Genomic DNA, 55,800 nt, shown 5'->3' with positions numbered 1-55,800 from the left:
CTCGCGTCCTTCCGCATCGCGTCCTACGCGCTCTGGCCTTTCGGCCGCACCGTGGTGGACCGTCCGGGCGGCACCGGGTTGTTTTCGCTGCTGGGGAACGTTATCTGGCTGCTCGTCGCCGGCATCTGGATCGCGATCGGGCATGTAGTTACCGCATTCGCCATGGCAGTCACCATCATCGGCATCCCGCTGGCCATCGCCAACCTCAAGCTCATCCCGGTGTCCCTGATGCCGCTGGGCAAGCAGATCGTCCCCAGCGACCGGCCGTTTGTCACGGGCTACAGCACGACGGGCCGCTGACCCGCATAGAGGATGGAGTCCCCCAATGTCCGAACATGTCACAGCCGAACCCGCAAAGCCTGCGCAAGGACTCTCAACGAAGGGCGCCCCGCCCGAAGACCTCATCCTTGTCATTGCGCGCGAGTTCCAGGTACCGATCGCGCGGGTGTGGTCCGCCCTGACGGATCCGGCCCAGACTCCCGCGTGGTGGGGTCCGCGCGGATTCCACACCCCGCGGGAGAGCGTCGATGCGGATCTGGAGGTCGGCGGCCTGTACCGGGCCTGCAGGGTCCGGGACAATACGGGGGAGGAACAGTGGTGGAGCGGCGTCCACACGGACATTGAACCGCCGAACCTCTTCGTGTTCACCCATGCGTGGGACAAGCCCGATGGCACCCGCGGCTTCGAGACCGAGGTGGCGTTCGAGTTGGCGGAGATTGACGGCGGCACCCGGATGACTTTCAGGCAGGGCCCGTTCGACACCCCCGACAACCGGGACGGCCAGGGCCAGGGCTGGCGGGAGTCCTTCGACCGCCTGGCCGAACACCTCCGGCGTCGCGCCTGAGAATCCACCCAACGCGGGGTCACTTAGCGCCCATAAATGCCCCTGGCATGGGCGCTAAGTGACCCCGCGTTGCTGTTAAGGCGCTATCGGCGGGTGCCGCGGGTGCCGCTGTGGCCGCTCACCCGAGCTCGCCGTTCAGGTTCCGGTGCGCCGCCTCCTGCCACAGTGTCCGGCCCCGCGGGGTGTGGAAGAGCGGATGCAGCTGTAGGAGCTGGCGGACGACGGCGGCGCGCCCGGCCGCGAAGTCGTCGTCGCCGATGTGCGCAAAATCCTGCCGGACGGCGGAAAGATACCGGGCATAGGCTGCAGGCTCCCCGCCCAGCACCGAGAGGTCCGCGTCGCTGAGCAGGGCGGCGGACCCGTCGCCGGCCTCCGGCTGGTGGTCCGCGGTCATCCGCACCAGCCGGGCCACCTCAGCCGCCTCGGCGTCGGGGAGCCCGGCATGGGCAAGCCGGTCCTCGGCCAGCCGGGCCGATTCCTCCTCGTCCTGGCCCGCGATGCCGCGGTAGACGGCGTCATGGAACCAGGCGGCGAGCAGCACGGTGCGGGGCGGCCCAGCCGGCCCGGTGAGCAGATCCAGAGCCTCCAAAACCGCGAGCAGGTGCGTGCGGCCATGGTACTTCCGGTGCTCCTCGCCCCAGCGGTCCAGCAGATCGAGGAAGAGTGCGTCATGGCCCGGGAGGACGGCGTTCCAGCGGGTCAGCAGCGGGAGCTTAAGCGAGCCGCTGCGCCGCCGGGCCGGGATACGCAGGCCGCTGGCGATCAGCTTGCGGACCAGGACCCGTCCCTCCACCGGGACAGCCCCGGCCGCCACAAGGCCGCTGTACCGGGCCTCAGCGACGTCGTAATGGTCGCCGTCGAACGCCCTTTCCGGGATACCGGCCGCGGCAGCGAAAGCGTGCAGTTCCTCGAGGGACTTATCCGAGATCAGGTGTGAGAAGTGCGTTCCGTGCGCCGGCCACAGCGGAGGATCAAGGTAGACGGCCATCAGTCCTGGCTGGCGTCAACGGCCGCGGTGCTGGACTGCTCTTCCTTCTGGGTCCGCGCACGGTGCGGCTTGGAGCGCACGCCGATGCCCTTTTCATTCAGCCGCGTCTCGTGCTCGGCCTCCGCGATGGTCTCGGGAGTGATGCTCCCCCCTGAGTTCCAGGCCTTGATCGCAGCCCAGCCCACCGCCACGAGGGGAACGGCCAGGATCGCGCCGATGATGCCGGCGAGGATGGTGCCGGCGGTGAGGGCCAGCAGGATGACCAGGGCGTGCACGTTGAGCGCCTGGCCCATAACAACGGGCTGAAGGAAGTTGCCCTCCAGCTGGTTGACCACGATCACCACGATAATGACGATCAGGGCCGCGATCGGACCGTTGGCGACCAGTGCAACAAGCGCAGCGAAGACGCCCGCCAGGGTGGCACCGATCAGCGGGATGAAGGCGCCGATGAATGTCAGCGCTGCGAGCGGCAGCGCGAGCGGCACCCCCATGAGCACAAGCGCCAGGCCGATGAAGAACGAATCCACCAGGGCCACGATGGAGGTTCCGCGCACGTAGCCACCGAGGACGTTGAGGCTCCGCTCCCCGGCCCGGCGTGCCTTCACGAGGCTCTTGCCCTTGAACGCGCGCAGCACAAAGGCCCAGATGCTCTCGCCGTCCTTCAGGAAGAAGAACAGGATTACCGCCATGAGCAGGGCCCCGGTGATGAAGTTACCGGCCGCGCTGAGCCCGGAGATGGCGCCCGCGCCGACGGTGCTGCTCGTGGCGAAGTCGACGACGGCGTCGCGCGCCTGCTGGATCTGCCCGTCATCGATCGGGATGGGGCCCGTGCGGACGAAGGCATAGACCCGGTCAAAGCCCTCTGTGGCTTTGCTGGCCAGTTCTCCGGCCTGGCCGACGACGGCGAAGACGATGCCGGTGATGAGGCCGCCGAACGCCAGCAGGAGTACCAGGAACGAGAACGTGGTGGCGGCGGTGCTGGGCCAGCCGCGCCGGCGCAGCCAGTGGACGAAGGGTGCGATCGCGGCGGCGAGGATCAGAGCCAGCACTGCCGGAATGACCACGAGCCGCACCTGGATCAGGGCATAGACCACTACCACAGAGAGAACCAGCATCAGGAGCACCTGAGCGGTCCTGATGCTGGCGCGGCCCAGGCTGTCGTTCCAAGGGGGTGTCTGTTCCGGACTGGCCATGCTGTTCTTTCTCCTACTGTCGGATGGTCATGCTACTTACCAACCGTCTCACAGCCCGGGGAAAGGCCGCCCGCAACGCTCCCTCAGATTTCGTATCGTTTCGCCGGACGATCCTCCAGACGAGGTGAGGGGTGGTCTGTCCGGGTTTTTGCTGTCGAGGGTCCCGTCCAGGTCGCTACCCGGCTATGTTGGGGGTATCCGTCGCCTATGAGTTGGCGGAATGGCCTGGGGCTGTTTCCTCAGTGATCGGGGCGTTGTGGGTATTCACCGGATTTTTACGAGGGCGCGTAGCGGTGACAACGTGCGGACGCCGGGGCGCGGAGTGCGTGCAAGGGGGCCTCGTGGCTTTTTACCTGCACGGTTGCCGTTTATGGTCCGGTGGGTGTTCGCGGTCTCCGCGGCGATGCTGCTGGCAGGCCTGGTCGAGTTTGGCGTGGCGCGGCAGCAGATCGTCGACCGCGCGCTGCAGGACTCCCTGCGCAGCTACCAGGCGCTGGCTACGGGTCTTGAGGAAACGCTCGCCAGGGGCGGGGACCCGGCACAGCGGGATGAGAGCGTCAGCCGTGAAATCGAGTATCTCGGGCACAGTTACGGCACGGTGTATGTGGGGTTGTTCGACGCGGACAATCGTCTGATCGCAAGCGCCGACGGCGGTGCCGGTGCGGGTGATTCGGCAAACAGCAATGCCGGACGGCTGGCCGAGGTGCTATCCACGGGCCGGTCAAGGGTCGGGACCGAAGCCAATGAGATCGGGAGGTATGAGTTCCTGGTGCCGGTGTCGTCGCCGGGGGGCACGCTGGTGTTGGAGATCGACCAGCGCGCGGACATCGTCACGGAACTGGTTGCGGATCTGCGGTTGCGCAAGGTCCTGGGCTTGTTGTTGGCGGTGGTGATCGCGATTCCGTTGTCGTACGTCCTGGGTGGGCGCGCTTTGCACCGCCGTCAGTTGCGCGCGCAACGGGAGGCCGACGCCGATCCGCTGACGGGTCTGGCCGGGCGGCGCCCATTCAGGCCGGCGCTGGAGGCCGTGCTGAACCACAGGACGGACCCAACGGTGACGTTGGCCCTGATCGATCTGGACGGTTTCAAGCAGATCAATGACCGGCTGGGGCACAGTCACGGCGACCGTGTCCTGCATGGTCTGGCAGCTGCTTTTACGGAGCTGCGCGCTTCGGATACGGCGTTCCGGCTGGGCGGGGACGAGTTCGCGGTGATCCTGCCCGGCAGCGGCGAGGACCGCGCGGTCCGGGTGCTGGAACGGATCCGCACGGCTCTGGCCGGAACGTTCGCTGGCGTGACCTTCAGCGCAGGTATCGCTTCGAGCACCCCGGCTGATCCGTCGGAGCTGCAGGAACTCTGGGAGCGCGCCGACGCTGCGCTCTTTGAGGCCAAGCGGCGGGGGCGGCGCCAGAGCGTTACCTTCGGGTCCATGGCGGCGGGCCACACCGTCAGTGCCGAGAAGGTCGAGGCGCTTACGGCGCTGGTGGCGGGCCATGGCCGGCTCGCGGTGGCGTTCCAGCCGATCTGGGACCTGCGCCGCGGGATGGTGCTGGCCCACGAGGCGCTGCTGCGGTTGCCGAAGGACTCCCCGATCAAGGGGCCGCAGGAGGCGTTCGATCTTGCCGAACGTCTGGGCCTGGCCGCGGCGCTGGATGCGCGGGCGCGGAGCGCGGTGCTCACCGCGGTGAAGGCCCGGCAGTGGGAGGGGCTGCTGTTTTTGAACCTCCACCCCCACGCCCTGGCCGGTCTGGACATCGATGATCTCACCGCCGGGCTGGCCGCGGCAGGTCTGGAACCTGCCGACGTCGTCCTGGAGGTCACCGAACAGGCCGGACTGGACCACGCAGAACCGATCCGCACCCTCGCCGGGGCAAAGGCGCGGGGCTTCCGGCTGGCCCTGGATGACATGGGCGCCAGCAACGCCGGGCTGCGCGCGCTGACCCTGGTCCGGTTCGACATCATCAAGATCGACGGGGAGGTCATCTCCAGGCTCGGCACGGACCCGTCATCGGCGGCCACTGTGGCTGCGGCCATGACGTTCGTCGGGCAGACCGGCGGGTGGGTCGTGGCCGAGGGTATTGAAGAAGCGGCCATGCTTACGGCCCTGTTGCAGCCCGCGGGTACCGGCCCCGGCCGGGAGCCAGTGCTCGCCGGGCAGGGCTACCTGCTGGGCCGGCCGGGTGCCCAACCGGTCGGAATCGACACTCGCCTGCCCGTCCTGGACCGGCTGCCCTCCCGCGAAGCGGCAGACGAACACGACACCGACCGGACCGGCTGAGCGGATATCCGGGCCGCGGCCGGCGCGCCCGGGCCAGTGTCAGCGAACCGCCGCGCCTTATCCATGAGACGGATGTGCGGGTAATTGACCGCATAGTGTCCGCATCTGCGGGTTAGAATTCCCGTATGCCTAATTTTCGCGTTTCCGAAGCGGCTCGGTTCCTCGGTGTCAGCGACGACACCATCCGCCGCTGGACCGAGAACGGAAGCCTGACTCCGCTCAAAGACGACGCCGGACGGATCACCGTGGACGGCCTGGAGCTGGCCCGGCTTGCCCGGGAACAGGCCCAGCTGCCGGATGACCCGGCCAGGGCGGGCAGCTCGGCCCGGAACCGCTTCGTCGGGCTGGTCACCGCGATCACCGCTGACAAAGTGATGGCCCAGGTGGAACTGCAGTGCGGGCCCTTCCGGATTGTGTCTCTGATGAGCAGCGAGGCCGTGCGAGAGCTCGGCCTGGAGCTCGGCTCTGTCGCGACCGCCGTCGTCAAGGCCACCACGGTGATCATCGAGACGCCGAAAGGGAAGGGCGCCGTATGAGGCGCACCGGAAAGACCGCCGGGCTCGCCGTTGCCCTGTCTGTGGCCGCGTCGCTTGCCGGCTGCGGGCAAAGTCCGGCCTGGCAAGACTCGGCGGGGCAGGGTTCGGCCGGCGCCGGCAGGACGCTCACCGTCTTCGCCGCAGCCTCGCTCAAGGCACCCTTCACCGCGCTCGCAGCCACTTTTGAGGAAGCCCAGCCGGGCACCACAGTGCGGCTCAGCTTCGCCGGTTCCTCAGACCTGGCCACCCAGCTCGGCCAGGGAGCCCCCGCGGACGTGTTCGCCTCGGCTGATGCGAATACCATGGCCAAACTGAGCAATACGGGTCTGGTGGAAGGATCACCCAGGGACTTCGCCAGCAACGTCCTGGCCATCGCCGCGCCGCCGTCAAACCCCGCGGGCATCCGGGGCCTCACGGATCTGGCCAGGCCCGGCGTGAAGGTTGTCATCTGCGCGCCCCAGGTTCCCTGCGGCGCCGCCACGAAGGCGGTCGAAAAGGCCGCCGGCGTCACCCTGAAGCCGGTCAGCGAGGAGTCTTCGGTGACCGATGTCCTGGGCAAGGTCACCTCGGGCGAGGCCGACGCCGGTCTGGTCTACGCCACGGACGTCCGGGCAGCCGGGGACAAAGTCACGGGAATCGCCTTCGCCGAGTCGGCCAGGACCGTGAACACCTACCCCATCGCCGTGCTGCGGAGCAGCAAGGACAAGGACCTCGCCGCAGCCTTCACCGCCCTGGTCACCGGCCCTGGGGGCAGGAAAATTCTCAGCGACGCCGGGTTCGGCACACCGTGACCGCGGGCAGCGCGGCGGGCCATGCGTACAGCGGGATCCCCCGCTGGGTGGTGGTCATGGCCGCCGTCGGGGCGCTGTTTGTGCTGCTGCCGCTCGCGGCCATGGTGGCCAGAGTCAACTGGGCGCAGTTCATCCCGCTGCTCACCTCGGAAGCGTCCATCACCGCCCTGGGACTCAGTCTGCGCACCGCGGCCGCGAGTACGGTGCTGTGCGTGCTGTTTGGTGTGCCGCTGGCCCTCGTGCTGGCCCGGGGTCACTTCCCCGGCCAGCGGCTGCTGCGTTCCTTCGTGCTGCTGCCGCTTGTCCTGCCCCCGGTCGTGGGCGGCATCGCGTTGCTGTACACCTTCGGCCGGCGGGGACTGCTGGGTCAGAGCCTTGAGGTGGCCGGAGTCCAGATCGCCTTCTCCACGACCGCGGTGGTGCTGGCCCAGACATTCGTTGCCCTGCCGTTCCTCGTGGTCAGCCTCGAAGGTGCGCTGCGCTCGGCCGGCAGCCGGTATGAGGCCGTCGCCGCCACACTCGGTGCGCGCCCCACCACGGTGCTGCGCCGGGTCACGTTGCCGCTGGTCCTGCCGGGACTCGCCTCCGGGGCGGTGCTCTCCTTCGCCCGCAGCCTCGGCGAGTTCGGGGCCACCCTCACCTTCGCCGGCAGCCTCCAGGGAGTCACCCGCACGCTGCCGCTGGAAATCTATCTGCAGCGGGAGACCGACGCCGACGCCGCCGTCGCGCTCTCCCTGTTGCTGGTCACCGTGGCGGTCATCGTCGTCGGGCTCACCTACCGGAGTCCGGCACCTGCCGGGTCCCGCAGTGCAGGATCCAAGCACGCGTCGGCCCGCGACGCCAGCCGGCGCGTCCGGGTGACACCATGACGTTCACTGTCGCCGCCGTCGTCGCCGCCCGCCGCTTCGAGGTCTCGTTGAGCCTGGGACCGGCCGAGACGGTTGCCGTGCTCGGGCCGAACGGGGCCGGCAAATCCACCCTGCTCTCGGTGGTCGCCGGGCTGCTTCGCCCGGACACCGGCCGGGCTGAGGTGGACGGCAGGGTCCTGTTCCACCTGGGCCCGGGGCAGAAAACCTGGACCGCGCCGCACGGGCGCGGAACCGCTCTCCTGGCCCAGGAGCCGCTGCTGTTTCCGCACCTGAGCGCGCTCGACAACGTGGCCTTCGGGCCCAGGAGCAAGGGAATTTCCGCAGCAGAAGCGCGGGAAACCGCCCGGTACTGGCTCGCCGAGGTCGACGCCGGCGAGCTCGCCTTACGGCGGCCCGGCGAACTCTCCGGCGGCCAGGCCCAGCGTGTGGCAGTGGCCCGGGCCCTCGCCGCGAACCCGGAGGTGCTGCTGCTGGACGAGCCTATGGCGGCCCTGGACATCCATGCGGCCCCGCGGCTGCGTCGGCTGCTGAAGCGGGTCCTCGCCGGGCGCCGGGCCATTATCGTCACCCACGATGTCCTGGATGCCTACATGCTCGCGGACCGCGTGATCGTGATGGAGGGCGGCCGGATCACCGAGGAGGGACCCACCCGGGACGTGCTCAGGCGCCCGCGCAGCAGCTTTGCCGCCGGACTGGCCGGGTTGAACCTTGTGCCGGGAACCGTGACGCCCGTGGGCATCCGGTCCGGCGGAGGCCTCGAGTTCGCCGGCCAGCACGACGGTCCCCTCGTCCCCGGGCAGACCGGCGTGGCGGCGTTTCCGCCGTCGGCCGTGTCTGTCTTCCTGGCAGAGGCGCACGGCAGCCCGCGGAACTCGTTCCCGGTGACCGTCACGGATCTTGAGCCGCACGGGGATCAGATCCGGGTCCGCGCCGGCGAGTTGGCAGCAGACGTAACGCCGGCGGCGTCCGCGGACCTCGGTCTGGTGCCCGGGCTTCGGGTCTACTTCGTGGTCAAGGCCGCGGCGGTGTCTATCTACCCTGCGTGACGGCGTCCGGGCGGCGGCTGGAAGCGGCTGAAAGCGGTGGGCGGGTGACGGTCGGGCGGAGGCGGTCGGGCGGCGGCTGGAAGCGGCTGGCGGTGGCTGGCTACCCGTGGCCTTTGCGGACGGGATGCTGGCTGACGATTGAGACCCGGTTGAACGCGTTCATGGTGATCACGAGCCAGCTCACGGCGGAGAACTCCTCGTCCGTGAGGTGCTTGCGGGCCGCGGCGCCCTCATGCTCGCGGGCGCGGGCGTCCGAGATGTTGGTAACGGCCTCGGCCAGTGTCAGGGCGGCGCGTTCCTGCTCGGTGAACAGCTCCGTGTCCCGCCAAGCCGGTAGCACGGCCAGGCGCTGGGCCGATTCGCCGTTCTTCACGGCATCGCCCACGTGGAGGTCCAGGCAGTAGGCGCAGCCGTTGATCTGCGAGATCCGGACGTTCAGCAGTTCGATCAGGACCCGGTCCAGCCCCGCCTCCTCGGCCGCCTCCTTGGCCTTCAGCCCGAGCCCGTTGAGGGCACGCCAGGCTGCGGGGTGTTCCTTGTCCAAATAGACGCTGCGGGAGGTCGGGGTGCCGGGGGTGTTCGTGGGGTGCGGTGCCGTGGTCTCGTCCATGGCTCCAGACTACCCACGATACTCAGTCGCGAATCTGTGACAAGTTTGTCAAATGTGTGACAAGATAAGCCGACGATGGCGTCCCGGCGCGAGCGGTTCCCCCGACTACCCCGCACCGGGAGCGCCATCGTCGGCAACCAACTCATTCGACGGCCGGCTCCTTGGGGGAGTCGGCCGTCGAATTGGCCTATTCAGGTTCAGCAGCGGGCTGGAGCGGGCTGGCGGGGCGGAGGGGCGGAGAACTCCGCGCCGCATCCACGCCGGCGGCTGGGGTACGTGCTCACTCCTGCGGGGCACTCTATGGGGACACGTCCATTCCTGGGCCCGGGCAATAGACATAGTGGGGCCATGTCCAGTTGCGGGAGGGCGCGAAGGGCATGTCCATTCCGCAGCCCCGCTCCGTGGGGGGACATGTCCATTCGTGGGCCCGGGCCTGGTCCGCAGTGGGACATGCCCATTCTTCCGGTCCGATCCGTAGGGACATGTCCATTCCTGGGCCCGGGCGATGGGCATAGTGGGATTATGTCCAATGGCCCGCGCCTGCGCGGGACATGTCCCGTGGGGCGGGTGCCTAGTCCCGGGGAGCTCCGGCCCTGGACAGCCGTTTCGCTGTGGGCAAACATGGAGCCAGCGGGTCACAAGCAGAGTTGAGCGGAGTAGACTCAACTTTGAGATCAACATCAGCTCGGAAGGAGCTCTCTTTGGACGCCAAGTTCACCACCAAGAGCCAGGAGGCTCTCTCGGCCGCCGCCATGAACGCCTCGACGGCAGGGAACCCGCAGCTCGAACCTGCCCACCTGCTCAAGGCGCTTATGGACCAGCGGGAGGGTGTGGCCGTCGCGCTCCTCCGCGCCACCGGCACCGATCCGGATTCGGTCAGCGTGCAGGCGAGCACCGCCATCAAGGCGCTCCCGTCGACGTCGGGCGGTTCCGTGCAGCAGGCGCAGCTGTCCCGGACAGCCATGCAGGCGATCCAAAATGCCCGGAATGAGGCTGAGCGGCTGGGGGATACGTTCGTCTCCACGGAGCACCTGCTGCTGGGTCTTTCCGCCGGAAGCGACAACGTGGGTAAGCTGATGCGCGACGCCGGCGCCTCTCATGAGGCCCTGCTCGCAGCCCTGCCCGGCCTCCGCGGCGACCGTAAGGTCACCAGCCAGGACCCCGAGAACACGTTCCAGGCGCTGGAGAAGTTCGGCACCGACCTCACCGCGGTGGCCCGCTCCGGCAAACTGGATCCGGTGATCGGCCGCGACGCCGAGATCCGCAGGATCATCCAGGTCCTGAGCCGCCGTACCAAGAACAACCCCGTCATCATCGGCGAGCCCGGCGTAGGGAAAACCGCCGTCGTCGAGGGCCTTGCCCAGCGGATGGTGGCCGGCGACGTGCCCGAAAGCCTGCGCGGCAAGACCCTGATCGCCCTGGACCTCGCGTCCATGGTGGCTGGCGCGAAATACCGCGGCGAATTCGAGGAACGCCTAAAGGCCGTGCTGGAGGAGATCAAGAGCTCGGAAGGGCAGATTGTCACCTTCATCGACGAGATTCACACGGTGGTGGGCGCGGGGGCCACCGGGGACAGCTCCATGGACGCCGGCAACATGCTCAAGCCCATGCTGGCCCGCGGCGAACTCCGCCTGATCGGCGCCACCACGCTGGACGAGTACCGTGAAAACATCGAGAAGGACCCCGCCCTGGAACGGCGGTTCCAGCAGGTCTACGTCGGCGAGCCGAGCGTAGAGGACACCATCGGCATCCTCCGCGGGCTCAAGGAACGCTACGAGGGGCACCACAAGGTGGCCATCGCTGACTCCGCACTGGTTGCCGCCGCCACGCTCTCGAACCGCTACATCTCCGGCCGCCAGCTGCCGGACAAGGCGATCGACCTCGTGGACGAGGCCGCCTCCAGGCTGCGGATGGAAATCGATTCCGCCCCGGAGGAGATTGACCAGCTGCGCCGGGCCGTGGACCGGCTGACCATGGAAGACCTGGCCCTGGCCAATGAGAAAGACGCCGCGTCCGTGGAGCGGCTCGCCGCCCTGCGCGCGGACATGGCGGACAAGAAAGAAGTGCTGGCCGCGCTCAACGCCCGCTGGGAAGCCGAAAAGGCCGGCCTGAACCACGTCGGCGATCTCAAGGCCCGGATCGACGAGCTGCGCTCCGCCGCCGAGAAGTACCAGCGCGAAGGGGACCTCGAGGCCGCCTCCCGCATCCTTTACGGCGAGCTCCCCGCGTTGGAACGGGAGCTGAACCAGGCCGCCGAGGCGGAGTCCGCCCGCGTAGCCGGCGGCGGAGCCAGACAGGAACCCATGGTGGCTGACGAGGTCACCGCGGACGACATTGCCGAGGTGATCTCGGCCTGGACCGGCATCCCCGCCGGGCGCATGCTGCAGGGCGAGAGCCAGAAGCTGCTCGAGATGGAGCACGTCCTGGGCCAGCGGCTGATCGGCCAGACCCAGGCCGTCACCGCGGTCTCCGACGCCGTGCGCCGGGCCCGCGCCGGGATCAGCGATCCCAACCGCCCCACCGGCTCCTTCCTGTTCCTGGGCCCCACGGGAGTCGGCAAGACCGAGCTCGCGAAGACCCTGGCGGACTTCCTGTTCGACGACGAACGGGCCATGGTGCGGATCGACATGTCCGAGTACTCCGAGAAGCACTCCGTGGCCCGACTGGTGGGAGCCCCGCCCGGCTACGTGGGCTACGAGGAAGGCGGCCAGCTGACCGAGGCCGTCCGCCGTCGGCCGTACTCCGTGGTGCTGCTCGACGAGGTGGAGAAGGCCCACCCGGAGGTTTTCGATATCCTGCTGCAGGTGCTCGACGACGGCCGCCTCACCGACGGCCAGGGCCGCACCGTGGACTTCCGGAACGTGATCCTGGTCCTGACCTCGAACCTCGGCAGCCAGTTCCTGGTGGACCAGACCCTGGATGCCGAGACCAAGCGCGCGGCCGTTATGGCCGCCGTCAACGCCTCCTTCAAGCCGGAGTTCCTCAACCGGCTCGATGAAGTGGTGCTGTTCGACCCGCTCAACGTCGAGGAACTGTCCCGGATTGTGGAGCAACACGTCAAGGAACTGGGCGAGCGGCTCAAGGGCCGCCGGCTCAACCTTGAAGTCACCGACGGTGCCCGGGCCTGGCTCGCGGTGACCGGTTTCGATCCGGCCTACGGCGCCCGGCCGCTGCGCCGGCTGGTCCAGCGCGAGATCGGCGACCGGCTGGCCAGGGCGATCCTGTCCGGCGGGATCGCAGACGGGGACACGGTGCTGGTGGATACCGCCCCGGACCTGCAGGAACTCACCATGGGCGGCGCGCAGGCGTCGGACCGGCCCGACGGCGGCGCGGCCACAGGCGGCGGCCTGTCGGTGCGCCGCAAGGAGTAGGGCCACTCAGGGACGCAGCGACTCCATGATGACGTTCCCGGTGGAAGCGGTGACGTAGCAGTCCACGCGCCGGTCGCCCTTTTCCCAGCTGGCGGGGCTCGGGTACGCGTTGCGCTGCATCAGCTCGTAGTTGGTGGCCGCAGCAGTCAGTTGCGCGCCGCGGCACGTCTCGCGGCCCTTGTCCTTCAGGGCTGTCAGGCCGGGGTACGACTCCGAGGCCTGGTAGTTGTGGATGGCGACCAGCTGGGCCGAGTGGCCGCTGGCGCAGTCCACCACGGTGGACGTCGGGGCGTCCGGGTCGAAGTCCTTGAAACAGTCGCCCAGCTGGAAGTCCAGGGCGCCGATGCCCTCCAGCGGAAGCGGGCCACGGCTCGCCGGAGTGGCGGTCGAGGTTCCGGCGGGGGCGGGGGAGCTGTCCGCGGCGGGCGGCTTGGTGCCGGCGCCTAGTGAGGTCAGCCACCAGATCAGCACACCAAGGACGACGACGGCGGCCATGGCGGCGCCCGCTTTCGCGAGGCCCTGGCGTTGAACCCGGCCGCCACGCCGGGACGCGGACCGCAGGGGAGCCGACGAGGGCACGGCGGGCGGCACCACCGGCGGCACGGCGGGCGGCACCACCGGCGTCGCGGACGACGGCGGCGCCGAAGGCCGGGGAGGTGCCCCGTGCGCAGCCGCGGCGGTGGACCGCTGCCCGGATTCACTGGCAGGGGGAACGTCAGGCAGCCCGGCGTCGTCGTGCTTTGCGTTCTCTTCGGTCACTGAGAATTCACCACTTCCGAGCGTCTTTGCCAGGGCTGGACGCCCGGCGGAGGAGCCCGTTTCCGGGAGTCCACTATGAAACTCTATCTAAGATGCCCGCCGTACGGCGGGACGCCGGCTCGCGGTCCGGGGCCGCCGGGGGCGCGACACTGCGGGGGCGGCTACACCGGCGAGCAGTCGAAGCAGAAAGCATGTAATCTAGGTTTACGACAAATTGACCAAACATTCCGGGGCCTCACCGATCACCAATGGTGGCCACCTCCGGTCCGAGTACAAAAGGGGGTCACGCCATGGGGCGCGGCCGTCAAAAGGCAAAAGCTACCAAGCAGGCTCGGGATATTAAGTACTATTCCCCGAACACTGACTACACTGCGCTTCAGCGTGAGCTCAAGAGCTCAGAAGGCCGGCCACCAAGCCGCTTCCCGAGTGAGCCCGCTGAGCCGGACTATTCGGCTTATGCGGATAAGTACGCGGACGGTGTGGAAGAAGACGACGACGAGGTAGATTCCCGTCGCATAGGTTAGTAGACACTTCATTCCGGCACCCCGCTCCATCCGGGACTGCCGGCCAATGATTTTCAGGCCCGCCGGCCACCACCTCTTCGGGTGTGGACGGTGGGTTTTCTGCTGCCGGATCTTCCGGCCGGCCATGTGCCGCGCGGCCAATGCCAGCGGTGCCTTGCCCGGATGCGCAACCACACGTCCACCTCAGGCACATGGAAGTATTCACTTATGACAACTAGCAATGATGACGCCAATCTTCCGGCGGCAATGGACTCTCATGGCCTCGACCACCCTCCCGAAGTCAGCCGCGGGTGGGACCACATCGGGGCCATCATTGTCGATGCAACGTTGCAGCGGCGGCAGAACTACCACGCGACGGTCAAGCCCCGCGTCGTCGCTCTCATTGAGGCATGGCCGGATGCAGGCACCACCAGCGGATTCCGCAGGCGCCTCGATACCGGCGAGCTCTCGGACGTTATCAGCTGGCCTTCACCTGGCCGTCTTGCCCAAGTAGAGGACATGACGCGCGTGTTCGAGCATCATGGCATCGATACGGTCATCGATCTCCGGGGCGCCCTCGGCGACCAGGCCGGGAGAACCGTTCTCCGGGAAGCCCTGGCGGACGTGCGGCATGTCAGTCCCAAAACGCTGGACTACATCGAAACCCTGAGCGGAACCACCACGGGCGCGACCGCCACGTCCCCTGGTGACGACGCAGGACAGCCAGCCCCTCCTCCGAGCGTCGACGCGGGCTGAAACACACCGACTGCTCCGCAACTGCCGTTATGGACCTCCTAAACGGCAGTTGTGGAGCACTCGATGAGGGTCTGGGGCAGGCTGGTCAGGCGTAGGCGTTGACCAGCCGGACGGCCCCGCCGTCGACGCCCTTGGCTCCCTGCACGTAGTCCGGGCCGGTCTTGAGGATCGAATCCGAGTTCTCCCCGACGGTGCCCATGATCCAGGCCGGCAGGCCGCGGTCGTTGAGGCGGTTCACCGCGGCGTCGGCTGCGTCGGCGGAGACGATTGCCACCATACCCACGCCCACGTTCAGGGTGCGCTCGAGGTCTGCGAGCGGGACGTTGCCCAGCTCGGCCACCAGCTTGAAGATGGCCGGCAGTTCCCAGGTTGCGCGGTCCACGGTGGCCAGCAGGCCCTGCGGCAGGACGCGGGCCAGGTTGGCGGCCAGCCCGCCGCCGGTGACGTGGCTGAAGCCGTGCACAGCTTTGCCGCCTGTGGCAGGGGATGCATTGACAGGGAAGGCGCGGGCCAGATCCAGGCAGTCGGCGGCGTAGACACGGGTCGGCTCCAGGAGCTCCTCGCCCAGGGTGCGGCCGAGTTCGGAGACCTGGCGGTCCAGGGCCCAGCCGGCGTGGTTGATCACGCGGCGGACCAGAGAGTAGCCGTTGGAGTGCAGGCCGGAGGAGGCCATGCCGATGATCACGTCGCCGGCGCGGACACGGTCCGGGCCGAGCAGATCGGCGGCCTCGACAACGCCGGTGGCGGCACCGGCGACGTCGTACTCATGCTCACCCAGCAGGCCCGGATGCTCGGCGGTTTCGCCGCCCACCAGGGCAGTGCCGGCGACGGAGCAGGCGGCGGCGATGCCGCGGACAATGTCCGCAATGCGCTCAGGGACAACCTTGCCGCAGGCGATGTAGTCGGTCATGAACAGCGGCTCGGCGCCCACCACCACGATGTCATCGACCACCATGCCGACGAGGTCGAAGCCGATGGTGTCGTGGATGTCCATGGCCTGCGCGATTGCCACTTTGGTGCCGACGCCGTCGGTGGAGGTGGCCAGCAGCGGGCGCTTGAAGGTGAGCAGCCGGGAAACGTCGTAGAGGCCGGCGAAGCCGCCCACTCCGCCGATCACCGAGGAGTTGTGGGTCGCCTTGACGGCACCCTTCATGAGTTCGACGGCGCGGTCGCCTGCTTCGACGTCGACGCCGGCGGAGGCATAGGTGATGCCGGCGGCGTTCTGGGCGGCGTTCATGTCAGCGGCCGGGGAGGCGGAAGTCATACTGGCTCTTTCTTGTCGGCAGCAAACGCATCAGCGTCAATGTATGAGGCGACGGCGCGGTCGGCGGTGGTCACGCGGTCGGCGTCGGTGAGCAGTTCCTCGAACTCGGCGTCCGGGCCCGGATCGCAGCCGGTGGCGCCGGCTTTCCCGGCCGGATCCTCGTCGGTGGCGATGCCGGCCGCGGCTTCGGCTGCGGTTTCCGGTGCCGCGGCGCCGAGGGCGGCGTCTCCGGCCGCGGGAAGGCCGCCGAGATCGGTGCGTTCCAGCAGATTCTTGCCCGGTTTGTCCGCACCCGGCAGCGCGATCGGGTAGTTGCCCGTGAAGCAGGCGGTGCAGAGGCGTTCACGCGGTTGCTGGGTGGCGCCGATCATGCCGTCTTCGGAGATGTAGGCCAGGGAATCGGCGCCGATGGCCTGGGTGATCTCCTCAATGGTGGCGCCGTTGGCGATCAGCTCAGCGCGGGAGGCGAAATCGATGCCGTAGAAGCAGGGCCACTTGACCGGCGGGGAGGAGATCTTGATGTGGATGCTCGCTGCGCCAGCCTCCCGAAGCATCCGGACGATGGCGCGCTGGGTGTTGCCGCGGACGATCGAGTCGTCCACCACTACCACGCGCTTGCCGCGGATCACAGATTCCAGGGCGTTGAGCTTGAGCCGGATGCCGAGCTGGCGCAGGGTCTGCGAGGGCTGGATGAAGGTGCGGCCCACATAGGAGTTCTTGACGAAGCCGTGCGCGAAGGGAATACCGGATTCCTCGGCGTAGCCCACGGCCGCGGGGGTGCCGGACTCCGGGACGGGGATGACGATGTCCGCTTCCTGGGTGTTTTCGCGGGCCAGCTGGCGGCCCATCTCCACCCGCGACTCGTACACCGAGCGGCCCGCAATGGAGGCGTCCGGGCGGGCGAGGTAGACGTATTCGAAGACGCAGCCGGCCGGCGTCGCCTCCGCGAAGCGCTGGGAGCGGACACCGTCCTCGTCGATCGCGATGAACTCGCCGGGCTCGATTTCGCGGATAAAGCTGGCGCCGACGGTGGCGAGGGCGGACTGCTCGGAGGCGACCACCCAGCCGCGCTCCAGCCGGCCCAGGCACAGCGGGCGGATGCCGTACGTGTCGCGGGCCGCGTAGAGGGTGCCTTCGTCCATAAAGACAAAGCAGAAGCCGCCCTTGATCCTGGGCAGCAGCTCCATGGCGCTCTGTTCGAGGGACTTGCCCTCTTCGCCCTCCAGCAGCGCGGTGACCAGGGCCGTGTCTGAGGTGTTGCCCTGCTTCATCTCGCCGCTGAGGTGGCCGCCGTTGCGGTCCATGATCATGGCCTTGAGCTCGGCGGTGTTGGTCAGATTGCCGTTGTGGGCCAGGGCCACGGTGCCCGCCGCCGTCGCGCCCAGGGTGGGCTGGGCGTTGGCCCAGTGGCTGGCGCCGGTGGTGGAGTAGCGGCAGTGGCCGACGGCGAGGTGCCCGGTCAGGGTGTTCAGCGTGGTCTCGTCGAAGACCTGGGATACGAGTCCCATGTCCTTGTAGACACTGATCCGCTTGCCGTCGCTGGTGGCTATGCCAGCAGACTCCTGACCGCGGTGCTGCAATGCATACAGCCCGTAGTAGGTGAGTTTTGCAACTTCTTCACCGGGAGCCCAGACCCCGAAGACGCCGCAAGCGTCCTGGGGGCTTTTTTCGCCGGGGAGAAGATCATGGGAAAGTTTTCCATCGCCGCGTGCCACTGGTCGATTATCTCACGTTGTGCGCTGGGTCATTCCCGGCGGCCGGTTTGTGACCTGGGCCCGGTGCTGCCGGCCGGCTCAGGATTCGGTGCGGTCTTCGGATTCGGGTACAGACTCGACGACGGCGTGCTCGGCACGGCGGACGCTCAGGCGGTCGAGGATGAGGGCGGTGACGGCGCCCAGGACGGCGCCGCCGGCGGCACACAGGATCAGGAAGAAGCCGAAGACCGAGTTGCGGTCCCAGCTTTCATCTCCCGGGAGGCCGTAAGCCAGGAAGGCTGCAACAGCGACGCCCACAAGTGAGCCCAGGATCAGGAACGGCACGTATTTCGGCGCGCGGCGCACGGTGACCTCGCGCCGTTCGGGGACGTGCTGCTCGCCTGCGGTGCCGGGGACTTCGGGGGTTGACATGACATTAAGCCTACTGCCACGACGGCGTAAGGCGCCCCGGCGCGTTGCGCTGGCCGCCTACGCGGATGTTGTGACCAGCGGTCATTCCTGCCGTTTCACCGGGGCGTCGACGATGATGGCACGGACGGAATTGTTGCGTTTGTCGTGCGTGAGCTCCGCGAGGCCCAGCGTTTCCAGCAGGGGCGGCAAGTACATGCCGAAGCGGCCGCGGTATCCTTTCCGCAGTCCGTACCAGCCACCGACAGGATTCTCCGGATCCCGGCCCCACGCCTCCACGGTTCCCCCGGCGGCGGGTTTGTTCTCATCGGCGGCGCCCAGCGGGACCCAGCCCTCTTTCCCCGTGAGCCAAAAATGCAGGTCCTCGAGGGCCCGGAGATGATACCTCAGCGTCGTCGAGCCCACCTGGCACACAAGGGCAGGGGGATTGGAGGAATCGTCCCGGTACATCGTGTACTCGGACGTCCCTGGCGCAGTCTTGAGCACCCAGGGATCCTGCTTGGTTCCGTTTGCCACCTGGCGCCCACCTCCGGTCCGGCCGGTCTTCCGGCGCTATTGGACCGAGCCTATCGAGTGCGCCAGGCGAAGGCGAGGGATCAGACGCCGAGTTCTTCCCTCAGCGCGGCCACGTGGCCCTGGGCCTTGACCTGGTACTGGGCCAGCTTCACGTTGCCATCGGGATCCACGGCCACCGTGGAGCGGACGATTCCCTCGGTGATCTCGCCCTGGACCAGCTTTTCGCCCCAGGCGCCGTAGGCGAGGGCCACGGCGTGGTCCTCGTCGGCGAGCAGCGGGAATGTGAGGGCGAAGTCGCCGGTGAACCGGGCCAGTGCCTCCCGGCCATCGGGGGAGATGCCGAGTACGTCGTAGCCGGAGTCCTGCAGCGAGGCCAGGCTGTCGCGGAAGTCGCAGGCCTCCGTGGTGCAGCCGGCGGTGGCGGCCTGCGGGTAGAAGTAGACAATGACGTTCCTGCCGCGGTAATCGGCCAGCGATACATGCTTGCCCTCTGCATCCGGGAGCGTGAACTCCGGTGCGGGCGTTCCGGGCTGGAGCTTGACGGTGAGGCTGGTGCTCATGGGGATCCTTCTGCAGATTTCGTGGGTTCTTGTGCACAACACCGGCGCCGGGTGCCGTATTCCGGCGCTTTGGCAGCGGCCGGGGCTAGAGTCCGTCGGCAAGCCAGCTGAACGCCGTGCCCGCTTGTTCCCTGTATTCGAGGCCGATGAAGCCCTCGTAGCCGAGTTGGCGGCTGCGGGTGATCCACTCGCCGAGGGGAAGCTCACCGGTTCCGGGGGCGCCGCGGCCGGGGTTGTCGGCGATCTGGATGTGCCCGAAGTCGCCGGCGTGTTGTTCGATGACGGCCGCGACGTCGTCGCCGTTCACCGCCAGGTGATAGAAATCGGCGAGCAGCCGAAGGTTCTCCGCGCCGGATTCCGCCCGGACCCGGTCAATCACGCCCAGGGCGTCCATGGCGGTGCGGAGCGGGTATTCCGGCGCGCCGCTGACCGGCTCCAGCAGGACTGTCCCGCCGAACCGCCCGACGCCGGCAGCCGCGGCGGCGAGGTTCTGCACCGCCAGCTCGTCCTGGGCGTCTGCTGCCTGGCCATCGATCCGGTTGCCGTAGAGGGCATTGAAGGCCCGGCAGCCGAGGCGCCCGCCGATCCCTGCGACGGCGTCGACGTTGTCCAGGAACTCCGCGGCACGCGCAGGCCAGGAAACCAGCCCGCGGTCGCCGGCCGGCATGTCCCCGGCGTTGAAGTTCAGCCCCGTGAGCTGCACTCCTGCGTCGGTGATGGCCCGCTCGAACGCGGTGGTTTCGGCGTCGGTCGGGACGGAGGCCTCAAACGGCCACCAGAACTCGACGGCGTCAAAGCCGGCCGCTTTGGCCGCGGCGGGCCGCTCCAGGAGCGGAAGTTCCGTCAGCAGGATGGAGCAGTTTACGGAATACGTCACGGCGGGCTCTTTCCGAAGTCGGCGGGGGTGGGGCTCAGTGCCGGGATTCAGGTGGCGGGGCGGCCGGCTGTGAGCGGCCGTCGGCGACCGTGCCTGCGCCGGCAGCCGGAATCTCTACCGCTTCGTGGGATCTTTCCGGGCCGCCAGGCCCACCAGCGCCCCGACGCCCAGACCGATCAGCAGACCCGTGAACGGCTTGTCGGCGGTGGCAACTCCGATCGCGAGGCCGATGGCCGCACCAAGGAGCATTCCGATCCACAGGGATTCGTATTTCACAGACTCAGGCTAGCAAGCATCACCAAGCGCACGGGACTTCCGCCCCGTCAGGCTGCTGGACTACGCCCCGAGAAACTCCAGCAGCGCCTCGTTCACCTCGGCCGCGTGCGTCCACAGCATGCCGTGCGGGGCGCCGTCGATCTCGACGTATTTGGCGCCCGGGAGGGCCTTGGCGAAGCGGCGTCCGGTGGCATCGATCGGCAGAATGTTGTCCGCCGTGCCGTGGACGATCAGCGCCGGGACCTCGATCTTGGGGATGTCCGCGCGGAAGTCGGTGAGCCAGGTGGGCTGCGCAGCTGCCGAGGCGGTGGGGCCGCCCGCGGTGGCGAGGTTCCATCCGGCGCGCATGACTTCCTCGCTGAGCCGCGGGGTGCCGAGGAAGGTGTCGCTGTTGTAGAAGTTCTTGAAGAACTCGGTGAAGAAGGCGTAGCGGTCCGCCGTCACAGCCTCCATCAGGCCGTCGAAAACCGGCTGCGGGACGCCCTCAGGGTTGTCGTCCGTCTGCAGCAGGTAGGGCTGCAGTGAGCCGAGGAACACGGCCTTCGCCACCCGGGCGGAACCGTACGTGCCGAGGTAGCGGCCCACTTCGCCGGTTCCCATCGAGAAGCCCACCAGCACGGCGTCGTTCAGGTCCAGCGTGGTCAGCAGGGTGTCAAGGTCCGCGGCAAAGGTGTCGTAGTCGTAGCCGTCGGTGGGTTTGCTGGACTGGCCGAAGCCGCGACGGTCGTAGGTGATGACGCGGTAGCCGGCGCCGAGCAGGGCCGTGGTCTGCTTCTCCCAGGAGGAGCCGTCCAGCGGGTAGCCGTGGATCAGGACCACCGGCTGCCCGGTCCCGTGGTCCTCGTAGTAGAGCTCGACGTTGGTGCTGTTCTCTGTTCCAACTTTGATGTAAGCCATGTCAGCAGTCCTCTCGGTACGGTGCGGTTCAGTGCGGTGCGGTACGTCTCGGTGCGGTTTAGCCGCGCGTGAAGCCGGTGCGGGCGCTGCGCCCGGCGCCGGGTACCACTGTAGGGACCAACGCCTCCGCGGAACAGGGTGTTCCCTGGTCCCGATTTCGATCTGGGATACCCCCCGGGGTATAATGTAACCACAGACCTACCAAAGGAGATCCGGATGTGCCGAGCAGTTTCTTGTAAGAAGTGCGGCAAAACCACCTGGGCCGGCTGCGGCCAGCACGTTGACCAGGTCATGCGGGGCGTCAAGAGCGCGGACCGCTGCAAGGGCCACGAAGGCGAAGTCAGCACGAAGACAGGCTTCTTTGCCAGGCTCTTCGGCCGCTAGCGGGCATGTCGTTGGTTCGTCGGGGGTCCGGGGGTCTGAGTCCCGGGTGCGAGGAATGGGCATGTCCCGCTGGGCTGGACACCGGCCCGGAAAGACATGCCCAGCGCAGAGGCCAGCGGGTGGACATCATGGCATTATGTCCGGTCCCGGGTGCGAGGAATGGGCATGTCCCGCTGGACTGGACACCGGCCCGGAAAGACATGCCCCGCGCAGAGGCCAGCGGGTGGACATAATGGCGTTATGCCCGGTCCCGGGTGCGAAAAATGGGCATGCCCCGCTGGACTGGAAACCGGCCCGGAGGGACATGCTCCGCGCTGGGGCCCGACGTACGAACGCAAAAGACCGCCAGCCCCGGGAGCTACCCGAACAGCGCCCCGGTGACCGCGCCCGTCAGCTGATGGATGGTGTCCAGCCTCGCCTGACTCTCGCCGTCCTGCTCACCCCAGGTGTAGATCGCCAGAGCGTAGGAGCGCTCGCCGGAACTCAGGATCGCGGCGTCGTGGACGTAGCCGTCCACCACCCCGTACTTGTGCTGCACGGTGATGTCCGGGCCCACGGCGGCCGGGATGAGCCGGTCGTTGTTGGTCTGCTGCATGTAGCCCAGCAGTTCCTCGGTGTGTTCCGCGTTGAGCAACTTTCCGGTGGAGAGCTGGGTCAGGAGTGAGGTCATCTCGGCCGGCGTCAGCAGGTTCTTCTCCGGGTCGTAGCTGATACCGATGGACGCGGCGTAGTCGATGAGCCTGGCGTAGCCGATGTCCTGCATCAGCAGCAGCCAGGAATCGTCACTGCTGTTGTTGACCATGGCCTTGACCTGGAATGCGGCGTCGAAGCTGCCCAGCGGCACGTCCAGGGACTTCTCGCCGGTTTCCACCAGATGGTAGTAGGCGGCGGCGGTGATGATCTTGGCGGTGCTGGCGGCCGCGTACTCGGACACATCGCCGTACGATTTCGGCTCCCCGCCGCGGGTGTCCACCAGTACGACGCCGATCCGGTAGCCTTCGTTTTCGGCGAGGATCCGCTTGATCTCCGCGTCAAGGTCGACGGCGGCGGGCGGAGCCTTCGGTGCCGGACCGGCCGAGTCCGGGCCCTGAGCCTGGCTGGCCACTGAGGCAAAGAAGTCGGTCCGCGGCGTGCCGGTGCGGGCGACGGCCAGGCTGACGGTGGCCAGCAGGACCACGAGCAGGGCCGTCCATACGAGGAGCATGTTCCGGCGGGCGGCGGCCGAGCCGGCAGCCCGACGCTGCGGTCCCGATGAGGTCATAGTGCAGGGCCTTCCGGATCAAGCGGGGGAACGGGTTTCCCTGCAATGTATGCCGCCGGCGCGGCGAAGTCCACGGACCGCGCGGGGCTCCCCTCAATATGGTCAAACTCCCACGCGGAACCAGGCCGGTGGGCGTGGAATTACCCCGTTGATCCCTTCACACCTGCTGCAGGATGGCGCCCGGGAGCGGGCTGCCGCTGAGCCAGCGAGCGGCCTTGGAGCCCCAGGGCGGGCGGAACGAGTACAGGCAGGCGAGGCGCAGGCGGGTGCTGGCCGCGTACGCCGCGAACCGCACCGGGCTGACCTGCAGCATGTCCGCGGCGGTCAGCACCTGTCGGTGGGCGATCCCGTAGCGCCGCAGGGTCAGGCGCCGCTGGAGCAGGCGCAGTTCCAGATGGACGTCGAGGTTTGCCAGGTCCAGGGCTGCCTCGGCCTGGCAGCTTTCGTCAAAATCCAGCAGTCCTGGCACGCGGGTTTCCCCGGTTCCCAGCATCTGCTTGTCATGCAGGTCCCCGTGCGCCCACCCCGGTGGATCAGGACGGGAGGACAGGAGCATACCGCTGGTGATGTCCAGCCGCGCGTGCACGGCGGCCCGGATGCTGTCTGCGGCCGGGATGCCCGCGCTATGGGTCAACAAGTGATGTGCCCAGCGCCGCAGAATCTCCGCTTCTGCTTCGGGCGGGTGCGGCGGCAGGCGGTCCAGGGCGCTGCGGCGGCCAGCGCGCCGGGAAGCCGTAACTGCCGCCGCCCAGGCGTGCGGGAATTCCCGCCAGCGGGCGTCGAAACCGGCATCCGTCAGCGTGGTGTGGTCCTGCCCCAGATCGAAGTACGAGCGGCCGGGAATCCTGCTGAAGACCACGACGTCGGAGCCCGCCGCCAGAACGCGCGGCGTCTCGAAGAGGCTGCCCGCCAGGGCGGCGGCGCCCGTATGCCGCTCCGCCGCGTTCGGGGCCCGGCCGGGCCGGAACACCTTGATGTAGTGCTCCCCGGCGCGGACGACGGCGCGTTTGTGGGCCCGATGTGCCACGACCTCGCCCTTGGCGGCTTCGGCACGGAGCGAGGGGAGCCGCGGATCGTCTTCCGGGACCAGCTCGAAAACACCCTGCCGCAGGTGGCCCGCGCGGGCGCCGGCCACCGAGGGGACACAGACTTCCAGGACGTACTCGCCGGCCACGGGCTCCGGCCAGGCCCGCCGGACCTGCCAGGTGGTTCCCGCCGCGTCGGTGACGTTTAAGGGGACGTCCGGATGCCAGATCACGGGACCAGCTCCGCGGCGCGGTCGATCTGCCGGGCCATTTCGGCGGCCCACTCCGGCGTCCGGTCCCGGAAAGGGTCCACGCAACTGCAGAACATCCGGAGCGCCGTCCATGTCTGTACGGCAGCCGGCGCAAACCGGCCGCCGGCGTGGGCATAGCCGTCAAACAGGGCCTCCGTGTGGCGGCCCCGCGACGCGTCCGCGTGGCCGCGCCATACGCTCAGTTCCTCGACGGCGGCGAAAGAGCCCAGATCCTCCTCCCGGACCCCGTAATGCGAGCGGTCGAAGTCGATCAGGCGGACCTCCGCACCGGAAACCAGCACCTGGTCGGCGGAAAAGTCGCCGTGGACCAAGGCCCCGGCCCGGTGTCCCGGGCGCTCTTCCAATTGCCGGCGGATCCGTGCGGCCACCTTGGCTGCCGGCGCGTTGAGGGCGGGCACAAGGGCCCTGACCATGGCGTGGGTGGACTTCAATTGGTTCAGGGGACCCTCCAGCCGGGGGTCGGGGCTGGAGTCGGCCTGCACCGGGATGCCGTGGAGCCGGGCCAGGGTCTCGCCGGCCCGGTGCGCAGCGTTATGATCGCCGCACGCGAGAAGGTCCCCGTCGCCCCACGCCGGGCTGGCGCTGATCCCGTGCCGCGGGAACGCCTGGCCGCCAAGCCGGGGGAGCACCGGGACCCCATGCAGCTGCAGCCGTTGGTGGAAGAGTAACTCCAGCTCTTCGTGAACGGGCCGGGCGGCGACCTTGATCACGATCGACCCGCCCGGAGTCTCCTGCATCAGGACCAGCCGCCGCTCCGGCTTGTAACGCAGCACCCGGGCGCTGCCGCTGAGCAGCCCCGGCCCGGGCACAGGCACCGGCACGGCGCCCAGCTGTTCCAGGCCGCTCCGGCCGAGCCAGCGCAGGTTCCTGCGCAGGTCCCAGTCGTCGTCGACGCCGCCGACGGCGACGATCGCCTCCGGATTCCCCATGTCCGGGAGGAAGAGCCGCATGCCACCGCCATGGGTTGCCGAGTTGTGGGCCCGGCCGTAGAGCTTGACGTTGCCGTCCGGGGCCCGAGTGAGGGCCCAGCCGAAGTCCTCGTGGCCGTTGCGGGTGCGGACAAAAGCCACGAGCGCGGAGGTGCGCGGCTTGTACCGGACCCGGGTGACACGGAGTTGCTCGCCGGCCAGCCCGGACAGCCGGTCGTCGTCGAGAACGGTGGCCAGGCAGGGAAGGGCGTCGTCGCGGGCCGCGAGCGCCAGGTCGGCGTCACGCGGCCGGGTCTGCGTCAGGGTCATGTGGACACCTCCACGTCAGGGAGCGCAGCCGTCTCCGCGCCGGCGGGCGGGCTGGGCGGTCCGCCCATCCACCGGGAGAAGTGGCTCTCCGGGTCCTGCAGCAGCTCCGCCGGACGCCCCTCTTCGATGATGCGGCCGTCCTGGAGCCAGATGATCCGGTCGCACGCGCGGGCGGCGAAGGCGTCATGGGTGATGGTGATCGACGTCCTGCCGCGGGTCAGCACCTGCAGGGCGTCCAGGATCGAATCGCGGGACGCGGGGTCCAGCCCGGCTGTCGCCTCGTCGAGAATAACGATCGGCGCCTGCCGGAGGATGGCGCGGGCAATAGCGAGCCGCTGCCGCTGGCCGCCGGAGAGGTCCTTGGCGGCCTCACCCAACACCGTGTCGTAGCCGTTTGGGAGGGCCCGGATGAAGCCGTCGGCCTGGGCCAGGGCGGCGGCGGCTTCGATCTCCCCGTCGGTGGCATCGAGGCGGCCGAACCGGATGTTCTCCCGGACGGTGGTTCCGAAGAGGACGGAGTCCTGGAGCAGGATCGAGACGTGGGCGCGCACGGACGCGATCTGGAGCTCCCGCAGGTCCTCGCCGCCCACCCGGACCATCCCGGAGATCGGGTCGATCATGCGCAGCACAAGGCTGGCCAAAGTGGATTTACCTGCCCCGGACGGTCCCAGGATGGCCACGTGTTCGCCGGAAGGAATGCGCAGGTTGATCCCGTGCAGCACGGCGGTTCCCTCGCCGTGCCCGGCGGCGACGTTATCGAAGTCGATGTCCGGGTTCCGGGTGATCAGCGGGCGGGCACCGGGGGCCTCGGGCAGATCGGTCTGTGCCTCCAGCAGGTCCGCCACGCGCTCCCCGGACGCCGTGGCCCGGGCGATCCTGCCGGTCTGCTTGGCAAGGTCCTTCAGCGGTTTCATTCCGGTTTTGAGGTACATCAGGAAGACCACCAGGTCACCGGGCGTGATGGACTGCTCCATCACCCGCCAGCCGCCCCCGGCCAGCACGACGGCGGTGGCGACGCCGATCAGTGCGTCGGTTCTGCGCTCCAGGCTCGCGGCCAGCCGCAGCGCGACGACGCCCGTTCCCAGGGCGGCCTTGTTGCTGCTGCCGAAGCTGGAGCTGATGGTGTCTTCCAGTCCGTAGGCCTGGACTTCCCGCATGGCGCCAAGGGTCTGTCCCGCGGTGGTGGCCAGGGCTCCTTCACCTTTGCGTGATTTGCCGGCCGCCGCGGTGATCGGCCCGGAACTGCGGTGCGAAAGGAGGGCGAAGATCCCGGCCGCCACAAACACCACCAGGGCAAGAAGCGGGTCCAGCCACAACATAACGATGGTCATGGCCACGAGGGTGGCCATGTTGCCCACCAACGGCAGGCCGGCGGTGACGGCGACCTCCTGTAGCCGGCCGACGTCGCTCACCAGGCGCTGCACGGTGTCCCCGGAGGACGCCCGGGTGTGGTGCCGCATCGACAGGCCCTGCACATGGCGGAACGTGCGGGCCCGGAGATCGGCGGCCACCCGGGATCCGACCAGGGCAAACGACACCGCGGACCAGTAGTTGGCGATGGCACGCACGACGCTGATGACCACGATCGCGCCGCCGCAGAGCAGCAGCGTCTCGGCACTGGCATCCATGGTGGGGCGGCCCGGCTTCGCAATCGCGGCTCCCAGCGAGCGGGACACGGCGTCGATGACCAGCTTCACGGGCCACGGCTCCAGCAGGCGGAGAAGCACATCCGCCGCGAGCGCGAGGAATCCGCCGGCCATCAGGAACCGGTGCTCGCGAAGATGCGGGCGGACGCAGCGAAGGGTGCGGCGGAGCCCTGACGCCGGCTTGACGGGGCGGCGCTTCCGCCGCCGCCATGCAGGTGCAGCCCTGGGGGACGCATGCCGGGAGCCGGGGGTCCTGGATGACGAGCTCACTGTACGGCCATCCTCCGTGCGGGCGGCATGGCCGCGGTGATGCCGGACAGCACGGCAGCCCAGCTGTAGCGCTCCACCGCCGTCGTCCGGGCCTGCCTGCCGAGCCGTTCCCGCAGGTCCGGGTCATCGGCTAGGCGGGTGAGGGCGTCGGCAAGGGGCGCCGGTTTGCCGGGCGGTACCAGGATCCCGCTGCGGCCGTCCGCCAGGATGGAGGGGATCTGGCCCACGGCACTCGCGACGATGGGCATCGCTGCCGCCATGTACTCATACACCTTCAGCGGGGAGAAATAGTCGTCGCGGCCGGGCTGTTCCGGCGGATAGGGCGCGGCTGCCGCGTCACACTCGATCAGGAGGGCCGGCACGGCAGCGGGCGGCACCGCGCCGGTGAAGTCCGTGTCGACGCCCAGCGTGGCGGCGAAGCGTTCGAGGTCCACCCGGCCGGGTCCGTCCCCGATGACCCGCACCTGCCAACGGCGGTCCGGCCCGGCGGCCTGCTCATTGGCGAGCGCCACGGCGTGGATCAGGCCGGAAACCCCGTGCCAGGGCTTCAACGTGCCCACGAAGGCCACGGTGAGGTGGCCGGGATGCCGCCGGCCCGGGCGGCGGGGGGTGATGCGGTCGACGTTGACGCCGTTCGGTGCCAGCACGGCCCTGGCTGTCGGAACCCTGTCCCGCACCCAGCGGACCACCGGCTCCGAGACGCAGGCCACAACATCGGCGGTTCCGGCGTTGCGGCGCAGCACGGTCTCGGCCTTTCTCACGTCCAGCAGTTCGCGGTACCGCTGTTGTTCCTCGATCAGCGGGGCGTTGACCTCAAGCACGGAGGGAACATCGAGGACGGGGGCCACCACCGAGAGGGCCGGGCTGAACAGCGAGTAGCGCTCATACACCAGGTTGCAGCCGCGGTGCAGGACTTCGTCCACGAGGGCTAGCGCCGCGTCCTGCACCGCCTGTTCGCGGCCCGGCCCGGAGGCGTTCTCGGGCCGGACCTCGACGACGTCGAGATCGGCCAGGTCGGCGGGCCGGTCGGTTCCCTTGCGGACGCAGTAGACGGTGACCGCGGCGCCGGTCCCGCGCCAGGCACGGACGATTTCCTGGACATGCACCGAGGAGCCCTTGGTACCGAAAATCGGCACCCCGGGGTCTGCACAAAGGTAGGCCACGCGCATCACGCCACCCGCAGTTCGGAGCGGGAGAGGGAGCGCAGGATCTCCGCCTGGCGGCGGGCGTCGTAGTCTTCCTCGATCAGGGCGCGGGCGTTGCGGGCCAGGACCACCCTGTTGGTGCCGGGGGCGCTGATCCGTTGGATGGCCCGGGCCAGCGCGTGCGGATTTCCCGGCCTGGCCAGGAGTCCGGTGGATCCGGTGCGGACCACTTCCGGGATCCCGGTGACGGCTGTGCTGATGCAGGGGACCCCGGTGGCCATCGCTTCGAGCAGCACGGTGGGCATGCCGTCCGCGTTTCCGTCGGCGCCGACCACGCACGGGGCGATGAAGATGTCGGCGGAATAGAGCAGCTCGTGGATCTGGTCCTGGGTCTGCGGTCCAATCAGCTGAACGTGCTCCCCCAGCCCGAGCACTTCGATGCCGGCGGCCAGCTCTTCGGCCAGAACCCCGGTTCCGGCGATGCGCAGCTCCAGCCTGAGTCCCTGCGCCAGAAGTTCGGCGGCGGCCGGCAGCAGATACTGGAACCCCTTCTTTTCCACCAGCCGGCCGACGGCGGCGATGCGCACCGTGGCGCCGAGCGGCCGCGGATCCCGGTAGGGGAATCGTTCCAGTTCAAGGCCGTTGCGGACCAGGTGGAGGCGGGCGGTGGACGTGGGGAAGCTGCGGCGCAGGTAGCGCAGGTTGTACTCGCTGATGGTGATGGCATGGTGTGCCTGCTCGAGTTTGAGCCGGAGGTCATCGCTGCGTACCGAGCTGGCAAAGATGTCCACGGCATGGGCGGTAAAGGAGTACGGGATGCCGGTGATGGCCGAGGCCAGCCGGGCGACGCTTGTGGCGGCGGAGGCGAAGTGGACGTGGATGTGCCGGATGTTCCGGTGCTGTAGGGCGGCGGCGAGGTTGATGGCCTGGACCGCGTCGTCCGGTTCGGCGGCTGCCAGCGCGGCGAAGTTGAGGGCCAGGGCGGTGGTGAGTCCGGCGGCGTCGGCAGCCCGGAAGCATTCCCAGGCCTCACTTGTTTTCGGCGCCCGCTCAATGTACGTCACCGGCGCCTGGACGCGGGCGAGTTGGGGGTGGAACCGGGGGTCGTTGGGCGGGCGGAGGGAGAAGATCTCGATCCGGTCGCCGGCTGCTTCCCGCGCCAGGATCTCGGAAACGATGAACGTTTCCGAGAAGCGTGGATACATCTTCAGGACATAGGCAATGCCTGGTTCAGACGGCAACACGGGCGGCACCGTCCTTCGAAGCGGCGGCCGCGTCGACGTCGTCCGCCTGGAAAACGGGCTGCAGCAGCTGGGCGGCGAGTTGCGGAACGCGGATCAGTCCATCCAGGACCGCGCGCCGGCGGTCCACCGTTGTGCCCAGCCGGGCGGACAGCCAGCCGGACAGGAACTGCGGCGTCAGCGTCTCAATGTCATGCTGGTCCAGGTAGCCGGCTTTGGCCAGAGCCAGGGCCCGGATGCGCTGCTCGGCGCGGGACTGGTTGCGGGGAACGATCAGGGCCGGCACGTTGGTGCTCATGATCTCGCAGACCGTGTTGTAGCCACCCATCGCGATGACCGCGGCCGCGTGCCGGATGTGGAAAACGATGTCATCGACGGCGGAGACCACTGTGACGCCGGGCCCGGCATGCCGCTGGAGCTCGCTGAGCTGGCCGGCCGGCATCTGCGGGCCGGCAACGACCAGGTGACGCAGCCCGGCCGGCACGGGGGCGGCGGAAGTAATCCTCGCCAGGGCATAGCCGTCCGAGCCGCCGCCGACTGTGGTCATGAAATACGGTCCTGGCATGCAGTTCGTCCCGGACACGGACGGGCGGCCGGCTGCCAGGTAGCCGGTGTAGCGGATGAGCTTCCGCAGCGCGAACGGGATCTCACCGGATGCCACGGGGTCGTGCACGGCAGGGTCGCCGTAGACCCAGATCGCGTCGAACAGGTCCTGGACCACCCGGGGTCCCCCGCAGCGGGCCCATTCGGTGAAGGCAGTACCGGGGGAATCCAGGACTTCACGGAGTCCCAGCACTACCCGCACGGGGCCGGCGGCGCGGGCATGCCGGAGTGCGGATTCCAGTTCCCGGTGCACTCCGGTGGCGTGGCGGTCCACGATCATCAGGTCGGGGCGGAATCCGGACAGCACGCCGTGCAGCAGCCTGGCGCGCAGGGCCACCAGTTCGGCCATGGGCAGGGTGAGGTTGCGGGGCCGGTAGCCGTCAGGGCTTTTCCCGATGCCGGGAAGAAGCACCCAGTCCCAGCCCGCCGGCGCCGCGAAGGCGGGGGCGTGCGGGGTGCCGGTGATGAGGATGCCGGTGACCGGGCGGCCCGTGAGCCCGGGGAGCTGGTTGCTGAGCGCGTGGGCGAGGGCCAGGTTCCGGCGCACGTGGCCCAGTCCCACGGAATCATGGGAGTAAAGCACTATCCGCATTGGCTCCACAGCAATCCTCCCCGGCTCCGCGTCCTGGTCTCTGGTCTCAGAGTGCGCCGGAAAAGTGAGGAATTGATGAGGCGGGAATGAAAAATTCTTCATGAAGAATTTCTCACTAAGGAATTCTCACAAAAGAAAGTACGACGGCGGGTGCCCGGGTCAGAGCCGGGCACCGACGGACTGCAGCGGCATCCGGATGATGAACGATGCCCCCCGGCCATGGTCGGACTCGACGCTGGCTGCGCCCCCGTGCGCTTCGGCGATGGCCGAGACGATCGCCAGGCCCAGCCCCGAGCCTTCCTGCCCGCGGCCGGAGTGGGCCCGGCCGAAGCGCTCGAAGATCCGTTGCTGGTCCTCCGCCGCGATGCCGGGGCCGGTGTCCCGGACCCACAGCAGCAGGGTGTCCGAACCCGGCAGCCGGGAGCCGTCCACCGGCGTCGAACTTTCCCTCCTGCAACCCAGCGCGATCGTGGCGGAGGGATCGGTGTACTTGACGGCGTTGGCGACCAACTGGGCCAGGGCCTGGGTGAGCCGCTGCGGATCGGCGTCCACCACGGAGTCGGCGGTTTCATCGATAACCCAGTGCCGGTCCGCGAGGACATGGATCTTGTCCATCACCTGGTGGAGGAAATCGGGCATCCGGACGGCTTCCTTGCGGAGGAAGTCCGGATGGCCGGCGTTGGCCAGCAGCAGCAGGTCATCCACCAGGCGCTGCATCCGGTCGACTTCCTCGAGGAGCATGTCCCTCGTGGCCGAGACATCCTCGGGGTCATGGACGGACACCAGCTCCAGGTGTCCGCGGAGAATGGTCAGGGGTGTGCGCAGTTCATGGCCGGCGTCGTCGAGGAAGCGCTGCTGTTGTTGGGCGCCCTCGTCGAGCCTTTCGAGCATGGTGTTGAATGTCTTGGCCAGCAGCGTCACGTCGTCGGTGCCGTCGCGCACTTCCACGCGCTGGGTGAGGTCCTCATGGCTGACCACCTGCGTGGCTTCGCGCAGGCGGCGGAGGGGGTCCAGCAGCCGGCCGGCCACCACGCTTCCGAGCACCGCGGCGGCCAGCAGCGTTCCGGCGGCCACCAGCACATAGGTGTGGACCGAGGACGCGAGGTGATCCCGCAGGTCATTTGTGTCCCGGCCGACCAGCAGGTACGTCGCAACCCTTGCGGCGGGTCCCTTCACCGGCAGGACGACTGTCCTGAAGGGGTGCCCGTTGGCCGTCAGGTCGCCGAAGGCGGCGCCGGCGGCACTCCGCAGGCCGATGGCCCCGGGGTACATGGCTTTGTCGAGGAGGTTCTGTTCGGGGCTTCCATCCACGGTCCAGCCGACCCTGCCGTCGATGATGCCGGCCATCACTTCGTTGCTGCGGGGTTCGATGTCCTCGGCGACCTTGTGGAGTCCCTTGTCGAAGGCTTCCCCGTCCATCCTGCTGGTGATCGGCACGAGCCTGACGATGGCATTGGCCTTGTCCAGCAGGGCCTGGTCAACCCGGGCGTCGGATTCCTGGAACTGGACCGCGAAGGTGACCAGTCCGGCCGTGACCAGCCCGGCAAACATCATGACCAGCATGGCGGCCACCACCCGGAAGCGCACCGAATGGACCCTCGCGCTCCAGCCTGACTGGTCCGCCTCGCCGCTTGAGGCAGTTGGGGCCGACGGCGGCGGCTGGCCGCCTTCGCGGATGGGACTGACGTTGGACGTCACGGTGTCACCTTCCTAGCTCAGGCGGTATCCGGCGCCGCGGGCTGTCACGATGTGGTCCGCGCCGATCTTCTGCCGCAACTGACGGACATACACGTCCACCACGTTGGAGGTGCCGTCGAAGTCGTAGCCCCACACGTGGCTGAGGAGTTGCTGCCGGCTCAGGACCTGGCCCGGATGGTGCAGGAACATTTCCGCCAGGGAGAACTCGCGGGCCGAGAGGTAGACAGTCTTCTCGCCCACCCTGAGGGTGCGGGTGTGCAGGTTCAGTTCCAGGCTGCCGTACCGCACGATGCTGCCCTGGGGCGAATCGCCGTTTTCGCCGGGCCGCAAGCGGAGCCGGATGCGGGCCACGAGTTCCTCGAAGCGGAACGGTTTGACCATGTAGTCGTCCGCGCCGCCCTCCAGTGCGGCCACCGTGTCCGCGGCCGATCCGCGGGCCGTGAGGAAGATGACCGGAATGTTCACGTGGCTCTGGCGCAACACGGAAAGCACAGCGAAGCCGTCCAGCCGGGGGAGTCCCACGTCGAGCAGCAGCAGATCAAACTCGCCGCTGGAGGCGTAGTCGACGGCGGTGACCCCGTCCTCGACCACGGTGGGGACGTAGCCGGCCGCGCGCAAGCCCTTTTCGATGAACCGGGAGATGCGTTCTTCGTCTTCGGCAATGAGGATGCGGATCACGGGGGCCTCAGGGGGTTGCCCAGTTCGGGACCGGTTCTGCGGCGTCTCCTGCGGATGCGCTGGGAGGAAGTCCGGGGCCCCAGCAGCCTCGATCGCCCCGGGAAGGGTCATGACACAGCCGCTCTCGGCGGCACGCGGTTCGTGCGGTGACGTCCGGAGTCCCGTCAGGGCGGTCTGCTGGACGGTGCCGGCCTTGCGGGCTCCTCTCCCGCCGGGCCAACTCCGTTTCTTGTTCGAGTGGACATGTGTTGCTCCTGCACGAGGCGGCCCTACCAAGCTTTTTGTGGGGGCTGCATCCCGGTGTCCTCGGCGCGTGACGATCGACCCGGTCCTCTGCCTCTTATCCTGCCCCTGCGCGGGCGCCGGCGCCACCCCTATTTACAAGGTTTCCGGGATTAACTTTGGCGGAACTTTCGACGTCGGCCGCTGGCGGCCGGGGCCGTTGGCAGGGTGGTTCCGCGCCCGGCGTCGGGGTAGTTCTCAGACCGCGGTGGTGGGGGCGTTGCGCTGCTCTCCGGTGATCCTTGCGGCTGCTTTGTTTCTGCGGTTGTCCAGGTACGCCATAACGGGTGTGGCGCTGATGCCATGCAGGATGATGGAGGCGGTGACGATCAGCCCGGCAATGGCCCACAGCCGCTGGCCGTCGGCGAAGGACCCTTCCTGCAGGGCATAAGCGACGTAGAACAACGTGCCTATACCGCGGACACCGAAGATGGCGATGACGGACCTCTCACGGGGCCCGGTTTTCCCGCCGAGCAGCCCGAGCCACCCCGCCACGGGGCGGATCACCAAGAGAAAGATCAACGCCAGGGCAATTTCAGGCCAGCCAATGCCGGCGAAGAGCCCGCGGGCGATGGCTCCGCCGAGGAGGACCAGGATGGCGACGGTGAGGAGCCGTTCGATCTGTTCGACGAAGCTGTGCAGGACGCCGTGGTATCCGTGGCTGCGCTCGGCCGCGCGGATGGTGCAGGCGCAGACGAAGACGGCGAGGAATCCGTAGCCCTCGATCAGTTCTGCCGCGCCGTAGGCCAGGAAGGTCGCCGCGAGGGCGACGAATCCTTCGGCGTTTTCGGACAGCCGCAGCCGCTCGAACCTGGCGGAGAAGAACAGTTTGCCCAGTCCCCACCCTACGGTCAGGCCCACGAGCATTCCGGCCAGGATGCGCCAGAACACGTCCAGGAGGAGCCATTCTGTGAGCCAGGCGGCCGGGGCTGCCCCGGCGGTGCTGATGGCGATGGCCAAATACGTGAACGGGAACGCGAGCCCGTCGTTGAGGCCTGCTTCGGAGGTCAGGGCGAACCGGGCTTCGTCGTCCTGGGTTTCCTCCGAGTCGGCGGGTTCACCTACCTGGACCTCGGTGGCCAGGACCGGGTCCGTGGGTGCCAGGGCGGCCGCGAGCAGGACTGACGCCGCTACTCCCAAGCCGAGCATGGCCCAGCCCAGGAACGCGACGGCGATGATGGTCAGCGGCATGGTGATGCCCAGCAGCCGCCAGGTGGTGGCCCAGCGGCGCCATCCGACGGGACGGTTCAGAGCCAGTCCGGCGCCCATCAGGGAGATGATGACACACACCTCGGTGAGGTGCAGGACCAGCCCTCCGTTGGCCATCGGGTCCGGGTCCGGCAGCCCGCCGATCAGGCCGAAGGCCACAAAGCCGGCGGCGAGAAACACCATCGGCATCGAGACCGGAACCCGGCCCAACAGGCGGGGGAGCACGGACGCGGCGAGGGCGGTCACGCCCAAGGCGGTGAAAATAAGTCCAACGGGATCAAGCATCTGGGTCGCTTTCTATGCTGGGCAAACCAGAACTCCCGCGGCGGGCCACCGGGTCCAGGCGGGCGCCGGGACGAGTGGTCAGTAGCGGGTGGTGCCGCCGGCGGCCCCGGGGCCGTTCTTCTTCGCCCGGCGGGCGCGCAGGACTCTGCTGATGATGGCCGGGACGAGTGCGAGGAGGATCTTTTTCATGGCGTGTTCCTGATCTTAGGGGTTGATGGGGTGGTGTCGGCCTGCCCGGTCCGGGGGACCGGGCAGGTACTCAGTGGCTGCTGAGGCCGGCTTTGTCGACCTTGCGGTGGAACCGCATGCCCGCGAGGCCGCCCAATACGGCGCCTACGAGGGTGATGATGACCGCGGCGACCAGCACGATGATGCCGCCGGTGGTCAGATCGTTTTCGGTGAGGGGAATCCTCGGAAAGCTGTTCAGGTTCGCCAGGATGTTGAACCGGCTTCCGGCGATGGCACCAGCGATAGCTACGACGATAGCGACAATGATGGCCCACAGCCAGACGGCCAGGCCTTGCTTGGCACCGTCGAACCGGGCCATCCGCCCGGCGACATACCCGCCGCAGTAGTAGGCCACGAACAGTACTACGGCCAGCACGATCCCGCCGATAATGCTGACGGTCTGCGGGTCCTGGGCAGCGGCTTGTCCCGGATCGGTGTTGCTGGCCGCTCCGATTCCAGCCCCTACGGCGGTGCTGACGGCGGTGAGCAGGATGGCCATCCCGGTGGCGGTCATCCAGCCGAAAAAGGCCGATCCGAACTTAATGCCGCCGAATTGCCGTTTCTCTTCCGCCAGGACGTTGTCCCGGCGGCTTTCGCGGGCGTCGCCGATTTCTTCACTGGTCGAACTCATGGTGTGCTCCTGATATCGCGGTAGTGGTGCTGCGGATGTGTCGCTGCAAGGATGGTGGGTGCCGGCTGCCGGCACGGGATGCCGGGGTGGAACCGGGGTTTCTGGCGGTTCCGGGAATCCGCGGCCTCGGGGGGAGCCCCGGGCTTTGAGGGGCGGTGCAGCGTCTCCGCTTAGCTGTTTTCCGGTCTTACGAGGCTTTGCTCGTCTTCTTCAAGGGCTGTGCCTTGATTCCGCGCGGGACTCCGCGCGGGATTCCGCGCGGCTGCGCCGCTGGGTTGGTCGGGAGGCGCGGGGTTTGCGGCGTCTGCTGCGGTCTTGTGGTCCACGTCGGCGTTGGATTCGTCGTCATCTCCGGCGTTGCCGGGTGCCGGTGTGGCGGAGTTTGTTTGGTGGTTCATGGTGCCGCTCCTGTGTGGGGCAGGGATGCGGGCGGCGATCCGGTGTGGTCCCGCCCCGCAGGGTGCGGGGCGGGACCTCCGGCCTGTCGTCTTCAGCAGCCCGGGGCCGGACGACTGAAGCCCTGGCGGTTAGCGGTTGGCGGGGGCGTCGTCGCCGTCGGTGGTGATTTGTTCCTTGCGGACTTCCTCGGAGACGGTTTCTTCGCCGGTGACAGTTTTGGTCCCCATGCGGATCCGCTCGACCGGTACGGTCTCCTTGGCGACCACCGGGCGTTCGGCGTGGAGGATGATTTCGTGCTCCTCTTCGCTGAGTGCGGGGCCGTCCATGGCATCGCCGCGGTTGGCGTCCGTGATGGGCTCGCGCTCCAGGACGACCTCTTCGCGGCTGACCGGGACCGTGGTGGTGACGTTCTCGGTCACCACGTACTTGCGCAGCCGCATCCGCCCGGCTTCCACCTTCTCCGTACCCACATTCAGGCGTTCCTCGGAACGGGTCATGGCATCGTCCGTGGTGGGTCCGGAGGTGTCGTGCCCCTCGGTCTCCTTGTTGCTGGCCACGCGGTCCCGGTCAGCGGTGCCCGTCTGCTGGGTCTGGGCGCCCGGGCTGCTGAGGCTGTAGTGGCGGTAGAGCTCGGCTTCCTCTTCCGGGGTGATGCTGCCGTCTGCCTCCACGCGGGGGGCTTCCTTCACCAGCTCCTTGGAGTACGGGACGCGCAGGTCGCTTCCGTCGAGGGACGCCTCGGCGAGGGGCACGAAGGTTTCAGAAGTTCCGAACATGCCGGTCTTGACGGTGGCGAAGGACGGGTCCCCGCTGTGGTCATCGAGGTAGATCTGCCCGATGCTGCCGACTTTTTCCCCATCGGAGGAATAGACGGTGCTTTTTCCTGCGAGCAAGGTGTCGAGGTCGTTGGTGCTGATCATTTTTGTTCTCCTGTTGATTGTGGCTTCGGGCAGGTGCCTGAAACCGTTACTTCGCTTGGGTGAAACGATCGTGGGTGACGGGCCGGGGATGGGCCCTTTGCCTGTCAGGCAGCTCATAAAGCAGATTCCGATGGTGTCCGCGCTTGCCGGGCGGCTCGCACGGACCCGTCCACGGAGGAAAGTCCTGGTCCGTGAACCCGATCCGCGGCCGGGTGGTTGCCCGTATCGCACGTGATCGTTGCGGTCACACAAATAAGTCGGGTCCCGCCGGGGATCGTCACGCCCGCACGGTGGTGATGTGACTCACATTCGGGCGGGCTGCGGTGTGCTATGCCCTGGCTCCGTTGCGGAAAGCCGCGAAATCACGCGGGCCGGTCCCCGGTTCCGCCGGTGGCCGGGGCTGAGGTTTGCTGCTGTCCGCCCGGCCTGGGTTCGGCGGCGGCGTCGGCGATGGATTTGCGGGCGGCGTCGGCCACGGCGTCAGCGGTGATCCCGAATTCCCGGTAAAGCGTCTGGTAGTCCGCAGAGGCGCCGAAGTGATCGAGGCTAACGATGCGGCCTGCATCCCCGACGATTTCGCGCCATCCCTGCCCGGATGCCGCTTCGACGCTGACCCGTGCCCGGACGGTGGGCGGCAGGACGCTGTCCCGGTAGGCCAGGGATTGTTCGGCGTACCACTCCCTGCACGGCATAGAGACAACGCGCACGGTGATTCCCTCCGCCGTCAGGGTCCGCGCCGCGGCAAGGGCCAGATGGACTTCGGAGCCGGTGCCGATCAGGATCACATCGGGCTTTTCATGGGCGTTGCCGGAGAGGACGTATCCGCCGCGGGCCGCCTTGGCCGCGGCGGCCAGGCCGTCCGGGCCACGGTCCAGGATCGGGACGTTCTGCCGGGTCAGGGCCAGGCCCGCGGGCCTGTCGGTATTTTCGATGATGGCACGCCAGCAGGCCGCCGTTTCGGTAGCATCTGCGGGGCGGACGACGTCCAGGCCCGGGATGGCGCGCAGTGAGGCCAAATGTTCCACCGGCTGGTGGGTGGGTCCATCTTCGCCCAGGCCGATGGAATCGTGGGTCCAGACGTAAATGGCGGGGATCTGCATCAGCGCGGCCAACCGGATCGCCGGGCGCATATAGTCGCTGAAGACCAGGAATGTGCCGCCGTAAGGGCGGGTGAGGCTGGATAGGCCGATGCCGTTGAGGATGGCCCCCATGGCGTGTTCCCGGACACCGAAGTGCAGGGTTCTGCCGTATGGGTTCCCGGGCCACATACGGGTCTGGCGGTCAGCGGGCAGGAAGGAGGGTTCCCCCGTCATGGTGGTGTTGGTGCTTTCGGCCAGGTCTGCGGATCCTCCCCATAATTCGGGCAGAACCGGGGCCAGAGCGTCCAGGACTTTACCGGAGGCCTTTCGGGTGGCCATGCCCGCCGGGTCGGGCGCGAAATCAGGCAACGCGTCGGCCCAGCCATCCGGAAGCGCCTGGGACTGCAGGCGTTCGAGCAGGTCAGCGCGGTCCGGGTTGGCCGTTTCCCAGCTGTCGAAGGATTCCTGCCAATGTGCACGGGCGTCCCGGGCCCGTTCGGTGACCCGCCGCGTGTGGGCCAGGACATCGTCGTCGACCGCGAAGGAAGTCTGCGGGTCGAAGCCCAGCAGGGACTTGGTGGCGGCAACTTCGTCGGCGCCCAGGGCTGCGCCGTGCGCGGCGCCGGTGTTCTGTTTCGTGGGCGCGGGCCAGCCGATGACCGTGTTGAGCAGAATCATGGACGGGCGCGACGTTTCGGCTTTGGCGGCCTCGGTTGCGGCGAGCAGGGCGTCGATGTCCTCGACGTAGTCACCGGTCTGCGTCCAGTCGACAGTTTGGACGTGCCAGCCGTACGCGGCGTACCGTGCCGGGACGTCTTCGCTGAAGGAGACGTCGGTGTCATCTTCAATGGAAATGCGGTTCTGGTCATAGAACAGCACCAGGTTTCCAAGCTGCTGATGCCCGGCCAGGGAACTGGCCTCGGCCGTGAGGCCCTCCATCAGGTCCCCGTCGGAGGCGAGGACGTAGATATGGTGATCGAAGGGGCTGTCCCCTTCGGCCGTGTCCGGGTCCAGCAGGGCACGCTCGCGGCGGGCGGCCATCGCCATCCCCACCGCACTGCCCAGCCCTTGACCCAGCGGACCGGTGGTGATCTCCACGCCCCGGGTGTGGCGGTACTCCGGGTGCCCCGGGGTCCGGGATCCCCAGGTCCGGAGCTCCTGCAGATCCATGAGCTCCAGGCCATAGCCGGCCAGGAACAGCTGCACGTACAGGGTCAGGCTCGTGTGCCCGCAGGAGAGTACGAACCGGTCCCGGCCCAGCCACTGATCATCCGCCGGGTCATGGCGCATGACCTGCTGGAAGAGCAGGTAGGCCAGCGGGGCGAGGCTCATCGCCGTCCCGGGGTGCCCGTTACCGGTTTTCTGCACCGCGTCGGCGGCCAGAATCCTCGCCATGTCCACGGCCCGGATATCAACCTCGGACCAGCCGGCTCGATCGGCGAGGGGCCACGCCAGCATGGGGCTCCGGGTCCCGGTGGGTGTCTGCCCGGAATGGGTGCTGATCATTTTGTTCTCCTGTTGATTGTGGCTTCGGGCGGTGCCAGAAGCCGTTACTTCGCCCGGGTGGAACAATCGCGGCAGGCGGTCCGGGCTGGACGCTGGCCTGTCCGACGGCGGGGCAGGGGCCGGATGGGCGATAGGGGCCGATCCCGCGCACGGCGGGGCCCGGACCTCCGCATCACATGTGACAGCGGCATCACATGTGACACCGGCGTGGCGGCTGCTTTACCGCTCGTCGACGTCGATGAGCGCAGTGAGTTCCCGGTGCAGGGAGCCGGAGCGGAAGCGGGCGGGGAGTAAATTCTGTTCCGAATCCTGTGCTGCCTTGAGTACCTGGCGGCCCGATTCGGTGATGCTTACCAGGTAGCTGCGCCGGTCAGAGCGGCTGCGGCGTCTGGCAACGTAGGCTGCGGATTCGAGGCGGCCGAGGACACGGCCAATGGTCTGGGCCTGGACCCGGATCAGCGCCGCCAGCGCTTCCTGGCTGACCGGTCCGGCGTGGACCAGGCCCTTGAGCGCCAGAACCCCGGCATGGGTTAGGCCGAGCCGGGCCAGGGAACTGTCCCATCGACGCTCAACGGACCGGGCCGCCATCGACAGTAGTTGGTGAGTGGACCATCGGGTACGTTCTCCGGATGGCTGGCTCTCCGGAACGGGAGCGGGTGTGCCGGGGGACCCGCCAGGGACTGCCACGATGTCTCTCCTTCTGATGTCTGTTGGGCTCACGCAGGAAACCCGCTCGGCCCGGTGCTCGGGCCGGCCGGCCGTGCGGGCCAGCCGGTCCGGGCACCGGGGTCTAGATCAGGAACGGTGTGCGCCGGTGCCCCTGGATTCGTCCGCCGGCATGTGCTTCTGCGCGGCGTCCTTGATCTGCTCGGTGGCCGGGGGCGCATTCTTGGCCTGGGCCTTGATCCGGGGGGCTTCTTCCTCGGCCTTGTTCAGGTACTGCTCCCAGCGCTGGGACATCGGCTTGATCAGGCCGCCGCCGACGCCGACAACCAGGATGCCGACGATGGCTGCCAGCACGGCGACCAGGATCGGGGTGGTGACGGTGGTGGCGATATCGACCTGGTTCAGTGCCGCGATGATGCCGATGCCCAGGATGAAGATGCTGGCGATGTTGGCCAGGACCTTACCGTAGGAGAGTCCGCCCAGGGATCCCTGGATCAGGGTCTTCACAGCGGCGGCGATCGCGGCGCTGATGATCACGATGATGATGGCCACAACAACGCGGGGCAGGAAAGCGATGATCGATGCCAGCAGGGTGCTGACCGGGTTGGGCCCGAACACACCGAACGCGAACTGGAGCACAAAAAGCACCAGGGCGTAGTAAATGATCTTGGCGATGATGTCGCTGGCATCCAGCGACGAGTTTGCCAGGGCCTTCTTTACGCCGCCGCGCTCCACGGCCCGGTCAAAACCGACCTTGTGCAGCAGCTTGGACAGCGCCTTGGAGATGGCCTTGGCGATCAGCAGTCCAATGATCAGGATGACCAGGAACAGGACCAGTTTGGGAACGAATTCCACGACGGTGGCCAAGCCGGCCTTGAGTGTATCTTCCATTTTTTCCTCAGCATTCAGGGGTGCGGGTGCGGGTGGCGCGGTCCTTAGACGCAGCGTCCGGACTTACTAAACACTGCGCGGCGCATAAAAGCAAGCATGCTTAGTAATGCGGAAACGGCAATCTGGCATCTGAGCAGTCCGTTTCGCCGGCGGCTCCGAAAAGACACCGGGGGAAGTGCATTCCGCGGATCTTTCGGCGGCCGGCAGGGGATACCGGGCACTTTGGAGGGCTAGTGTGAAAGACGTCACACAGGTTCCCCCCGGGGCGGCCACCCTGGCCGTTGTCCGGCGCCGGGGGGTGCGCTGCGCCAAGCCGGTACTGCGCCGGGAACCGAAAGGACCTGCCATGAACGAGCACCGCACCATACCCCCACCCGGCGTCCCGGCTCTTCCATCGCGGGGACCCGGATTCTGGATCCCGGCACTGGTGCTGCCGCTGTTGCTCCTGGGCGCCGCGGCGGCTGTGTTCGTCCTGGGTTCAGGCTGGGTGGCAGTGATCCTCGGCAGCGCCCTGATTCTGGGTGCCGTGTCGTCGCTGGCCTTTTATGCGTCCGGCATCCGACGCCGGCGCAAGGCCCGGCACTGAGCTTCTGGCCGCGCCCGGCGCAGGTAGTCGAGGCAATCAAGTCGGTGGGTGTGACGCAGAACACATGCTGGATGGCGTGACGATTGCCGTTCCGGCAGCGTCTCATTCCTGTAGGCGACTCACCGGCGCCACGTAAGAACTGTCTATGAACACATACTTAGGAGTGATTCTCTTGTCGACACAGCCCCAGGGTAAGTCCCCCGCTGATCTGTTGCCCGCCCCGCAGTCCGCACCGGCGCCTGCCAAGGCCGGCAAAGACGGCCGCGGCGCCACCACCATCGCTGACGGTGTCGTGGCGAAGATCGCCGGCATCGCCACGAAGGACATCCCGGGCGTTTACGCCCTCGGCGGCGGCGCAGCCCGGATGATGGGATCCCTGCGCGATGCCGTCGGCCAGAAGGATCTCACCCAGGGCGTCTCCGTGGAGGTCGGCCAGACCCAGGTGGCCGTCGACATCACCCTTGTGGTGGAGTACCCGCATCCGCTGCAGAAGGTCGCCGATGATGTCCGCGACGCCGTCTTCGGCGCCGTGGAGGATCTGGTGGGCATGGAGGTCACCGAAGTCAACGTCACCATCACGGACATTCACATCCCGTCCGACGACGACGAGGCCTCCGATGAGGAGAAGGCCGCAGCTTCCTCCCGCGAAGCGCGCGTCTCGTGACCCCGATGGTAACCGGCATCGCGATCGGGGCGACCCTGGCTATCACGGCGCTGGCATTCGGGTTTTGGGGATTCCTGCTGGTGACGCTGTTTATGGCCATTGGCGCGGTCCTGGGCCGCAGCGCGGAAGGCCGGCTTGATCTGGGCGGAGTTCTCGACGCATTGCGCGGCAAGCGCTCCTCCTCATGAGCGCCGGCACCATCGAGCGCCCGGAGACAGTGCAAGCGGCGCCCCGCACGGGGCGCCGCGCCGGACACACCAGAATCACGTCAGCCGCGCTCCACCACACGGTCGAGGCCATAGCCGCCGGCGCGTTCCGGGTCCCGGCCAGCGAAGTAAAAGCCCGCGTCCACGACGATCAAGGACACCTCAGCGTCCTGGTGGACGTGGCGCTGCCGATGCCATCCCTCACCGAGGCGGCCCGAAACCCCGCTGCCGTCCAGGCAGCGGGCGGAACCCTGTATGAGCGGGCCGGGCGGGCGCGCGCGCAAATCATCGCCCGGGCGCTGACTATCGCCGGGGCCTCCGTGGCCCGGGTCGATATCCGCCTGGGCGGCCTGTATGAGAAGAAAAAGGAGAGCACACTCCGATGAGCACTGAGCTGCACGTCCGCCGGATCGCCCGCCGCGAAACGCACCGCTCGCGGGCCCTGACGTCCATCATTGCCGCGTCGGCCCTGATTCTTCTCCTGCTCTGGCTGAGCGCCGAAACCCTGCTGTCCGTCACCGGGAGCCGTGCACTGCTTGCTACACCGGAGCAAATCGGGCAGTGGATGGGGAATGTCGCGGTCACCACCATCCCGGCCGGGCTTGTCGCCGCCGGCGTGGGCCTGGTACTGGTGGGCCTTATCTTCTTGGTCTTGGCCCTGCGCGCGGGGCGCCGGCCCCGCCACGTCCTGGCGAGTAACCGGACCGCCGTCGTCGTCGATGATGAAGTCATCGCCGCCGCCGTGTCGCGGCGGGCCCGCACCGCTGCCGGGCTGGCCCCCGAACAGGTTTCCACCACCATCGGTAACCGCACTGTCAACGTCTTGATCCACCCGAGCTCCGGCACCACGGCCGACACGAAAGCCGCCGAGGCCGCCGTCCGGGAAGAAATCTCCCGGTACGGCCTCGCTGCCGCGCCGCGGATCACCGTCCGGACCAGCACGAAAGGGGCACTGGGCATATGAGTGGAACCCACCGCGGCCTGAACAGGCTGCTCCTTGGACTCCTCGGCCTCTTCCTGGTCGCCGCCGGGGCGCTGACCGCGGCGGCGGGCCTGAACCCGGACATCGCCGCCGGATGGACTGCAACAGGGGCAAACCTGCTGGCGGACATCACCACCGGTCTGGCAGGCGCGCCGATCCCGGGCACGTCCATCAGCTGGTGGACCATCGCAACCCTCGTCCTGGCCCTCGTGCTGATGGTCCTGCTCGTTGGCTGGATCGTCTCCCAGGGGGGCGGGCGCAGCAACCGGGCCAGCCACCGGGAGGATCCGGAGCAGACCGGTACCACCACCGTGGGGACATCACTGGTCTCCGCGGCCGTCCGCGATGCCACCAGGGGCGATGACCGGATCATCGCCGCCACGGTCACCACCTGGAAAGTGAAACGGACTGACGGTATCAAACTGGCACTCCAGGCACGCAAAGGCGTTTCCCCCCGGGACCTGGCCGAGGCAGGCGAGGAACTTATCGCCGGGCTCGATAACCTGCTCGGGGACCAGGGGCCGGTGCTGATCCGCATCACCACCGGGCTGAGGTCCAGCCTGTCCGGCACTGAACGCGTCCGCTAAGCCTCCCGGGGCGGCGGAGCACCCCGGGTCCACCACCCGGGCAAGCAATCAACCACAAGGAAAGGACACCCTCATGGGTATCGACGACAAAGCAGAAAACACTGTCCAGGACCACCTCGGCGCCGCCAAGGAAGGCACCGGCAAACTCACCGGCGACCGCGATCTGGAACGCGAGGGCCAGAAAGACCAGGCCGCTGCGGGCCTGAAAGACGCCGGCGAGAAAGCCAAAGATGCGGCCGCCGACATCGGCGAGAACATCAAGAACGCGGCCCGCAAGCTCAAAGACGGCTTCAGCAAGTAACCCGCGCCACCACGGTTTCCGCCCGCGGCCCGGTATCGGCCGGGGCGGGAAACCCATGGACCACCGCGTCACGGCCGCCGCGAACGGCGCCACAAACCACCGGCTCCTACAACAAAAGGGGAGAACGTGAGTGCACTCACGGCCCGTACGGAGGCCCTCGCTGAGGCCAGCGATGATCTGCTGGCCCGCCGGGCCGGCGACGGCGACATGGACGCTTTCGAGGTCCTGGCACGACGGTACGGCTCAATGATGCGTGCTTACGCCCGCCGCATTCTCGGCGCGCACGATGACGCGGACGACGTCGTGCAGGAAGCACTTGTCCAGGCATGGAAACAAATAGGCGGGCTTCGCGACACGGCCGCCGTTCGGCCTTGGCTGATGCGGATCACCGGAAACCGCGCCCTGGACGTCCTGCGGCGCCGAAAGCCGCACACGGCGCTGGAGCATGTCCCGGACCTGCATGACCCCGCCCCTGGTCCGGAGAGGTCGGCAGTGGCGGGCTCGCGCAGCCGGGCACTGGAACGGGCGCTGGCCGCGCTGCCGGAAGAACAGCGGCGATGTTGGGTGCTTCGCGAACTGGGCGGACAGTCCTATGAGGACATTGCCGAAGCACTGAATATTACCGGCGCCACCGTCCGCGGACGGTTGGCCAGGGCGCGGACCGCGCTGGCGAAAGAGATGGAGGACTGGCGATGAACGACACCACCGACACAGGCTGCGGGCGCACCATCGAAGATCTCGGCGAATACCTCGATTCCGGAGTATCCGATGATCTCGAACACATCCGGGCCTGCCCGCAGTGCCAGGCCGGGCTGTCAGGGCTGCGGCGGCTACAGGACTTCACCCAGGAACTTCTCGCCGCTGACCGCGCCGAGGCAGAGCAGGACGACGGCCCGTGGCTGGAGAACATTCTCTCCAATCTGAACCTGGAGATGAAAGCCGGGCGTAAAATCCCGCTGACCCCGGACCTCGCCGGCGACCGGCTGTTCCAGACAGAGGGCGCACTCACCGGCCTCGTCAGGGCTGTCGGAGACGCAGTCGAGGGCATCATGATCGGCAAATGCCGCTTCACCGGAGACGTCACCGTCCCCGGAACACCCATCACCCTGGACGTGAATGTCTCGGCCCGGTACGGCCACCGGCTCCCGGACCTCGCCGGGACCCTGCGCCGCGAACTACTCTCCGCCCTGGCAACCCACTCCGAGCTCAACCTCGCAGCAGCAAACATCACCATCACAGAACTCCGGCCATCCTCCCCGCCCGGAACGAAAGGACAGGATCATGACCGACCCCTCACAGCTCCGTAACCTCATCCTGTCCCTGGATGGCGTCCACACCGTCTACCCGGCCGACCCGGCCTGGAAGACCACGGCGCGCCGGATCCGGGCTGCACTGGATCCGGATGCCGGTGATGCATCTCCGGAGTACGTCCGGTTCAGCACGGAGGGGACCTCAACAACCGTCAGCGTCCGGGTGGGAGCCGACGGCACCGTGCCGGCCGCCGACCTGGCGCGCAGCATCGCCGCGGCTCTTCGCTCGGAACTCGACGGCGGACATCCGCGAGGCACCGTGAACCTCGCCGTCGAAATCAGCTCCATCCGCCATGCTCCGGCGCTGCCCGGAACGGGCCCCACACCGTGATCCGCCGGCCAGCGTCAGCCCCCGCCGAAACCGGAAGCACTTTACAGCGGACCGCCCCGGCGGGCGAGGAAGTCCACAGCACCGGAGCGCACCTGGGAACATTCCCGTCCGCATCCACCGGAACAGTCCGGCCCGGCTTCCCGTCGGCATCGGGACTGTCGTCGGCGGAATCCATGGACCACCGTCTCCTCGCGATCATCAGTCTGGACGTCCCACGGGACACGGTCCACATCGACATCGGCGGCAGCCTCACCGGTGTCTCCCGGGACGCCCTGTTCGGCATCACCGGCAGAATCCGGCAACTGCGGGCCGGTTCCCACATCCATGTGCACCTGGGCCCTGCACTGTTCGTCGAGTCCGCCGCCCTCGCTGGGCTGCGGAAGGATCTGGAAACTCTCGACGGCGTCCGCGGCGGACAGCCAGACCAGTCCGGCCAAGGACGGGGAGTGTCTCTCGAAACGCGCTCCCGCGGGAGTGCTCAGGAGTGGCAGCAGGGACTCGCCGGCATCGTCTCGTGCACTGCCCGCCTGGATGGCTTCACGGACGATGAGTTGCTGACGGCCAGCGACTTCGTCTTCACGTGGCTTGATGATGAGGATGGATGCCCCGGCACCGACGTCCCCGAGATGCTCGCCCTCTATGAGCTCATCGGCCAGGAGATGTCCGGCCGGACCGGACCCCCGCCCGCCTGAGAACGGGGCGCCTGACGACGGTACTTGCGTAGTCGACCCCAGCTCCCGGCATCCGGACGTAAACTGACCTCCAAATCACTTTGCGTGACACGTGGCTTGGAGTACGGATGCTCTGGAAACTGCTCGTCGAATACCTGCGGCCGCAGCGGCTGCTGCTGCTCACCGTCGTCGTCCTGCAGCTGGCGCAGTCCATCGCCTCGCTGTACCTGCCAACCCTGAACGCCGACATCATCGATGAAGGCGTCGCGAAGGGGGACACGGACTACATCCTGGGCACCGGCGGCGTGATGCTGCTGGTCACCCTGCTGCAGATCGGCTGCGCCATCGCCGCGGTGTACTTCGGGGCGAAGGCGGCGATGGCCGTGGGCCGGGACCTGCGTGGGGCGATCTTCAGCAGGGTGGCGGCCTTCTCCGAACAGGAGGTGACCCGCTTCGGCGCGCCGAGCCTCATCACCCGCTCCACCAACGATGTCCAGCAGGTCCAGCAGCTGGTGCTGATGTCCGCCACGCTCATGGTCACCGCTCCCATGCTCAGTATCGGCGGGGTGATCATGGCCATCCGGCAGGACGTGCAGCTGTCCTGGCTGATCGCCGTCAGCGTGCCCGTGCTGCTGATCGGGATCGGGCTGATCATCACCCGGATGGTCCCGCTGTTCCGGCTCATGCAGACCCGGATCGACACCGTCAACCGGGTGCTGCGCGAACAGCTCACCGGCATCCGGGTGGTCCGCGCCTTCGTCCGCGAGGACGTGGAGACCGCCCGCTTCGGGCAGGCCAACGAGGACGTCACGGACACGGCCCTCCGAGCCGGCCGGCTGATGGCGCTCGCGTTCCCCACCGTGATGCTGGTGCTGAACGTCTCGTCCGTGGCCGTGATCTGGTTCGGCTCGTTCCGGATCCAGGACGGCTCCATGCAGGTGGGCACCCTGATCGCGTTCCTGAGCTACCTCATGCAGATCCTTATGTCCGTCATGATGGCCACCTTCATGGCCATCATGATCCCGCGCGCGGCGGTCTCCGCGGACCGGATCGGCGAGGTCCTCGGCACCGAATCCAGCGTCCGGCCACCTGAGCACCCGGTCGGCTTTTCTGGCCGGACCGGCCGCGGCGAGCTGCAGATGCACGACGTCGGCTTCGCCTACCCGGGTGCCGAGGCGCCGGTGCTGAGCGGGATCAGCTTCACCGCCCGCGCGGGGCAGACGACGGCGATCATCGGCGCCACCGGCTCCGGCAAAACCACCCTGGTGAACCTGATGCCGCGGCTCTTCGACGCCACGGCCGGCTCGGTGCGGATCGACGGCGTGGACGTCCGTGAACTGCACCCGGACCTGCTCTGGGGCCACATCGGCCTGGTCCCGCAGCGGCCCTACCTCTTCTCCGGGACGGTCCGCAGCAACCTGCTCTACGGCAAACCCGACGCCACCGAGGAGGAATGCTGGCGGGCGCTCTCCATTGCGCAGGCGGAGGAATTTGTCCGGGAGATGGCGGGCGGGCTGGATGCGCCCATTGCGCAGGGCGGCACCAACGTCTCCGGCGGGCAGCGGCAGCGGATCGCGATTGCCCGGGCGCTGGTGAAACGGCCCGAGCTCTACATCTTCGACGATTCCTTCTCCTCGCTGGACACCGCCACGGACGCCCGGCTGCGGCAGGCCCTGAAGCGTCACACCGCCGGCGCCACCCTGGTGATCATCGCCCAGCGGGTGTCCAGCATCATCGACGCCGAGCAGATCCTGGTGCTCGACGCCGGCCGGATCGTCGGGCAGGGAACGCACGAGGAGCTGCTGGCGACCTCGGCGACGTACCAGGAGATCGTGAACTCCCAGCTCGCGGCGGAGGAGGCGGCATGAGCGCCCCTGCACCCGGCGGGACGGCCGCCGTCGAACGCATCCCCCGTCCGCGCGGTGGCCCCGGCCAGGGCGGACCGTTCGCCGGGATGAACGTGCCCGCGGAGAAGGCGATGAACTTCGGACCCTCCGCCAAACGGCTGCTGGGCCAGCTGCGGCCCGAGCGGCTCCGGCTAATGCTGGTGCTGGCGCTCGCCGTCGTGAGCGTGACGTTCTCCGTGATTGGCCCGCGGCTCCTCGGCGAGGGCACTAACCTGATCTTCGCCGGCGTCGTGTCCAAGGAGCTGCCGGCCGGGGTGGGCAAGGAGGTGCTGATCGCGGGCCTGCGGGCGGCGGGGGAGGACCGGCGCGCGGACATGCTCAGCGCTATGGCGCTGACGCCGGGTACCGGGATCGACGTCGCCGCGCTGGCCAACGTGCTGCTGTGGGCGCTGGCGCTGTACGTGCTGGCCTCGGGGTTTATGTGGATCCAGGCCTATGTCCTCAACGGGATTGTGCAGCGCACGGTGTTCCGGCTGCGCGAGCGGATCGAGGCGAAGATCAATAGGCTGCCGCTGCGCTACTTCGATTCGATCCAGCGCGGCGAGCTGCTCAGTCGGGTGACCAACGACGTCGACAACATCTCCCAGAGCCTGCAGCAGTCCATCAGCCAGGCGGTCACCTCGCTGCTGACCGTGGTGGGTGTGCTGGTGATGATGTTCATCCTCTCGCCCACGCTGGCCATCATCGCGCTGGTCACCATTCCGTTGACGCTGGTGACCACGGCGGTGATCGCCAAGCGCTCGCAGAAGCTGTTTGTGGCGCAGTGGAAGCACACGGGGGAGCTGAACGGGCAGATCGAGGAGACCTACACCGGGCACGCGCTGGTGAAGGTCTTCGGCCGGCAGCGCGAGGTGGAGGAACGGTTCCGGCAGAAGAACGCAGAGCTCTACCGGGCCAGTTTCGGCGCGCAGTTCATTTCCGGGCTGATCATGCCGGCCATGACGTTCATCGGGAACCTGGTCTATGTGGGGATCGCCGTGGTGGGCGGGCTGCAGGTGGCGTCCGGGGCGATGCAGCTGGGCGATGTGCAGGCGTTCATCCAGTACTCGCGGCAGTTCACCCAGCCGCTGGCCCAGCTGGGCTCGATGGCGAACCTGCTGCAGTCCGGGGTGGCGTCGGCCGAGCGGGTGTTCGAGCTGCTGGACACAGAGGAGGAGTCGGCGGATCCTGTGCCTTCGGTGGCGCCCAACGGCGGGCGGGGCAAGCTGGTGTTCGAAGACGTCTCGTTCGCCTATTCGCCGGACAAGCCGCTGATTTCTTCCCTGAGTCTCGTGGCAGAGCCGGGGCAGACGGTGGCTATTGTGGGGCCGACCGGGGCGGGGAAGACCACGCTGGTGAACCTGATGATGCGGTTCTACGAGCTCGACGCCGGGCGGATCACGCTGGACGGGGTGGACGTCGCCGCGATGTCCCGGCACGAGCTGCGCTCGCGGATGGGCATGGTGCTCCAGGACACCTGGCTGTTCGGCGGGACCATCCGGGACAACATCGCCTACGGCCGGCCCTCCGCCACCGAGGCGGAGATCCTGGAGGCGGCGAAGGCGACGTATGTCGACCGTTTTGTCCGGTCCCTGCCGGAGGGCTATGACACCGTGCTGGAGGACGAAGGTGGCAACGTTTCGGCGGGGGAGAAGCAGCTGCTGACCATCGCCCGGGCGTTCCTGGCCCGCCCGTCGGTTCTGATCCTGGACGAGGCGACTTCGTCCGTGGATACGCGGACGGAGGTGCTGGTGCAGAAGGCAATGAGTGCGCTGCGCTCGGACCGGACGTCGTTTGTCATTGCCCACCGGCTCTCCACCATCCGCGACGCCGACCTCATCCTGGTGATGGAGGCCGGCCAGATCGTGGAACAGGGGACGCATGCCCAGTTGCTGGAGGCGGGCGGGGCGTACGCGGCGCTGTACGCGGCGCAGTTCGCCGCTCCTGTGGCGGAGGTTTAAGAGAAATGCACGACGTTTTTTGTCGCTCCCGAGGCGTAGAGGTACGGATCGGCTCTGGGCGGATCAAGCTTACGTAACGGCCAATATCGGCGACGATTGCGAAGTTTTCGGGATGCTTGTTCAAGTCCGGAGCGTTTGATCTGGTCGCTACCACTACGTGGCTGGCAGACGCAGCACCTCAACCCGCCGCCACCAAATACCGCACTGGATCCATCCCCGCCGCCCACTGCATCCAGGTTTTAAACGCAGAGCCGATCAGTGCGGCGCGCAGATACCCCGCCGCGTCGTCGAGGACACCGACCGAAACCAGGTATGCCCGGGTGCTGTCACGCTAAGGCGCCAGGGCCTCGTCGCTGCGGCAGGCACCTCGGCTGTGGTTGCGGGGAAGAACTCCTTGCGATTGGCCTGGTTGACCGCCCTGGTCGAGAAGAGTTCACCCGGCTGCAATATCCAGCTTTAAGGTCATTGCAGAATCCGGTCAGCCGTTGGGGTTGACGGCGTAAGCGCCGTTGGCACGGGAACGTAGGCGGCCAAATCTGCCGGAAGAGCGGGCCTGTCGCCTGGCCAGGGGCCGTATCGCTCCGCGAGCTCGCGGGGCGACAGTGACAGCACTGGCCCGGGATACTCGGGCCAGCCGAGGGCAACCGCGGCCGGTTTGAGGTCAACGCTTTTTCCGCCCGCCTTGAACGCGATCGAGACGGAGGTGGTGGGTTTCTTTACCGGAACCGACCAGGCGACGGCGAGGACGTAGTCGACCAGCTGGGGAACCAGCTCCGCAGGGTACCCGCCGGTGAGGTTGAGTCCGGTGGTTAACTCGATCTGGTTCGGAAGGCCGACGGGCCCGCTGGTCACGAAGGATTGCTCCACGCCTGGGACTTTGCGGAGAGCATCCATCGCAGCCGAGTACGTCCAGGTGGGATCTGCCGGTGGCGCATCGGAGCGCCACAGACTGCTGCACCCGGAAAGAGCCACCACAACCGCGGTGACCGTTGCCAAGGCGGCGGCACGGCCCGGCCACGGGACCGCGGTCATGCGTTAGATATCGCGGCGCCGAGGGGCCTGCCAGCGCGCCAGTAATTAAGGCTCACGGCAATTCCGCCCAGAAGCATCGCCAGCCCGGCCAGGAGTGCGACCGTCAGGAGTTGCAGACCGTCGAATTCCAACCCAATCCAGCACACCCCGATCAGCGCCCCGCCGAAACCGGCGAGCCACAGGTCAAAACGCCATGTGAAACACACCCAGCGCCAGAACGCCCCCTTTCCTTCATCCACCTGTGTGTCAGGATGCCGCCGGAGCCAGGCGAGAAAGTACGCCTTCTTGATGAGGGAGGTGACGATCACCGCGAACAGGCCGCTGGCGACCGCCCCGTAGAAGCCGAGGGCTAGCCACACGGCGGTCGAGTTTTCGTCGCGGAGACCGGCCGGCCATCCCCCACCCGCCATGCTGCGCAGCGGAACCAGGATCAGCAGGGCCCAGGCGGCCAGGGGAACGAGACTCCAGAGGCCGTGCGCCCAGAGCGCGAGCGGCCGGTAGATCGCGAGGACGGACCCGCCGCGCAGGCCGGTGGTGGGCAGTTCGTACATTTCGCCTCGCCGGCGCAGATATCCAGGGATGAGGAAACAGGTGGCCGCCACCAGCAGAATGCCGGGCCCGGCGGTGAGGGCCGAGAGCCCCGACAGCTTGCGTTCGACGAACCCGAACTCCGCCCGATAGGTGACCGTGCGGTTGGCGATGCGGGCCAGCGCCTCGGCCTGGAGGGTCGCTGTGCCGAGAATAATGACGGCGAGCAGGACCATAGCGCTCAGTGCCAGAACCAAGCCGACACCCAGGAGTACGAGGCCACGTCCGGTCCGGGCGGGTCCTGCACCAGGCGGAGCTGGGGCAGGAGGGGCAGGGGGAACGGGTGAAGAAGTGGCGCTCACGCAGCACACTCTCTCTCAGGTCGCATACACGGACCGCAAAAGCAGATTAGTCTGCGGAGGTGAATCCCAGCCTACGGGTCAAGGACCATGGCGGAGACCCGGTCCCAAAGGTTCGGGTGTCAGTCTTTCTTCAGTTTCTCGGCGAGCATCACGATGATTCCGCTGGGACCGCGGAGGTACGTGAGTTTATAGACGTCCTTATAGGTCGCCACACCGCGAAGCGGATGGCATCCGTGCTTCGCTGCTACCTCGAGGGCCTTATCAATGTCGTCGACCGAGAAGGCCACGCGGTGCATGCCGATGTCGTTGGGACGAGTTGGGTTCGACTCGATCGCTGCGGGATGGATGTATTCGAAGAGCTCAAGTCGACCGTGACCGTCGGGGGTTTGGAGCATCGCAATGTTGGCGTGGTTGCCATCAAGTCCGACGGCAGTATCGGTCCACTCGCCGCTGACCGTGTCACGGCCGACGACCGTGAGCCCGAGGTCGGTGAAAAAGGCGATGGTTGCTTCGAGGTCGCGAACGGCTATACCGACGTTCTCAATTTTGATGGCCATGTTTGAAGCTACCAAGCCGGACCGATTAGCTCCAGGGGCGACGCCGAGCCAACGACCCGTGCCAGACCTATGGGCTAAAAGGCGCGGGTTAGGATCGGGCATGCCCAAGCCGTCTAAGTCTCAACGTCGCTCATCACCTCAAGTGGCATCTACCAAAGCTGTGAGGAGTGAGATGCGTTCACGCACGGCTGTGAGGCGTAAGCCGTTGCGATTGCGTGAGGCTGTAAAGTCTGCCCCGGTGCGTTTGCGCACGAAAGTCTTCTAGATTGTTTCCGCAGGCATATATGTGGTGTCCATATTGGTGCCCGCGAGTATGGGTTTGTGGGTGTGGATGCAGGGAGTCATTATTGTGATGCCATTCCTGGTTCTCATCGCTCAGGCCGTGATACTTGGGGATCAGACGCCTGACGGCGGTACCCTCACCATCGACGTCAACAATAGCGGGGGAGACTGCAGCAGCGGGGGAGACTGCTGACCAGCCGGACGCCACCGTGGCGTGCAGGATCCGGTTTCCGGGAGGTCGTCTAGAAGAGGTCCTGAAGCCGTCGGATACCGAGTTTTTGCAGAATGCTGCTCACATGGGTTTTTACAGTGGGGATTTCGATGAACAGTTCATTGGCGATCTCCGCGTTGGTGAACCGTTGCAGCATAAAGCCCAATATTTCCCGTTCGCGGGAAGTTATTCTTGAATTCTCCAGGCGCCGCTCGAGGTTTCTGAGTTGCTCCGAACTTTCCGAGCTCTCCGGGCCGAGAATCCAGACCCGACGGCCGGAAGCGATGGCACGAATCGTATCCAACAACCTGCTCGTCTGTTCCCCCTTGTGGAGGAAACTATCTGCGCCCGACAGATAAGCCGATGAGGCGTCTTCGCGGGAATTGAATGAGGTGTAAATAAGCACGTGCGGCGCATTGGGGCCGCTCTTTATTTCCCGGCAAAGTTCTACGCCTCTGAGTTCGCCGCCCAGGCGCAGGGGAAGGATAACGAGGTCGGGCTTCGTGGCTCTGACTGTATCGAACGCGTGGGATTCGGTCGCGCTTTCCCCTACTATCCGCATGTCCGGCTGGGTTTCCAGAACGGTGCGCAGACCGAGCCGGACAATGGGGTGGTCTTCGACAAGCAGGATCGTGGTGTCAGTCCCGCGGTGAGGCACGCCGGGATGCAGCGGGTCACCGCCAAACGCTGCCGAGTGTTCTTGAGCTCTTGAAAACGTCACTGCATCCTCTTCCGCCCGTTTGAGGTCCTGTGCCAACTGATGGATTCCTGTGAGTCGACGTCTTCGGCTGCAGCAGCAGAATACGGAGGCTATCTCAAAATCTCATACCAAAGGATGGATCCTTTGCCATGATGGCATGCCCTACCGTCGTAACAACAAATCCATTGTTGAGCCGGTTGGGTGCGCACACGCAAAATGGTGCGCCTGGCACGATCCCTACGCTGAAGGGCCGTTATGAGCGCAAAGACACAACTGGAACCGTTAGTAGGCACGGACGATTCTGGCAAGAACGCACAAACCGGCGCCGTAGGCCTTTCACCGCTGCGCTCCCGAATCCTCTGGACCCTAGCGGCCGTCGGACTCTTCGGAGCTCTGGTGGGGGGACTGACGTCGGGCGCTCCGACGCTCTGGGGGCTGCTGCCCATTGTCCTTTACGCCGTCCTGTGCCTGCTCGGCATGGACATTGTCGTCGCCACTCTCGTGGCACTGCTGGCCGGTGTTCTGGTTCTCCACCCCACCCCGGTTGAATTCAGCGTCCTGCTGGGTGATTCCCTGGCCGACCTCGTCACCATGATCGGTCTGATCATTATGCTTGGCGCCGGCGTCGGCGAAGTGCTTAAGAAAACCGGCGTAGCCACCATGATCGTCAAGGGTGTCATGCGCACTGTGGGAGAGGACAACAAGACCGGCGTGATCTATGGGGTCATGATCTCCAGCGGGCTGCTCGTGGCCAGTTTGGGGACCTTGGCGGGTGCGCTGGCCATAGCCGCCCCGATCCTGCTACCCATCGCCGCCCGGCTGGGCTTCACACGATCAGCCACAGCTTCGATGATGTTCATCGGCGGTTGTGCCGGACTGGCCGTGGCACCGTTTGCCGGGTCAAACGTGGCAATCATGTCCGCAGCGAGAGTCGGATACCTCGAGTACCTGATGTACGGAGCAGGGCCGCTGGCCCTGCTCTCCCTGGCGCTGGGTCCCGTAATCGTCCAGTGGATGCAGCGGCGGACTGCGAAAACCGGCGATAACTATTCCGTGGAAGAGGTCGGCTCCGAGGACGCCCCCCTGCCGGTCTATGCGGCGGTCACCACAATTGTTTTCGCCCTAGCCCGGATTTTTCATCGGTCGGCGGTCGGGGCGCTGGGTGCGGTTTTTGCCGTCCCGGCGGGCTGAATCGGATTTCGGGCGTGGCTGAGAGGCCCTGGGTCGCCGGGTCAGGCGCGGGCTTCCACTGGTCCCGTGGGTGTTCTTCTTTCCTGCTCGTGATCTTCCGTGGGCTGCGGTGTCAGGCCCGCAGGAGGACCGCGGGACGGTTCGCGGCGGAGGCGATCCTGCCGATGGCTTCGAGCAGGGTGCTGATCAGGGGTTGCTCGGGCGCGGCGGCGGGCAGCAGGAGATGGCTTTTACGGGCGCGGGTGA

The 55,800-nt window shown here is 67.6% G+C and carries 57 protein-coding genes (1 of these 57 only partly in view); 25 read left to right on the top strand and 32 right to left on the bottom strand.

The genetic code is table 11. The features are described from left to right. Positions 1 to 300, top strand: partial view of a YccF domain-containing protein gene (locus tag RCH07_RS04800; protein ID WP_326966332.1) — the 3' portion only. 114 nt of this gene lie to the left of the window's left edge; the window shows 300 of its 414 coding nt (coding positions 115-414); its start codon lies off the left edge, out of view; its stop codon occupies positions 298 to 300. Positions 301 to 325: 25 nt separating this feature from the next. Then, on the top strand, positions 326 to 844 hold the full coding sequence (locus RCH07_RS04795) for an SRPBCC family protein (RefSeq protein WP_326966331.1): 519 nt from the start codon (positions 326 to 328) through the stop codon (positions 842 to 844). Between the two features lie 118 nt (positions 845 to 962). On the opposite strand, the gene RCH07_RS04790 is transcribed toward RCH07_RS04795, so the two are convergent. Both RCH07_RS04790 and RCH07_RS04785 read right to left on the bottom strand, forming a co-directional pair. Beyond that, positions 963 to 1,832 carry a DUF4031 domain-containing protein gene (locus RCH07_RS04790; protein ID WP_326966330.1) on the bottom strand — a complete coding sequence of 290 codons (870 nt, stop codon included), beginning with the start codon at positions 1,830 to 1,832 and terminating at the stop codon, positions 963 to 965. Then, positions 1,832 to 3,025: an AI-2E family transporter gene (locus RCH07_RS04785; RefSeq protein WP_326966329.1), complete on the bottom strand. Its 1,194-nt coding sequence runs from the start codon at positions 3,023 to 3,025 to the stop codon at positions 1,832 to 1,834. Before RCH07_RS04785 ends, RCH07_RS04790 begins: the two co-directional genes overlap by 1 nt. A 382-nt stretch (positions 3,026 to 3,407) precedes the next feature. On the opposite strand from RCH07_RS04785, the gene RCH07_RS04780 reads away from it, so the two are divergent. The 5 genes from RCH07_RS04780 (at position 3,408) to RCH07_RS04760 (ending at position 8,545) form a co-directional block, all read left to right on the top strand. Then, on the top strand, positions 3,408 to 5,303 hold the full coding sequence (locus tag RCH07_RS04780; protein ID WP_326966328.1) for a diguanylate cyclase: 1,896 nt from the start codon (positions 3,408 to 3,410) through the stop codon (positions 5,301 to 5,303). Positions 5,304 to 5,428: 125 nt separating this feature from the next. Further along, positions 5,429 to 5,839, top strand: coding sequence for a TOBE domain-containing protein (locus tag RCH07_RS04775; RefSeq protein WP_326966327.1), 411 nt, complete (start codon positions 5,429 to 5,431; stop codon positions 5,837 to 5,839). Beyond that, positions 5,836 to 6,630, top strand: a complete 795-nt coding sequence (gene modA / locus RCH07_RS04770) for a molybdate ABC transporter substrate-binding protein (RefSeq protein WP_326966326.1) — start codon at positions 5,836 to 5,838, stop codon at positions 6,628 to 6,630. Before RCH07_RS04775 ends, modA begins: the two co-directional genes overlap by 4 nt. 56 nt (positions 6,631 to 6,686) lie before the next feature. After that, positions 6,687 to 7,499 carry an ABC transporter permease gene (locus RCH07_RS04765; RefSeq protein ID WP_326966386.1) on the top strand — a complete coding sequence of 271 codons (813 nt, stop codon included), beginning with the start codon at positions 6,687 to 6,689 and terminating at the stop codon, positions 7,497 to 7,499. Next, a complete protein-coding gene (locus tag RCH07_RS04760) occupies positions 7,496 to 8,545 on the top strand; it encodes a sulfate/molybdate ABC transporter ATP-binding protein (RefSeq protein ID WP_326966325.1) in 1,050 nt (349 codons plus the stop codon). The genes RCH07_RS04765 and RCH07_RS04760 overlap by 4 nt, the downstream gene beginning before the upstream one ends. Positions 8,546 to 8,645: 100 nt before the next feature. Here RCH07_RS04760 and RCH07_RS04755 read toward each other — a convergent pair whose 3' ends face one another. Next, positions 8,646 to 9,155, bottom strand: coding sequence for a carboxymuconolactone decarboxylase family protein (locus RCH07_RS04755; RefSeq protein WP_326966324.1), 510 nt, complete (start codon positions 9,153 to 9,155; stop codon positions 8,646 to 8,648). A 701-nt stretch (positions 9,156 to 9,856) separates the two neighbouring features. Between RCH07_RS04755 and clpB the strand changes: the two genes are divergently transcribed. Beyond that, positions 9,857 to 12,526 (top strand): ATP-dependent chaperone ClpB, encoded by a 2,670-nt coding sequence (clpB, locus tag RCH07_RS04750; protein ID WP_326966323.1) that lies wholly within the window; start codon positions 9,857 to 9,859, stop codon positions 12,524 to 12,526. A gap of 6 nt (positions 12,527 to 12,532) precedes the next feature. Here clpB and RCH07_RS04745 read toward each other — a convergent pair whose 3' ends face one another. Then, positions 12,533 to 13,285, bottom strand: coding sequence for a septum formation family protein (locus RCH07_RS04745; RefSeq protein ID WP_326966322.1), 753 nt, complete (start codon positions 13,283 to 13,285; stop codon positions 12,533 to 12,535). Between the two features lie 290 nt (positions 13,286 to 13,575). Here RCH07_RS04745 and RCH07_RS04740 point away from each other — a divergent pair, with 290 nt between their 5' ends. Continuing rightward, a complete protein-coding gene (locus RCH07_RS04740; RefSeq protein WP_326966385.1) occupies positions 13,576 to 13,809 on the top strand; it encodes a DUF3073 domain-containing protein in 234 nt (77 codons plus the stop codon). 207 nt (positions 13,810 to 14,016) lie between these two features. Continuing rightward, on the top strand, positions 14,017 to 14,544 hold the full coding sequence (locus RCH07_RS04735) for a hypothetical protein (protein ID WP_326966321.1): 528 nt from the start codon (positions 14,017 to 14,019) through the stop codon (positions 14,542 to 14,544). An 85-nt stretch (positions 14,545 to 14,629) separates the two neighbouring features. Here the strand turns inward: RCH07_RS04735 and purM are convergent, their stop codons facing one another. The 8 genes from purM to RCH07_RS04695 all read right to left on the bottom strand — a co-directional run bounded on the left by purM (position 14,630) and on the right by RCH07_RS04695 (position 21,057). Continuing rightward, a complete protein-coding gene (gene purM / locus RCH07_RS04730; RefSeq protein ID WP_326966320.1) occupies positions 14,630 to 15,808 on the bottom strand; it encodes a phosphoribosylformylglycinamidine cyclo-ligase in 1,179 nt (392 codons plus the stop codon). Continuing rightward, the gene (gene purF, locus RCH07_RS04725) at positions 15,805 to 17,523 is read right to left on the bottom strand and encodes an amidophosphoribosyltransferase (protein WP_326966319.1); all 1,719 of its coding nucleotides are present in this window, start codon (positions 17,521 to 17,523) and stop codon (positions 15,805 to 15,807) included. The genes purM and purF overlap by 4 nt, the downstream gene beginning before the upstream one ends. A gap of 78 nt (positions 17,524 to 17,601) precedes the next feature. Continuing rightward, entirely contained in the window at positions 17,602 to 17,934 is a 333-nt protein-coding gene (locus RCH07_RS04720; RefSeq protein WP_326966318.1) for a hypothetical protein, read from the bottom strand. An 81-nt stretch (positions 17,935 to 18,015) separates the two neighbouring features. Then, complete coding sequence (locus tag RCH07_RS04715) at positions 18,016 to 18,447, bottom strand: DUF6855 family protein (RefSeq protein ID WP_326966317.1); 432 nt, start codon at positions 18,445 to 18,447, stop codon at positions 18,016 to 18,018. An 80-nt stretch (positions 18,448 to 18,527) separates the two neighbouring features. Then, the gene (gene bcp / locus RCH07_RS04710; RefSeq protein WP_326966316.1) at positions 18,528 to 19,007 is read right to left on the bottom strand and encodes a thioredoxin-dependent thiol peroxidase; all 480 of its coding nucleotides are present in this window, start codon (positions 19,005 to 19,007) and stop codon (positions 18,528 to 18,530) included. A gap of 85 nt (positions 19,008 to 19,092) precedes the next feature. Further along, complete coding sequence (locus tag RCH07_RS04705; protein WP_326966315.1) at positions 19,093 to 19,884, bottom strand: hydroxypyruvate isomerase family protein; 792 nt, start codon at positions 19,882 to 19,884, stop codon at positions 19,093 to 19,095. A 114-nt stretch (positions 19,885 to 19,998) separates the two neighbouring features. Beyond that, positions 19,999 to 20,160, bottom strand: a complete 162-nt coding sequence (locus RCH07_RS04700) for a hypothetical protein (protein ID WP_326966314.1) — start codon at positions 20,158 to 20,160, stop codon at positions 19,999 to 20,001. Positions 20,161 to 20,220: 60 nt separating this feature from the next. Further along, on the bottom strand, positions 20,221 to 21,057 hold the full coding sequence (locus RCH07_RS04695) for an alpha/beta fold hydrolase (protein ID WP_326966313.1): 837 nt from the start codon (positions 21,055 to 21,057) through the stop codon (positions 20,221 to 20,223). A 216-nt stretch (positions 21,058 to 21,273) separates the two neighbouring features. On the opposite strand from RCH07_RS04695, the gene RCH07_RS04690 reads away from it, so the two are divergent. Further along, positions 21,274 to 21,441 carry a hypothetical protein gene (locus RCH07_RS04690; protein WP_326966312.1) on the top strand — a complete coding sequence of 56 codons (168 nt, stop codon included), beginning with the start codon at positions 21,274 to 21,276 and terminating at the stop codon, positions 21,439 to 21,441. Between the two features lie 358 nt (positions 21,442 to 21,799). On the opposite strand, the gene RCH07_RS04685 is transcribed toward RCH07_RS04690, so the two are convergent. The 16 genes from RCH07_RS04685 to RCH07_RS04610 all read right to left on the bottom strand — a co-directional run bounded on the left by RCH07_RS04685 (position 21,800) and on the right by RCH07_RS04610 (position 41,206). Beyond that, the gene (locus RCH07_RS04685) at positions 21,800 to 22,702 is read right to left on the bottom strand and encodes a serine hydrolase (protein WP_326966311.1); all 903 of its coding nucleotides are present in this window, start codon (positions 22,700 to 22,702) and stop codon (positions 21,800 to 21,802) included. Between the two features lie 157 nt (positions 22,703 to 22,859). Further along, on the bottom strand, positions 22,860 to 23,960 hold the full coding sequence (locus RCH07_RS04680; RefSeq protein WP_326966310.1) for a phosphotransferase: 1,101 nt from the start codon (positions 23,958 to 23,960) through the stop codon (positions 22,860 to 22,862). Continuing rightward, the gene (locus RCH07_RS04675) at positions 23,957 to 25,237 is read right to left on the bottom strand and encodes a phosphotransferase family protein (RefSeq protein ID WP_326966309.1); all 1,281 of its coding nucleotides are present in this window, start codon (positions 25,235 to 25,237) and stop codon (positions 23,957 to 23,959) included. The genes RCH07_RS04680 and RCH07_RS04675 overlap by 4 nt, the downstream gene beginning before the upstream one ends. Next, positions 25,234 to 26,997, bottom strand: coding sequence for an ABC transporter ATP-binding protein (locus RCH07_RS04670; RefSeq protein ID WP_326966308.1), 1,764 nt, complete (start codon positions 26,995 to 26,997; stop codon positions 25,234 to 25,236). The genes RCH07_RS04675 and RCH07_RS04670 overlap by 4 nt, the downstream gene beginning before the upstream one ends. Positions 26,998 to 27,149: 152 nt before the next feature. Then, complete coding sequence (locus RCH07_RS04665) at positions 27,150 to 28,289, bottom strand: glycosyltransferase family 4 protein (RefSeq protein ID WP_326966307.1); 1,140 nt, start codon at positions 28,287 to 28,289, stop codon at positions 27,150 to 27,152. A gap of 32 nt (positions 28,290 to 28,321) precedes the next feature. Continuing rightward, positions 28,322 to 29,542 carry a glycosyltransferase gene (locus tag RCH07_RS04660; RefSeq protein ID WP_326966306.1) on the bottom strand — a complete coding sequence of 407 codons (1,221 nt, stop codon included), beginning with the start codon at positions 29,540 to 29,542 and terminating at the stop codon, positions 28,322 to 28,324. Continuing rightward, complete coding sequence (locus tag RCH07_RS04655; RefSeq protein ID WP_326966305.1) at positions 29,529 to 30,734, bottom strand: glycosyltransferase family protein; 1,206 nt, start codon at positions 30,732 to 30,734, stop codon at positions 29,529 to 29,531. Before RCH07_RS04655 ends, RCH07_RS04660 begins: the two co-directional genes overlap by 14 nt. Positions 30,735 to 30,893: 159 nt before the next feature. Beyond that, entirely contained in the window at positions 30,894 to 32,432 is a 1,539-nt protein-coding gene (locus tag RCH07_RS04650; protein ID WP_326966304.1) for a sensor histidine kinase, read from the bottom strand. A gap of 12 nt (positions 32,433 to 32,444) precedes the next feature. Then, on the bottom strand, positions 32,445 to 33,110 hold the full coding sequence (locus RCH07_RS04645) for a response regulator transcription factor (RefSeq protein WP_326966303.1): 666 nt from the start codon (positions 33,108 to 33,110) through the stop codon (positions 32,445 to 32,447). 480 nt (positions 33,111 to 33,590) lie between these two features. Then, entirely contained in the window at positions 33,591 to 34,886 is a 1,296-nt protein-coding gene (locus RCH07_RS04640; protein ID WP_326966302.1) for a cation:proton antiporter, read from the bottom strand. A gap of 259 nt (positions 34,887 to 35,145) precedes the next feature. Then, positions 35,146 to 35,745 (bottom strand): hypothetical protein, encoded by a 600-nt coding sequence (locus RCH07_RS04635; protein ID WP_326966301.1) that lies wholly within the window; start codon positions 35,743 to 35,745, stop codon positions 35,146 to 35,148. Positions 35,746 to 35,915: 170 nt separating this feature from the next. Then, the gene (locus tag RCH07_RS04630) at positions 35,916 to 36,143 is read right to left on the bottom strand and encodes a hypothetical protein (RefSeq protein ID WP_326966300.1); all 228 of its coding nucleotides are present in this window, start codon (positions 36,141 to 36,143) and stop codon (positions 35,916 to 35,918) included. 129 nt (positions 36,144 to 36,272) lie between these two features. Then, entirely contained in the window at positions 36,273 to 37,064 is a 792-nt protein-coding gene (locus RCH07_RS04625; RefSeq protein ID WP_326966299.1) for a PRC and DUF2382 domain-containing protein, read from the bottom strand. A gap of 362 nt (positions 37,065 to 37,426) precedes the next feature. After that, the gene (tkt, locus tag RCH07_RS04620) at positions 37,427 to 39,649 is read right to left on the bottom strand and encodes a transketolase (protein WP_442784771.1); all 2,223 of its coding nucleotides are present in this window, start codon (positions 39,647 to 39,649) and stop codon (positions 37,427 to 37,429) included. Positions 39,650 to 39,868: 219 nt separating this feature from the next. Next, on the bottom strand, positions 39,869 to 40,237 hold the full coding sequence (locus tag RCH07_RS04615) for a MarR family transcriptional regulator (RefSeq protein ID WP_326966298.1): 369 nt from the start codon (positions 40,235 to 40,237) through the stop codon (positions 39,869 to 39,871). A gap of 207 nt (positions 40,238 to 40,444) precedes the next feature. Beyond that, a complete protein-coding gene (locus RCH07_RS04610) occupies positions 40,445 to 41,206 on the bottom strand; it encodes a mechanosensitive ion channel family protein (RefSeq protein WP_326966297.1) in 762 nt (253 codons plus the stop codon). A gap of 235 nt (positions 41,207 to 41,441) precedes the next feature. Here RCH07_RS04610 and RCH07_RS04605 point away from each other — a divergent pair, with 235 nt between their 5' ends. From RCH07_RS04605 to RCH07_RS04545, 13 genes are all read left to right on the top strand, one after another. After that, positions 41,442 to 41,792, top strand: a complete 351-nt coding sequence (locus RCH07_RS04605) for a hypothetical protein (protein WP_326966296.1) — start codon at positions 41,442 to 41,444, stop codon at positions 41,790 to 41,792. Between the two features lie 208 nt (positions 41,793 to 42,000). Beyond that, positions 42,001 to 42,456, top strand: a complete 456-nt coding sequence (locus tag RCH07_RS04600) for an Asp23/Gls24 family envelope stress response protein (RefSeq protein WP_442784774.1) — start codon at positions 42,001 to 42,003, stop codon at positions 42,454 to 42,456. Next, positions 42,453 to 42,644: a DUF2273 domain-containing protein gene (locus RCH07_RS04595; RefSeq protein WP_326966295.1), complete on the top strand. Its 192-nt coding sequence runs from the start codon at positions 42,453 to 42,455 to the stop codon at positions 42,642 to 42,644. The genes RCH07_RS04600 and RCH07_RS04595 overlap by 4 nt, the downstream gene beginning before the upstream one ends. Then, the gene (locus RCH07_RS04590; RefSeq protein ID WP_326966294.1) at positions 42,641 to 43,048 is read left to right on the top strand and encodes a hypothetical protein; all 408 of its coding nucleotides are present in this window, start codon (positions 42,641 to 42,643) and stop codon (positions 43,046 to 43,048) included. Before RCH07_RS04595 ends, RCH07_RS04590 begins: the two co-directional genes overlap by 4 nt. Next, on the top strand, positions 43,045 to 43,626 hold the full coding sequence (locus RCH07_RS04585; RefSeq protein WP_326966293.1) for a DUF6286 domain-containing protein: 582 nt from the start codon (positions 43,045 to 43,047) through the stop codon (positions 43,624 to 43,626). Before RCH07_RS04590 ends, RCH07_RS04585 begins: the two co-directional genes overlap by 4 nt. Next, entirely contained in the window at positions 43,623 to 44,231 is a 609-nt protein-coding gene (locus RCH07_RS04580; RefSeq protein ID WP_326966292.1) for a hypothetical protein, read from the top strand. The genes RCH07_RS04585 and RCH07_RS04580 overlap by 4 nt, the downstream gene beginning before the upstream one ends. A 73-nt stretch (positions 44,232 to 44,304) precedes the next feature. Next, complete coding sequence (locus RCH07_RS04575) at positions 44,305 to 44,532, top strand: CsbD family protein (protein ID WP_326966291.1); 228 nt, start codon at positions 44,305 to 44,307, stop codon at positions 44,530 to 44,532. Positions 44,533 to 44,658: 126 nt separating this feature from the next. Next, positions 44,659 to 45,228 carry an RNA polymerase sigma factor gene (locus tag RCH07_RS04570; protein ID WP_326966290.1) on the top strand — a complete coding sequence of 190 codons (570 nt, stop codon included), beginning with the start codon at positions 44,659 to 44,661 and terminating at the stop codon, positions 45,226 to 45,228. Beyond that, the gene (locus RCH07_RS04565; RefSeq protein WP_326966289.1) at positions 45,225 to 45,839 is read left to right on the top strand and encodes an Asp23/Gls24 family envelope stress response protein; all 615 of its coding nucleotides are present in this window, start codon (positions 45,225 to 45,227) and stop codon (positions 45,837 to 45,839) included. Before RCH07_RS04570 ends, RCH07_RS04565 begins: the two co-directional genes overlap by 4 nt. Next, on the top strand, positions 45,814 to 46,173 hold the full coding sequence (locus tag RCH07_RS04560) for a hypothetical protein (RefSeq protein ID WP_326966288.1): 360 nt from the start codon (positions 45,814 to 45,816) through the stop codon (positions 46,171 to 46,173). Before RCH07_RS04565 ends, RCH07_RS04560 begins: the two co-directional genes overlap by 26 nt. 173 nt (positions 46,174 to 46,346) lie before the next feature. After that, entirely contained in the window at positions 46,347 to 46,865 is a 519-nt protein-coding gene (locus RCH07_RS04555; RefSeq protein ID WP_326966287.1) for a hypothetical protein, read from the top strand. A gap of 107 nt (positions 46,866 to 46,972) precedes the next feature. Further along, a complete protein-coding gene (locus tag RCH07_RS04550; protein WP_326966286.1) occupies positions 46,973 to 48,712 on the top strand; it encodes an ABC transporter ATP-binding protein in 1,740 nt (579 codons plus the stop codon). Beyond that, the gene (locus tag RCH07_RS04545; RefSeq protein WP_326966285.1) at positions 48,709 to 50,691 is read left to right on the top strand and encodes an ABC transporter ATP-binding protein; all 1,983 of its coding nucleotides are present in this window, start codon (positions 48,709 to 48,711) and stop codon (positions 50,689 to 50,691) included. The genes RCH07_RS04550 and RCH07_RS04545 overlap by 4 nt, the downstream gene beginning before the upstream one ends. Before the next feature lie 462 nt (positions 50,692 to 51,153). Here the strand turns inward: RCH07_RS04545 and RCH07_RS04540 are convergent, their stop codons facing one another. From RCH07_RS04540 to RCH07_RS04525, 4 genes are all read right to left on the bottom strand, one after another. Beyond that, the gene (locus RCH07_RS04540) at positions 51,154 to 51,558 is read right to left on the bottom strand and encodes a hypothetical protein (protein WP_326966284.1); all 405 of its coding nucleotides are present in this window, start codon (positions 51,556 to 51,558) and stop codon (positions 51,154 to 51,156) included. Positions 51,559 to 51,719: 161 nt separating this feature from the next. Next, positions 51,720 to 52,487 (bottom strand): hypothetical protein, encoded by a 768-nt coding sequence (locus RCH07_RS04535; RefSeq protein WP_326966283.1) that lies wholly within the window; start codon positions 52,485 to 52,487, stop codon positions 51,720 to 51,722. A gap of 245 nt (positions 52,488 to 52,732) precedes the next feature. Beyond that, on the bottom strand, positions 52,733 to 53,170 hold the full coding sequence (locus RCH07_RS04530; RefSeq protein WP_326966282.1) for a VOC family protein: 438 nt from the start codon (positions 53,168 to 53,170) through the stop codon (positions 52,733 to 52,735). Between the two features lie 524 nt (positions 53,171 to 53,694). Then, positions 53,695 to 54,420 carry a response regulator transcription factor gene (locus RCH07_RS04525; protein WP_326966281.1) on the bottom strand — a complete coding sequence of 242 codons (726 nt, stop codon included), beginning with the start codon at positions 54,418 to 54,420 and terminating at the stop codon, positions 53,695 to 53,697. A gap of 198 nt (positions 54,421 to 54,618) precedes the next feature. On the opposite strand from RCH07_RS04525, the gene RCH07_RS04520 reads away from it, so the two are divergent. Then, positions 54,619 to 55,554, top strand: a complete 936-nt coding sequence (locus RCH07_RS04520) for a Na+/H+ antiporter NhaC family protein (protein WP_326966280.1) — start codon at positions 54,619 to 54,621, stop codon at positions 55,552 to 55,554. The last annotated feature ends 246 nt before the right edge of the window (positions 55,555 to 55,800 follow it).

It is taken from the genome of Arthrobacter sp. CG_A4 (genome assembly GCF_035985125.1).
In the GTDB taxonomy this organism is placed as follows: domain Bacteria; phylum Actinomycetota; class Actinomycetes; order Actinomycetales; family Micrococcaceae; genus Arthrobacter.
Note: the sequence above shows the minus strand (reverse complement) of the source record. Positions and strands in the feature narration are given on the sequence as shown.

Excerpts from the sequence above, each read along its gene's own strand:
- RCH07_RS04640 (WP_326966302.1), bottom strand. The coding sequence starts at position 34,886 with ATGCTTGATCCCGTTGGACTTATTTTCACCGCCTTGGGCGTGACCGCC.
- RCH07_RS04625 (WP_326966299.1), bottom strand. The coding sequence starts at position 37,064 with ATGATCAGCACCAACGACCTCGACACCTTGCTCGCAGGAAAAAGCACC.
- RCH07_RS04720 (WP_326966318.1), bottom strand. The coding sequence starts at position 17,934 with ATGTCAACCCCCGAAGTCCCCGGCACCGCAGGCGAGCAGCACGTCCCC.
- RCH07_RS04585 (WP_326966293.1), top strand. The coding sequence starts at position 43,045 with ATGAGCACTGAGCTGCACGTCCGCCGGATCGCCCGCCGCGAAACGCAC.
- RCH07_RS04735 (WP_326966321.1), top strand. The coding sequence starts at position 14,017 with ATGACAACTAGCAATGATGACGCCAATCTTCCGGCGGCAATGGACTCT.
- RCH07_RS04685 (WP_326966311.1), bottom strand. The coding sequence starts at position 22,702 with ATGACCTCATCGGGACCGCAGCGTCGGGCTGCCGGCTCGGCCGCCGCC.
- RCH07_RS04785 (WP_326966329.1), bottom strand. The coding sequence starts at position 3,025 with ATGGCCAGTCCGGAACAGACACCCCCTTGGAACGACAGCCTGGGCCGC.
- tkt (WP_442784771.1), bottom strand. The coding sequence starts at position 39,649 with ATGATCAGCACCCATTCCGGGCAGACACCCACCGGGACCCGGAGCCCC.
- RCH07_RS04545 (WP_326966285.1), top strand. The coding sequence starts at position 48,709 with ATGAGCGCCCCTGCACCCGGCGGGACGGCCGCCGTCGAACGCATCCCC.
- RCH07_RS04760 (WP_326966325.1), top strand. The coding sequence starts at position 7,496 with ATGACGTTCACTGTCGCCGCCGTCGTCGCCGCCCGCCGCTTCGAGGTC.
- modA (WP_326966326.1), top strand. The coding sequence starts at position 5,836 with ATGAGGCGCACCGGAAAGACCGCCGGGCTCGCCGTTGCCCTGTCTGTG.
- RCH07_RS04615 (WP_326966298.1), bottom strand. The coding sequence starts at position 40,237 with ATGGCGGCCCGGTCCGTTGAGCGTCGATGGGACAGTTCCCTGGCCCGG.
- RCH07_RS04580 (WP_326966292.1), top strand. The coding sequence starts at position 43,623 with ATGAGTGGAACCCACCGCGGCCTGAACAGGCTGCTCCTTGGACTCCTC.
- RCH07_RS04555 (WP_326966287.1), top strand. The coding sequence starts at position 46,347 with ATGGACCACCGTCTCCTCGCGATCATCAGTCTGGACGTCCCACGGGAC.
- RCH07_RS04630 (WP_326966300.1), bottom strand. The coding sequence starts at position 36,143 with ATGAACCACCAAACAAACTCCGCCACACCGGCACCCGGCAACGCCGGA.
- RCH07_RS04565 (WP_326966289.1), top strand. The coding sequence starts at position 45,225 with ATGAACGACACCACCGACACAGGCTGCGGGCGCACCATCGAAGATCTC.
- RCH07_RS04795 (WP_326966331.1), top strand. The coding sequence starts at position 326 with ATGTCCGAACATGTCACAGCCGAACCCGCAAAGCCTGCGCAAGGACTC.
- RCH07_RS04530 (WP_326966282.1), bottom strand. The coding sequence starts at position 53,170 with ATGGCCATCAAAATTGAGAACGTCGGTATAGCCGTTCGCGACCTCGAA.
- RCH07_RS04520 (WP_326966280.1), top strand. The coding sequence starts at position 54,619 with ATGAGCGCAAAGACACAACTGGAACCGTTAGTAGGCACGGACGATTCT.
- RCH07_RS04590 (WP_326966294.1), top strand. The coding sequence starts at position 42,641 with ATGAGCGCCGGCACCATCGAGCGCCCGGAGACAGTGCAAGCGGCGCCC.
- RCH07_RS04560 (WP_326966288.1), top strand. The coding sequence starts at position 45,814 with ATGACCGACCCCTCACAGCTCCGTAACCTCATCCTGTCCCTGGATGGC.
- RCH07_RS04790 (WP_326966330.1), bottom strand. The coding sequence starts at position 1,832 with ATGGCCGTCTACCTTGATCCTCCGCTGTGGCCGGCGCACGGAACGCAC.
- RCH07_RS04765 (WP_326966386.1), top strand. The coding sequence starts at position 6,687 with ATGGCCGCCGTCGGGGCGCTGTTTGTGCTGCTGCCGCTCGCGGCCATG.
- RCH07_RS04635 (WP_326966301.1), bottom strand. The coding sequence starts at position 35,745 with ATGAGTTCGACCAGTGAAGAAATCGGCGACGCCCGCGAAAGCCGCCGG.
- bcp (WP_326966316.1), bottom strand. The coding sequence starts at position 19,007 with ATGAGCACCAGCCTCACCGTCAAGCTCCAGCCCGGAACGCCCGCACCG.
- RCH07_RS04610 (WP_326966297.1), bottom strand. The coding sequence starts at position 41,206 with ATGGAAGATACACTCAAGGCCGGCTTGGCCACCGTCGTGGAATTCGTT.
- RCH07_RS04575 (WP_326966291.1), top strand. The coding sequence starts at position 44,305 with ATGGGTATCGACGACAAAGCAGAAAACACTGTCCAGGACCACCTCGGC.
- purM (WP_326966320.1), bottom strand. The coding sequence starts at position 15,808 with ATGACTTCCGCCTCCCCGGCCGCTGACATGAACGCCGCCCAGAACGCC.
- RCH07_RS04675 (WP_326966309.1), bottom strand. The coding sequence starts at position 25,237 with ATGACCCTGACGCAGACCCGGCCGCGTGACGCCGACCTGGCGCTCGCG.
- RCH07_RS04690 (WP_326966312.1), top strand. The coding sequence starts at position 21,274 with ATGTGCCGAGCAGTTTCTTGTAAGAAGTGCGGCAAAACCACCTGGGCC.
- RCH07_RS04550 (WP_326966286.1), top strand. The coding sequence starts at position 46,973 with ATGCTCTGGAAACTGCTCGTCGAATACCTGCGGCCGCAGCGGCTGCTG.
- RCH07_RS04695 (WP_326966313.1), bottom strand. The coding sequence starts at position 21,057 with ATGGCTTACATCAAAGTTGGAACAGAGAACAGCACCAACGTCGAGCTC.
- RCH07_RS04775 (WP_326966327.1), top strand. The coding sequence starts at position 5,429 with ATGCCTAATTTTCGCGTTTCCGAAGCGGCTCGGTTCCTCGGTGTCAGC.
- RCH07_RS04755 (WP_326966324.1), bottom strand. The coding sequence starts at position 9,155 with ATGGACGAGACCACGGCACCGCACCCCACGAACACCCCCGGCACCCCG.
- RCH07_RS04535 (WP_326966283.1), bottom strand. The coding sequence starts at position 52,487 with ATGGTCCTGCTCGCCGTCATTATTCTCGGCACAGCGACCCTCCAGGCC.
- RCH07_RS04740 (WP_326966385.1), top strand. The coding sequence starts at position 13,576 with ATGGGGCGCGGCCGTCAAAAGGCAAAAGCTACCAAGCAGGCTCGGGAT.
- RCH07_RS04670 (WP_326966308.1), bottom strand. The coding sequence starts at position 26,997 with ATGGCCGGCGGATTCCTCGCGCTCGCGGCGGATGTGCTTCTCCGCCTG.
- RCH07_RS04655 (WP_326966305.1), bottom strand. The coding sequence starts at position 30,734 with ATGCGGATAGTGCTTTACTCCCATGATTCCGTGGGACTGGGCCACGTG.